57 protein-coding genes, 6 tRNA genes and 1 rRNA gene (1 of these 64 running past the window's edge) are annotated in these 57,671 nt (G+C 38.2%); 56 read left to right on the forward strand and 8 right to left on the reverse strand.

Annotated features, from left to right (window positions below):
• The first annotated feature begins 17 nt into the window (after positions 1 to 17).
• From rrf to N7548_RS08990, 29 genes are all read left to right on the forward strand, one after another.
• A 5S ribosomal RNA gene (gene rrf, locus N7548_RS07095) occupies positions 18 to 125 on the forward strand.
• Between the two features lie 14 nt (positions 126 to 139).
• A tRNA-Asn gene (locus N7548_RS07100) sits at positions 140 to 216 on the forward strand.
• A gap of 107 nt (positions 217 to 323) precedes the next feature.
• A tRNA-Asn gene (locus N7548_RS07105) sits at positions 324 to 400 on the forward strand.
• 109 nt (positions 401 to 509) lie between these two features.
• The gene (locus tag N7548_RS07110) at positions 510 to 1,385 is read left to right on the forward strand and encodes a GGDEF domain-containing protein (RefSeq protein ID WP_263608778.1); all 876 of its coding nucleotides are present in this window, start codon (positions 510 to 512) and stop codon (positions 1,383 to 1,385) included.
• An 85-nt stretch (positions 1,386 to 1,470) separates the two neighbouring features.
• Positions 1,471 to 2,481: a LacI family DNA-binding transcriptional regulator gene (locus N7548_RS07115; RefSeq protein ID WP_263608779.1), complete on the forward strand. Its 1,011-nt coding sequence runs from the start codon at positions 1,471 to 1,473 to the stop codon at positions 2,479 to 2,481.
• A gap of 191 nt (positions 2,482 to 2,672) precedes the next feature.
• Complete coding sequence (locus N7548_RS07120; protein WP_263608780.1) at positions 2,673 to 5,369, forward strand: glycerophosphodiester phosphodiesterase family protein; 2,697 nt, start codon at positions 2,673 to 2,675, stop codon at positions 5,367 to 5,369.
• A 14-nt stretch (positions 5,370 to 5,383) separates the two neighbouring features.
• Entirely contained in the window at positions 5,384 to 7,888 is a 2,505-nt protein-coding gene (locus N7548_RS07125) for an immunoglobulin-like domain-containing protein (RefSeq protein ID WP_263608781.1), read from the forward strand.
• 133 nt (positions 7,889 to 8,021) lie between these two features.
• Complete coding sequence (locus tag N7548_RS07130) at positions 8,022 to 8,474, forward strand: hypothetical protein (RefSeq protein ID WP_263608782.1); 453 nt, start codon at positions 8,022 to 8,024, stop codon at positions 8,472 to 8,474.
• Positions 8,475 to 8,501: 27 nt separating this feature from the next.
• The gene (locus tag N7548_RS07135) at positions 8,502 to 8,828 is read left to right on the forward strand and encodes a GNAT family N-acetyltransferase (RefSeq protein WP_263608783.1); all 327 of its coding nucleotides are present in this window, start codon (positions 8,502 to 8,504) and stop codon (positions 8,826 to 8,828) included.
• 10 nt (positions 8,829 to 8,838) lie between these two features.
• Positions 8,839 to 9,108, forward strand: a complete 270-nt coding sequence (locus N7548_RS07140; RefSeq protein WP_263608784.1) for a GNAT family N-acetyltransferase — start codon at positions 8,839 to 8,841, stop codon at positions 9,106 to 9,108.
• A 90-nt stretch (positions 9,109 to 9,198) separates the two neighbouring features.
• Positions 9,199 to 10,557 (forward strand): MATE family efflux transporter, encoded by a 1,359-nt coding sequence (locus N7548_RS07145; protein WP_263608785.1) that lies wholly within the window; start codon positions 9,199 to 9,201, stop codon positions 10,555 to 10,557.
• Positions 10,554 to 11,174: a uridine kinase gene (gene udk, locus N7548_RS07150; protein ID WP_263608786.1), complete on the forward strand. Its 621-nt coding sequence runs from the start codon at positions 10,554 to 10,556 to the stop codon at positions 11,172 to 11,174. The genes N7548_RS07145 and udk overlap by 4 nt, the downstream gene beginning before the upstream one ends.
• The gene (gene mtnN, locus N7548_RS07155; RefSeq protein WP_263608787.1) at positions 11,174 to 11,812 is read left to right on the forward strand and encodes a 5'-methylthioadenosine/S-adenosylhomocysteine nucleosidase; all 639 of its coding nucleotides are present in this window, start codon (positions 11,174 to 11,176) and stop codon (positions 11,810 to 11,812) included. Before udk ends, mtnN begins: the two co-directional genes overlap by 1 nt.
• A 9-nt stretch (positions 11,813 to 11,821) precedes the next feature.
• A complete protein-coding gene (locus N7548_RS07160; protein WP_263608788.1) occupies positions 11,822 to 12,367 on the forward strand; it encodes a DJ-1/PfpI family protein in 546 nt (181 codons plus the stop codon).
• A 76-nt stretch (positions 12,368 to 12,443) separates the two neighbouring features.
• Positions 12,444 to 12,519, forward strand: a tRNA-Glu gene (locus tag N7548_RS07165).
• Between the two features lie 7 nt (positions 12,520 to 12,526).
• Positions 12,527 to 12,603: transfer RNA gene (locus tag N7548_RS07170), tRNA-Arg, on the forward strand.
• An 8-nt stretch (positions 12,604 to 12,611) separates the two neighbouring features.
• A tRNA-Pro gene (locus tag N7548_RS07175) sits at positions 12,612 to 12,688 on the forward strand.
• A 5-nt stretch (positions 12,689 to 12,693) separates the two neighbouring features.
• A tRNA-Gly gene (locus N7548_RS07180) sits at positions 12,694 to 12,767 on the forward strand.
• Positions 12,768 to 12,848: 81 nt separating this feature from the next.
• Entirely contained in the window at positions 12,849 to 13,688 is an 840-nt protein-coding gene (locus N7548_RS07185) for a hypothetical protein (protein ID WP_263608789.1), read from the forward strand.
• 12 nt (positions 13,689 to 13,700) lie between these two features.
• Positions 13,701 to 14,447, forward strand: coding sequence for a nucleoside phosphorylase (locus N7548_RS07190; RefSeq protein WP_263608790.1), 747 nt, complete (start codon positions 13,701 to 13,703; stop codon positions 14,445 to 14,447).
• A 52-nt stretch (positions 14,448 to 14,499) separates the two neighbouring features.
• The gene (locus tag N7548_RS07195) at positions 14,500 to 15,033 is read left to right on the forward strand and encodes an NUDIX hydrolase (protein WP_263608791.1); all 534 of its coding nucleotides are present in this window, start codon (positions 14,500 to 14,502) and stop codon (positions 15,031 to 15,033) included.
• Between the two features lie 118 nt (positions 15,034 to 15,151).
• Positions 15,152 to 15,838, forward strand: a complete 687-nt coding sequence (locus N7548_RS07200) for a DUF2188 domain-containing protein (protein WP_263608792.1) — start codon at positions 15,152 to 15,154, stop codon at positions 15,836 to 15,838.
• Positions 15,839 to 15,939: 101 nt separating this feature from the next.
• Complete coding sequence (locus tag N7548_RS07205; protein WP_263608793.1) at positions 15,940 to 16,998, forward strand: LLM class flavin-dependent oxidoreductase; 1,059 nt, start codon at positions 15,940 to 15,942, stop codon at positions 16,996 to 16,998.
• A gap of 35 nt (positions 16,999 to 17,033) precedes the next feature.
• Positions 17,034 to 17,624 (forward strand): DUF3267 domain-containing protein, encoded by a 591-nt coding sequence (locus tag N7548_RS08930; protein ID WP_263608794.1) that lies wholly within the window; start codon positions 17,034 to 17,036, stop codon positions 17,622 to 17,624.
• Between the two features lie 165 nt (positions 17,625 to 17,789).
• A complete protein-coding gene (locus N7548_RS07215; RefSeq protein WP_263608795.1) occupies positions 17,790 to 18,389 on the forward strand; it encodes a carboxymuconolactone decarboxylase family protein in 600 nt (199 codons plus the stop codon).
• Positions 18,390 to 18,462: 73 nt separating this feature from the next.
• Positions 18,463 to 18,702 (forward strand): hypothetical protein, encoded by a 240-nt coding sequence (locus N7548_RS07220; RefSeq protein WP_263608796.1) that lies wholly within the window; start codon positions 18,463 to 18,465, stop codon positions 18,700 to 18,702.
• A 101-nt stretch (positions 18,703 to 18,803) separates the two neighbouring features.
• Entirely contained in the window at positions 18,804 to 19,406 is a 603-nt protein-coding gene (locus tag N7548_RS07225) for an SGNH/GDSL hydrolase family protein (RefSeq protein WP_263608797.1), read from the forward strand.
• Between the two features lie 4 nt (positions 19,407 to 19,410).
• Positions 19,411 to 19,611 carry a hypothetical protein gene (locus N7548_RS07230; RefSeq protein ID WP_263608798.1) on the forward strand — a complete coding sequence of 67 codons (201 nt, stop codon included), beginning with the start codon at positions 19,411 to 19,413 and terminating at the stop codon, positions 19,609 to 19,611.
• A gap of 105 nt (positions 19,612 to 19,716) precedes the next feature.
• Positions 19,717 to 21,114 (forward strand): hypothetical protein, encoded by a 1,398-nt coding sequence (locus N7548_RS08990; protein WP_263608799.1) that lies wholly within the window; start codon positions 19,717 to 19,719, stop codon positions 21,112 to 21,114.
• A 53-nt stretch (positions 21,115 to 21,167) separates the two neighbouring features.
• On the opposite strand, the gene N7548_RS07240 is transcribed toward N7548_RS08990, so the two are convergent.
• From N7548_RS07240 to N7548_RS07255, 4 genes are read right to left on the reverse strand one after another with little or no spacing between them, the layout of a single operon-like run.
• Positions 21,168 to 22,316 carry an extracellular solute-binding protein gene (locus N7548_RS07240; protein ID WP_263608800.1) on the reverse strand — a complete coding sequence of 383 codons (1,149 nt, stop codon included), beginning with the start codon at positions 22,314 to 22,316 and terminating at the stop codon, positions 21,168 to 21,170.
• The gene (locus N7548_RS07245) at positions 22,313 to 23,206 is read right to left on the reverse strand and encodes an ABC transporter permease (RefSeq protein ID WP_263608801.1); all 894 of its coding nucleotides are present in this window, start codon (positions 23,204 to 23,206) and stop codon (positions 22,313 to 22,315) included. The genes N7548_RS07240 and N7548_RS07245 overlap by 4 nt, the downstream gene beginning before the upstream one ends.
• On the reverse strand, positions 23,203 to 24,030 hold the full coding sequence (locus tag N7548_RS07250; protein WP_263608802.1) for an ABC transporter permease: 828 nt from the start codon (positions 24,028 to 24,030) through the stop codon (positions 23,203 to 23,205). Before N7548_RS07250 ends, N7548_RS07245 begins: the two co-directional genes overlap by 4 nt.
• Positions 24,023 to 25,162: an ABC transporter ATP-binding protein gene (locus N7548_RS07255; RefSeq protein WP_263608803.1), complete on the reverse strand. Its 1,140-nt coding sequence runs from the start codon at positions 25,160 to 25,162 to the stop codon at positions 24,023 to 24,025. Before N7548_RS07255 ends, N7548_RS07250 begins: the two co-directional genes overlap by 8 nt.
• 456 nt (positions 25,163 to 25,618) lie before the next feature.
• On the opposite strand from N7548_RS07255, the gene N7548_RS07260 reads away from it, so the two are divergent.
• The 10 genes from N7548_RS07260 (at position 25,619) to N7548_RS07305 (ending at position 34,993) form a co-directional block, all read left to right on the forward strand.
• A complete protein-coding gene (locus tag N7548_RS07260) occupies positions 25,619 to 26,074 on the forward strand; it encodes a hypothetical protein (RefSeq protein ID WP_263608804.1) in 456 nt (151 codons plus the stop codon).
• Positions 26,075 to 26,263: 189 nt separating this feature from the next.
• Complete coding sequence (locus N7548_RS07265; protein WP_263608805.1) at positions 26,264 to 26,782, forward strand: RNA polymerase sigma factor; 519 nt, start codon at positions 26,264 to 26,266, stop codon at positions 26,780 to 26,782.
• Positions 26,779 to 27,114, forward strand: a complete 336-nt coding sequence (locus N7548_RS07270) for a hypothetical protein (RefSeq protein ID WP_263608806.1) — start codon at positions 26,779 to 26,781, stop codon at positions 27,112 to 27,114. Before N7548_RS07265 ends, N7548_RS07270 begins: the two co-directional genes overlap by 4 nt.
• A 183-nt stretch (positions 27,115 to 27,297) precedes the next feature.
• The gene (locus N7548_RS07275) at positions 27,298 to 28,308 is read left to right on the forward strand and encodes a CorA family divalent cation transporter (protein ID WP_263608807.1); all 1,011 of its coding nucleotides are present in this window, start codon (positions 27,298 to 27,300) and stop codon (positions 28,306 to 28,308) included.
• Between the two features lie 243 nt (positions 28,309 to 28,551).
• Positions 28,552 to 29,082 carry an RNA polymerase sigma factor gene (locus N7548_RS07280; RefSeq protein ID WP_263608808.1) on the forward strand — a complete coding sequence of 177 codons (531 nt, stop codon included), beginning with the start codon at positions 28,552 to 28,554 and terminating at the stop codon, positions 29,080 to 29,082.
• Complete coding sequence (locus N7548_RS07285; protein WP_263608809.1) at positions 29,075 to 29,668, forward strand: hypothetical protein; 594 nt, start codon at positions 29,075 to 29,077, stop codon at positions 29,666 to 29,668. The genes N7548_RS07280 and N7548_RS07285 overlap by 8 nt, the downstream gene beginning before the upstream one ends.
• Positions 29,669 to 29,672: 4 nt before the next feature.
• Positions 29,673 to 30,155, forward strand: a complete 483-nt coding sequence (locus N7548_RS07290; RefSeq protein WP_263608810.1) for a hypothetical protein — start codon at positions 29,673 to 29,675, stop codon at positions 30,153 to 30,155.
• 14 nt (positions 30,156 to 30,169) lie between these two features.
• A complete protein-coding gene (locus tag N7548_RS07295) occupies positions 30,170 to 31,858 on the forward strand; it encodes a S8 family peptidase (protein ID WP_263608811.1) in 1,689 nt (562 codons plus the stop codon).
• A gap of 34 nt (positions 31,859 to 31,892) precedes the next feature.
• Positions 31,893 to 32,879 (forward strand): HD domain-containing phosphohydrolase, encoded by a 987-nt coding sequence (locus N7548_RS07300; RefSeq protein WP_263608856.1) that lies wholly within the window; start codon positions 31,893 to 31,895, stop codon positions 32,877 to 32,879.
• Between the two features lie 128 nt (positions 32,880 to 33,007).
• On the forward strand, positions 33,008 to 34,993 hold the full coding sequence (locus N7548_RS07305; protein WP_263608812.1) for an HD domain-containing phosphohydrolase: 1,986 nt from the start codon (positions 33,008 to 33,010) through the stop codon (positions 34,991 to 34,993).
• 36 nt (positions 34,994 to 35,029) lie between these two features.
• Here the strand turns inward: N7548_RS07305 and N7548_RS07310 are convergent, their stop codons facing one another.
• A complete protein-coding gene (locus tag N7548_RS07310) occupies positions 35,030 to 36,637 on the reverse strand; it encodes an ABC transporter ATP-binding protein (RefSeq protein ID WP_263608813.1) in 1,608 nt (535 codons plus the stop codon).
• Positions 36,638 to 36,737: 100 nt separating this feature from the next.
• Here N7548_RS07310 and N7548_RS07315 point away from each other — a divergent pair, with 100 nt between their 5' ends.
• The 8 genes from N7548_RS07315 (at position 36,738) to N7548_RS07350 (ending at position 46,046) form a co-directional block, all read left to right on the forward strand.
• Positions 36,738 to 37,829 (forward strand): PqqD family peptide modification chaperone, encoded by a 1,092-nt coding sequence (locus tag N7548_RS07315; RefSeq protein ID WP_263608814.1) that lies wholly within the window; start codon positions 36,738 to 36,740, stop codon positions 37,827 to 37,829.
• Positions 37,823 to 38,248, forward strand: a complete 426-nt coding sequence (locus N7548_RS07320; RefSeq protein ID WP_263608815.1) for a S24/S26 family peptidase — start codon at positions 37,823 to 37,825, stop codon at positions 38,246 to 38,248. Before N7548_RS07315 ends, N7548_RS07320 begins: the two co-directional genes overlap by 7 nt.
• The gene (locus N7548_RS07325) at positions 38,245 to 39,414 is read left to right on the forward strand and encodes a nucleotidyltransferase domain-containing protein (protein WP_263608816.1); all 1,170 of its coding nucleotides are present in this window, start codon (positions 38,245 to 38,247) and stop codon (positions 39,412 to 39,414) included. The genes N7548_RS07320 and N7548_RS07325 overlap by 4 nt, the downstream gene beginning before the upstream one ends.
• Before the next feature lie 106 nt (positions 39,415 to 39,520).
• Positions 39,521 to 39,649 (forward strand): hypothetical protein, encoded by a 129-nt coding sequence (locus N7548_RS07330; protein WP_263608817.1) that lies wholly within the window; start codon positions 39,521 to 39,523, stop codon positions 39,647 to 39,649.
• Positions 39,650 to 39,651: 2 nt separating this feature from the next.
• Entirely contained in the window at positions 39,652 to 42,237 is a 2,586-nt protein-coding gene (locus N7548_RS07335; protein WP_263608818.1) for an immunoglobulin-like domain-containing protein, read from the forward strand.
• 32 nt (positions 42,238 to 42,269) lie between these two features.
• A complete protein-coding gene (locus N7548_RS07340; protein WP_263608857.1) occupies positions 42,270 to 43,160 on the forward strand; it encodes an endonuclease in 891 nt (296 codons plus the stop codon).
• Positions 43,161 to 43,231: 71 nt separating this feature from the next.
• Entirely contained in the window at positions 43,232 to 44,290 is a 1,059-nt protein-coding gene (locus tag N7548_RS07345; RefSeq protein ID WP_263608819.1) for a hypothetical protein, read from the forward strand.
• A 115-nt stretch (positions 44,291 to 44,405) separates the two neighbouring features.
• Positions 44,406 to 46,046 carry a putative bifunctional diguanylate cyclase/phosphodiesterase gene (locus N7548_RS07350; RefSeq protein ID WP_263608820.1) on the forward strand — a complete coding sequence of 547 codons (1,641 nt, stop codon included), beginning with the start codon at positions 44,406 to 44,408 and terminating at the stop codon, positions 46,044 to 46,046.
• A gap of 12 nt (positions 46,047 to 46,058) precedes the next feature.
• On the opposite strand, the gene N7548_RS07355 is transcribed toward N7548_RS07350, so the two are convergent.
• Together N7548_RS07355 and N7548_RS07360 are read right to left on the reverse strand one after the other, a co-directional pair.
• Positions 46,059 to 46,643, reverse strand: a complete 585-nt coding sequence (locus tag N7548_RS07355) for a zinc ribbon domain-containing protein (protein WP_263608821.1) — start codon at positions 46,641 to 46,643, stop codon at positions 46,059 to 46,061.
• 60 nt (positions 46,644 to 46,703) lie between these two features.
• Positions 46,704 to 47,459 (reverse strand): MerR family transcriptional regulator, encoded by a 756-nt coding sequence (locus tag N7548_RS07360; protein WP_263608822.1) that lies wholly within the window; start codon positions 47,457 to 47,459, stop codon positions 46,704 to 46,706.
• A 118-nt stretch (positions 47,460 to 47,577) separates the two neighbouring features.
• On the opposite strand from N7548_RS07360, the gene N7548_RS07365 reads away from it, so the two are divergent.
• From N7548_RS07365 to N7548_RS07400, 8 genes are all read left to right on the forward strand, one after another.
• On the forward strand, positions 47,578 to 48,813 hold the full coding sequence (locus N7548_RS07365) for an aminopeptidase (protein WP_263608823.1): 1,236 nt from the start codon (positions 47,578 to 47,580) through the stop codon (positions 48,811 to 48,813).
• Between the two features lie 60 nt (positions 48,814 to 48,873).
• Entirely contained in the window at positions 48,874 to 49,269 is a 396-nt protein-coding gene (locus N7548_RS07370) for a protein-export chaperone SecB (protein WP_263608824.1), read from the forward strand.
• 69 nt (positions 49,270 to 49,338) lie between these two features.
• On the forward strand, positions 49,339 to 49,893 hold the full coding sequence (locus N7548_RS07375) for a chromate transporter (RefSeq protein ID WP_263608825.1): 555 nt from the start codon (positions 49,339 to 49,341) through the stop codon (positions 49,891 to 49,893).
• Complete coding sequence (locus N7548_RS07380; RefSeq protein WP_263608826.1) at positions 49,890 to 50,441, forward strand: chromate transporter; 552 nt, start codon at positions 49,890 to 49,892, stop codon at positions 50,439 to 50,441. Before N7548_RS07375 ends, N7548_RS07380 begins: the two co-directional genes overlap by 4 nt.
• 131 nt (positions 50,442 to 50,572) lie before the next feature.
• The gene (locus N7548_RS07385) at positions 50,573 to 51,124 is read left to right on the forward strand and encodes an acetate uptake transporter (RefSeq protein WP_263608827.1); all 552 of its coding nucleotides are present in this window, start codon (positions 50,573 to 50,575) and stop codon (positions 51,122 to 51,124) included.
• 257 nt (positions 51,125 to 51,381) lie between these two features.
• Complete coding sequence (locus tag N7548_RS07390; RefSeq protein ID WP_263608828.1) at positions 51,382 to 52,653, forward strand: RNA-guided endonuclease InsQ/TnpB family protein; 1,272 nt, start codon at positions 51,382 to 51,384, stop codon at positions 52,651 to 52,653.
• A 115-nt stretch (positions 52,654 to 52,768) separates the two neighbouring features.
• The gene (locus tag N7548_RS07395) at positions 52,769 to 53,380 is read left to right on the forward strand and encodes a Pr6Pr family membrane protein (protein WP_263608829.1); all 612 of its coding nucleotides are present in this window, start codon (positions 52,769 to 52,771) and stop codon (positions 53,378 to 53,380) included.
• Positions 53,381 to 53,466: 86 nt separating this feature from the next.
• Positions 53,467 to 54,957: a glycoside hydrolase family 13 protein gene (locus N7548_RS07400; RefSeq protein ID WP_263608830.1), complete on the forward strand. Its 1,491-nt coding sequence runs from the start codon at positions 53,467 to 53,469 to the stop codon at positions 54,955 to 54,957.
• Between the two features lie 37 nt (positions 54,958 to 54,994).
• On the opposite strand, the gene N7548_RS07405 is transcribed toward N7548_RS07400, so the two are convergent.
• The gene (locus N7548_RS07405) at positions 54,995 to 57,106 is read right to left on the reverse strand and encodes an ATP-dependent Clp protease ATP-binding subunit (protein WP_263608831.1); all 2,112 of its coding nucleotides are present in this window, start codon (positions 57,104 to 57,106) and stop codon (positions 54,995 to 54,997) included.
• Between the two features lie 168 nt (positions 57,107 to 57,274).
• Between N7548_RS07405 and N7548_RS07410 the strand changes: the two genes are divergently transcribed.
• Positions 57,275 to 57,671 carry the 5' portion of an InlB B-repeat-containing protein gene (locus tag N7548_RS07410; protein WP_263608832.1) on the forward strand. The gene runs 1,559 nt beyond the window's last position, so only the first 397 of its 1,956 coding nucleotides appear in the window; its start codon is at positions 57,275 to 57,277; its stop codon lies off the right edge, out of view.

Genomic DNA, 57,671 nt, shown 5'->3' on the forward strand with positions numbered 1-57,671 from the left:
TCTAGTTTTGAGAGATGTCTGGTGACGATGGCGAAGTGGACACACCTGTTCCCATCCCGAACACAGAAGTTAAGCACTTCAGCGCCGAAAATAGTACAATGTGCGAAGATAGGACGTTGCCAGGCAAATCTTAATAACCGCCTAAATAGCTCAGTTGGTTAGAGCACCTGACTGTTAATCAGGGGGTCCTAGGTTCGAGTCCTAGTTTGGGCGCCACTATTTAACAGTTAAACAGCTTTTAGGCTGTTTTTTTTTATTTTTTTCTTGTCCCCTCTTTTCAAATACTTTTATTATGTTATAATAAACATGCGAGAATAGAATTTGCCTAAATAGCTCAGTTGGTTAGAGCACCTGACTGTTAATCAGGGGGTCCTAGGTTCGAGTCCTAGTTTGGGCGCCATTTGCCCATTTGACGACCTTTAATGGTCGTTTTATTTTGACCATTTTAAATTGTATGAATTCAGTAATACAATTGAAATAAATATGTTATAAAAAAAGGATGTGCCTATATGCAATACATAGACCCAACACTCAAAAAAATCATTGAAGAAATTACCTCATACGATGAAATGTATGATCTGATTCGAATGGTTGATCCCATTCAAAAGAAAGTCCTTTCCTTCGAAAATAACGCTTGGCATATGGAACCAGGTTTTTGTTATGATGTGTATGAAGAAGGCCACATTTGTAAGAACTGTGTATCCATCAGAGCACTTAATACCGATCGTACCAGCATTAAAACCCAATTTGTTAAAGATAAATTGCACATGGTAACGGCTGTTCCAGTCGATATTAACGGACGAAGAGTTGTTTTCGAATTGTTTAAAGATATCGCCGACTCTCAGGACTTAATACAAGAACAGCTAAAGGAGATGCAAAACCTCATCATCAAAACCAATGAGTTACTGGTCACAGATGTTTTGACGAATATTTACAATAGACGTTTCATTGAAGAACGTTTACCAGTGGATTTTGCTACCCATCAGGCATTAGGTATCCCAGCACAAATCGTGATGATTGACATAGATTTCTTCAAACGTGTGAATGATCAATATGGGCACTTAATGGGCGATAAAGTGTTGAAAGAAATCGCGAAGCTCATGAAACAAACATTTGTTGAAACCGAAGTGATTGCGAGATATGGTGGAGAAGAGTTTCTAATTTATGATCCAAGAAGTATAACAGAAACCTTACAATCCACTGAAGAATTAAGAAAAAAAGTTGAAAATCACCCGTTTGTTTTTGAGGATAGAATCATCTACATCACCATTTCAGCAGGGATTTATACAATCCAAAATGAAACACCGAAAAGTGCCATCGACAAAGCGGATGAACGCTTATACGAAGCGAAAAATACGGGTCGAAACAAAATCATTAATTACTAGCAACAGAGCGATTGAAAGTACTATTAATCGCTTTTTATTTTTTTATGCGCTGTTTTAGTTTATAATTGTATTTAGGAGTGAGTCTATGAGAAAAAATATCGTCACGGTTGCGAAAGAATTGAATCTAGCACCTTCGACCGTTTCAAAAGTCTTGAATAATAACGGTAAGGTCAGTCAAAAAACACGTGATCGTGTCATGGCCTACGTCAAAGAAGTAGGCTATTTTCAAGATGCTTCAGCACGCATTTTAAAAAGTAAAAGAAGTTATACTTTGGGTATTTTATTCTCCGATATCTCATTGGTTGGGTTAGAACACCCTTTCTTTTCGAGTATTTTACAGTCCTTCAAAAATTATGTTGAAAAAGAAGCTTATGAAATCATTTTCGTCGTCAGTAAAGTTGGCGAGCGTGAGATGAGTTACTTAGAATGGTGCCTAACCAAAAAAGTAGATGGTGTATTACTGGTATCCGGTAACTTAAACAACCCTTATATCAAAGAATTGGTTGCGAGCGATATCCCTTGTGTGTCTACAGACTTTATTATGCCCAACCTAACGACCATCATTTCTGATAACGAACTAGGTATTGAGCTTTCCATTGATTTCGCAAAAAAACTCAATCGCGCGTATATCGATATGATTGCCGGACCATCGACATCCATCGCATTCCAGTTCCGTATGGATCATTTCCATAAAGTAATGAACAAACCCGTGGAACCTTATTTCGTCATAGAAGCCAAAGGATTTGGATTTCAATCTGGATTTGACGCAGCTGTACGTTTGTTAGAACAAGCAACACGAGTACCCGACTATGTCATCGTTGGTTCAGATGATTTAGCATTCGGCGCGATTCGAGGGTTTGAATCCAAGGGATATAAAGTACCAGAAGATATTTCCGTTATTGGATTTGATGACATTAATTTTGCGAGAATCTATTCCCCTGCGTTAACCACCATTCGACAAGATAAAAAAGCGATTGGTGAGATGGCTGCACTCAAACTCATTCAAATGATTCAAGACAAAGAACCAAAAAGAACAGAACTCATCAAAATTCCTGTGATCTTGATCGAAAGAGCATCTACAAAAATAAAAATGTAGCATGGGTGTTGACAACCATCCAAATACCCTATATAATGTAAGCGTATTCTAATAGGTAACCGATTTCATATCAGTTACTTATATTTTAGTTAAAAAAGGAAATCGTTTTCCTTATAGTAAAATAAGTAGAATGCGTCTTTTTTTAGCAAAAAAGGGAAATCGTTTTCCCTTTATATAAATGGAGGAAAAACATGAAAAAAATCTTCATCATTTTGGCCTTTGCTGGCTTAGTCTTAGGCTTGCAAAAAGAAGTTAAAGCAGCAGATGATCGACCAATCATTAGTGCTTCTCAAAACGCTATTTTAGCGAATGTTGGTGACACCATTGATTTAGCAGATTATGTCTTTCAACACAACGCAACCACATTTGTTGAGTTTGATCAGGTGGTTTTGACTGGATTCTCTGCAGGCATTACCCTCAATGGAACAGTCATTACAGTGAATCAAAAGGGTCAACACCCATTTTTACTTCAATACCAAAGCGCGAATATTTATGTATACGTCGTAGCGAAAGAAACCAATGAAACCGAATATGTATTATTTGAAACGGGTTTTGATGGGGTTCCAAATGGTAAATTACCGAACGGATACAGCACAGTTGCAGGTAGTTCAGGAATTCAGAATGAACAGTTACTGGTTGCTGGTCGTGGTGGTAGCTCGATGGTGACCTTACCGAATTATTTGAGAAGTTTTATGAATTATATCATTGAAGTCGATATGACCATCGTTGAAGTCGATAATGATTCGCGTTGGGCGAGCGTCATGTTTAGATATAGTACAGAAAACTACTATCAAATGGCCATTCGTAAAGATGCGACAGCTGCCAATGGGGTTGAGTTTGCGAAGAGAACCAATGGGGCGTGGAATGTGACCAATACGACTGCTTATTCTGAACAAATATCACCTGTGAAAATGTATAATTTAAAAATCGATGTGCTTGACGCAACCATCAAAGAATACATCAATGATGAACTGCTCATCACCCATGAACAAGCACTTGAATACAAACGTGGTTTGATCGGGGTTCAAGCGAGTGGGGCCAACGCACTATTCGACAACTTCAAGATTACCTTACCAGAAAGCTACATTAGAACTGAGACGTTTGAATTTACGCGAATTCCAACCATTTATGAACCCAATACAAAAATTGTCAATCCAGCAACCATTCTCACACCATTTGAATCGATGGCGCAATTAGAAGGTTACGCAACAAGACGTCCAGCAACGCTTCTATTAAACGTGAATAACGATTTAGATGTAATGAACGCAGACAATGTTAAGATTGACTCTTTATACAATGTTTTAATCGAACTTGATGGCAAATACATTCCAGCATTTAAAGTAGAAGACGCAACCTTAGCGGTGAAAATAGCGGAAAGAATCAAACTATGGGGCATTTTGGATGTTTTCTTCATCTCCACTGAAAAAGACGTGATTCTCGCGGCTCGTGGTGAGTATGAAATGATTCGTGGGGTCTTAGATTTATCCCAAAGAGCTTTTTCAACTAAGGCAGACTTAGATCAAATTCGAAAAGATACCAACAGCGCACAAAGTGTCGCCGTGATTCTAAATCCAGACTTCTTAGAAAAAGTCCATGTGAATTATCTACAACAACGTCTAGTTACTGTCTGGTCAATGGTTGAAAACAATGATGAAAGTCGTTTGAATGTGCTATTGTCAGGAGCGAATGGTATCATCACAAATAACCCAATGGCATTATTAGATTTGTATGAAACTTTCACAACAACAACCCATTTAAGAGAAGTGTTCATCATTGCTCACCGTGGGTTACATAACGGTTATACAGAATCCGCTGGTCCTGAAAACTCCATTGAAGTGGCATTACAAGCGATTGAAAATGGGGCGAAGATTTTAGAAACCGACGTCCATCTTACTTTTGATGAACAAGTGGTTGTCATGCATGATGCAACCACAGGTAGAACCGCCTCACAAAACTTTACAGTCTCTGCACAACTTTTAGGTGCATTAGAGAATGTGACATTACTCGATGTTTCGAATACAGGTAATACATTCTATATTCCTTCATTTGATACTTACCTTGATACTTTTAAAGACAAAGATGTCGTATTATTTATAGAAATAAAACCAACAAATCAACTTTTACTAGAAAAAGTTAGAGATATGGTTTTAGAGAAAGACATGGAAAACCAAGTGGTATTGATCATGTTTGGCGCACAAAATATCGTCAACATGAAAACAGTTATGCCAACGATGGTTAATGGATATTTAACAGGTGCATTGTTGAACTCGAATAGTATTGAAAACTCGATGTTGAGCGTACTAACTTCCATCGTTCCGATGAAATCGACCTTAAACCCATCTTATGGTCAATTGACCCCTGAATTCACCAAAGCATTGACCCACCGTGGGATTACAGTATGGCCATGGACCATCGATGATGGCACCAGCTTAAGCTATTATTACAACGCTGGTGTTGGTGGGATTACAACCAACGTATCCGACTACTTTAAAGATATGTACATGTATCTGAATTACGAAACTACTGAATTCAAAGTGGTCAAAGGTGAACCATTCATTTTAAGTGGTGAATTGAAAACAAAAGGTGGATCAGTGTATCCATATCGTACTGAACTAGTCATTGTTAGAAATGATGCGAAAGCCACCTTTGATGGTTCAGGCAAATTGATCAGTGCTGAAGACTTGGGCGAAGTGGTATTTTATACCAAAGCCATCAGTACATTACCCAATGGCAATGTCATTGAAATCTATAGTGATTTAATGACCATCACATTGGTTGAACCAAGCGCTACTTTATGGAGTAACCCTTGGATATACGTCGGATTCTCTGGCGTATCTGCATTAGCCGTAGGCATTTGGCTTACCCTTAAAAAGGTAACTAAAAAATAAAAAAGGAGAACAATATGAAAAAATGGTTTGTTGTTTTATTCATCATGCTGTTTGGCTTTGTCCTAGCTGCATGTAATACCACACCACCCGTGGAAGAAGAAAAGGATACCATCGCACCGATACTCATTGGTGTTGGAAATGTATCCATTCAAAAAGGGGAAACTTTTGACCCACGTGCTGGCGTTTCAGCAACCGATAACGTGGATGGCAATCTAACGTCTTCGATTGTGGTTACTGGTACAGTGGATCTCGATCAAACAGGTACTTATGTGCTTACATATACGGTGACTGACGCTGCTGGTAACAAGACAGAACTAGAACGTAGTGTAACCATCACAGAAGTATTCTTATCTGATTTGAGAATATTGAATGGTGATTTTGGTCAACAACTCGCAGGCACTTGGACCCACTGGGCAGGTGAAGGTGGAGCGTCTACGGTTTCGATCGTGAATGGCGAAGCGGTTATTGACATCACTGCCAATGGTAATCAATGGTATTCCACTCAATTTAATCAGGGCGGATTAACCATTACCCAAGGTAAGATGTATCGTATCGAATTCGAAGGTCGTGCTGACCAAGCCAGAGGTATCGTTGTCAAAATTGAAAACGCTGCTTATCAAGGTTATATCGATGAAACGGTCAGCTTAACCACTGCAATGACTAAGTATACATTCGAATTCTTTGTTACTAGTCCAACCATTACGAACGGAAAATTGGTCATTGGGGCTGGTACTATGGCTGGTCGTGGTTTAGATGCCGGTGCTTTAACCAAAGTATACCTAGATAATTTTGTTGTCACAGAAGTAGATCCAGGTGTCGATGATGTATTACCAATCATCAATGGCGCTACCTCAAAAATTATTGAAGTTAACCAAGCATTTGATCCACTTGAAGGCATTACAGTGTCTGATAACAGAGACTTTAATTTGACTCCTGCGGACATTGTTATTACAGGTACATTAGACATCACCACCCCTGGTGATTATGTCTTGACTTATAGTTTAACTGACGCGTCTGACAATACAGTTACCGTAGATAGAACCATCACCGTCTTGGCTGGATTGGTGCCGTCGACTTGGTTGGTTGTTAATGGTGACTTCGAAACAGAACAACTCACACCACTACCACAACCAGCAGAAACTGGTTGGGGCTGGCATGGTGCTGGTGCATTTACTGCTAAGATTGAAGGCGGTATGGCAGTCATCAACATTACAAACCCAGGTACAGTTGTCCATGGTGTACAATTCTATCAACAAAATAGAGTCATCGAACAAGGTCAAATCTACAAGATTACATTTGATGCGAAATCAGATATTCCAAGACCAATCATGGTAGCCTTAGAACAAGGCACAACCCGTCGTTATGATGAAATTGTGTTCTTAACTTCTGAATGGCAAACATTCGAAATTCAAATCGAATTCGTACTCACTGGTTTCACCAATGGTAAGTTCGCGTTCTTTATGGGTGACATCGGTTCTACTTCAGTACCAACCACGGTTTACTTAGACAACATCGAAGTTGAAACTGTACGTAACTTAGTAGATACCACTGCACCACAACTCTTTGGATTAGATGATTATTATGTCTTAAAAGACTCTGCATTTAACCCACTACAAGGCGTAACCATCCGCGACAACTATGACAAGACTTTAACCAATGATAACATCGTGGTTACTGGTTCAGTGAATACAGCCGTTGCTGGTGAATATACCTTAACTTATAGTATTAAAGACGCTGCTAACAATGAATCCACTTACACACGTAAAGTAGAAGTCATCGAAAGCGCTGAAATGTTATCCAATACCTTTGTTTTAGTCAATAATGATTTCGCGATTGATCAATTGACACCAATGGCACAACCAGCAACCACAGGTTGGGGTTGGCATGGTGCAGGTACATTCACGATTGCGATTCAAAATGGCATTGCAACCATCAACGTCGTCAACCCAGGTACTGTACCTCATGGCGTTCAATTCTACATGCAAAACCGTGTGATTGAAACGGGTGCAACCTATCGTCTAACCTTCAAGGCTAAAGTTGATATCGCAAGAAGCTTTAGATTGTCACTAGAGGCTGGTACTGATGTTCGTTTCTTCCAAATCATTGATGTTACGACTGAATGGGCAACCTATGAAGTATTCATGACCCCAAGTGGTGGTGGATTCTCCAATGGTAAGCTTGGCTTCTTCATGGGTTATGTCGATGAAACTTCAGTAGCAACTACTTTCTACCTAGATGATATCAACGTCGAATTGGTCGGTTATCGTCAAGATACCGTTAAACCATTCATATTTGGTGCGACTGCTAAAGAAGTTGTCAAAGGCACTGCTTTCGATCCAATCGCGGGCGTAACTGTGTTTGATAACCAAGATAAGACCTTAGTTCCAGCTAGCATCGTCGTGAATGGTACTGTGGATGTTGAAACCGTAGGTACCTATACACTGACTTATACACTTACCGACCGTCAAGGTAACCAAACGGTGGTTGAACGCGTCATCACAGTCATTAATAACGTTTAATCGTCATTAGAAACATACTTCCTCTCTAGAAAAGGTGTGAATATTCACACCTTTTCTTTTGGTTAGCACTTTCATTCGTACATAATTTGGTGGATATTGTCTTGTAGTATATAATGGAATCAGAGGCGATCATATGAAATATATTCAAAAGTTCATCCACATTACCATCACCTTCTTCAAAGCCATCATTCGATTGATTTTAGGCTTGAGAACACCCAAAGGGTTATTAGCCCTCTTTTTAGCATTGCTTATTTATTATGGATGGGCCATCGCATTTATTGTCTATGGATCCATCGTTAAAAATCCTTGGTTTATCTCCATTGGTACGTCAGTCATGGTCTTCTGGATGGCCCCGTTAACCCCGTTTTGGGCACTCACGATCTTTACGACTTTATTCATTCAAAGGGTTATTTTGAGAGACCAAAAAACCCAATCCTTTCGTAAAATTTATCAAATGTATTTAGGCGATTCTAAGTCTAAATCGGACGATAAACTCATCGCTTTGGTCGAAGATAAAACGGATTTTGCAGACCCGACGCCCGAAGAACTAGAAGCATCTAATCATCAAGAATCCAAGGATTTATGATAGAATACCACTAGGGAGGCGAATCTCATGAACTATATCAAACAAAATCATCACATTTACGCATTAAACGAAGCAGGTCAATTATTGGCCGAAGTCAAATTTCCAATAACATCTGGCAATATCGTTGAAATCAACCGTACGTTTGTTGACCCATCGTTACGCGGTCAAGGGGTTGCGAATGAACTCTTGGTGATGGCTTATGAATCGATTAAAGCTCAAAGCTTTAAAGCCATACCAACCTGTAGTTACGCTGTGACTTGGTTTAAACGAAACAAGGATAAACACGATGTTTTGGTTGAAGGCATCGATTTGGACAATCCAGAATTGTTATACAACGAAGTTTGTAGCCGCTAAGGAGGTCACCATGGATTTTATTACGGAACGCAATATGATCTACGTTTGTAGCGATGAAAAAATCGTCGCCGAAGTGACTTTTCCGAATATTGATGACACAACAGTCGATATCAATCATACCTTTGTGGATCCATCACTAAGAGGACAAGGCATAGCACAAAAACTCCTCATCCTAGCATATGAAACCATCAAACAACAAGGGTATAAAGCAGTCGCAACCTGTCCATATGCAGTCAAGTTTTTTAATGAAAACAAAGTTTACCAAGACATCCTAAAATGAGAACTTAACCGTTCTCATTTTTTACGGATACAGGGGCGCATTTACCATGGGTTATGTTATAATACCTAATGGATTAATTAGAGGTTACCTATGACACAAAAACTCCAAAAAAACATCTTAATCCTCACATTCCCTATCTTTATAGAACTCCTGTTCTTCATTCTCATGGGGTCTGTGGATACCTTCATGATCTCAGGATATGAGAAGGCCAATGCTTTCGCAGCTGGCAGTGTCGCTGCAGTTGGGAATGCCTCTACAGTCATCAATTTATTTGGTGTATTGATCAACATCGTCTCCGCTGGGATTTCGGTGGTCGTTTCTCAATATTTAGGTGCGAAAAACGAATCAGGGGCTAAAAAAGCCATTTTAACAGGGATTTTGATGCAAGTATTCATTGGGTTAATCATCGCGACCACACTGCTTGTTTTTGGTAACTTATTGTTTAGATTGATTGAAACACCGATTGAAATCCAACAATTATCTTATGATTACTTATTTTATACAGCCATTTCATTATGCTTTGTTGCGATATCAAACGCGATATCATCAGCACTGAGAAGTTATGGTCATACGCATCAAGTGATGATCACCGTCATCATCGCGAACGTCTTTAACATCGTTTTTAATTTCATCTTTATCTATGGTTATCTAGGCGCACCTGAGATGGGTGTTGCTGGTGCAGCCGTGTCTACCATGCTCATGCGTTTCCTAACCATGTTGGTCACTTTTGTGCTTTTAAAGAAAATGATTGGATTATCTATTACCAAAATACGATATGATAGAAGTAGCATGCAAAAGATCTTAAAAGTGGGGGTACCCTCCGCTTTAGAGAACATGACCTATAACCTCATGCAGTTTGTGATTTTATCGTTTGTCAATAAACTGGGTACAGAGATGATCACAACCAGAACTTATGTCAATACAGTATTATCCTATATCTTCTTATTTTCAGCCTCATTCGCCGCTGGTAACGCCATTATTACGGGTTATTACATCGGTGAAGAAGATTATGAAGGGGCTTATAAGAACACCTTAAAAACCACAATCATGACCATAGGGGTCGTCACCATCGCCACCATTACCGTCAACTTATTTTTACCAGTGATTGCGAAAGCACTCACCGATGATCCTGTGGTGATTAAAACCATGCATCAAATTTTCTTGTTTGTCATATTATTGGAAATTGGCCGCAGTTTGAACTTAGTCATCATCCAAGCACTACGTGCAGCTGGGGATACCACATTCCCACTCGTGATGGCGATTATATCGATGTTGGGTATCGGAATTTCAGCTTCCTTTCTTTTATCCAACACCTTACAATTGGGATTATTAGGGATTTATTTAGGCATCACTTGTGATGAATTCTTCCGCGGTATGACGATGCTCATCCGCTGGTTAAAAAAAGTATGGATGCACAAATCATTAGTCAAGGAGACCACACAATCATGAAACCAGTCATCATGGCAGTAGCGGGCGGATCCGCTTCCGGCAAAACCACAGTCGTCAATGAAATCTTAGCGAAACTCGATTTAAAGAGTGTCGCCATCATCAAACACGATGACTATTACAAGGCACAACATGACATGAGTCTCGAAGAACGTTACCGTGTCAACTATGACCATCCAAGTTCGTTAGACAACGATCTATTGGTTTCACACATTGAAGCGTTACTCAGGGGGGAATCCATCTCTAAACCCATCTATGATTTTGAAACTTATGACCGCAGTCTTCAAACTGAAATCGTTGAACCTAAAAAAGTCATCATCCTAGAAGGCATTTTGATATTAACCGATGAACGCATCCGTCAACTATCAGACATCAAATTATTCGTTGAACTCGATGACGATACGAGGTTCATCAGACGTCTCCAAAGAGACATCAAAGAACGTGGCAGAACCGTCGACTCTGTCATCAAACAATATTTAAACACCGTTAAGCCGATGCATCATAAGTATGTTAAACCAACCAAACGTCACGCCGATGTCATCATACCAAATGATTATAACCATGGGGTAGCGGTAGACATCATCGTCTCAAGAATTCAAAAAATATTGGAGGAAAACTAATGATTTTAATCATTGGTGCGATGGCCTCAGAAACGGACGCCATTAGCCATTTAGTAACCAACCCTGACAACTTCACCTTAAACGGTAAAAACGTGGTTACAGGCGAAATAAACGGGCATTCAGTGATGATTATGACAACAGGTGTTGGTAAAGTCAACGCTGCGTTTGGACTCACTTCCGTATTATCGACCTATAAAGTCGATTATATTATCAACGTTGGATTGGTCGGGGGTTTTAAACCACTGAATCCTGGGGATATGGTGTTCATCCAATCGGCAACCTATCACGATTTTGATTTATCTATTTTTGGTTATGATAAAGGTCAAGTACCCCAATTACCTACAAATTATTTACCAGATCATAACATCACCAAACAAGTCCAATCCAAATTGAATTTAACTGAAACAAAACTCTATACAGGGGATACCTTTTTAACAGAAGTCATTGAACCCAACAGTGTATGTGATATGGAAGGGGCAGCCTATTTCCAAGTCGCACATCTATTGAATACGCCGATGATTTCGGTTAAAATCATCTCAGACATCGTAGGCGAACCTTCACAGTTAGAAGACTACAGTGTCTTTGAAGCACAATGCAGCATCCGTTTTAAATCTTTGATTGAACAAATACTCTTTTAGGAGGTTCCTATGAAAGGTTTACTCATCTTATCCGATTTTTGTGAAGACACCGAAGCACTATCGACCAGAGCTTTATTAAAAAGAGCTCAAATCGCAGTGGATACCGTAACCATTAACCCTTCAAAAATGATTACTACAGGTTATGGTTTACAAGTGATGGTAGATTATCACTCGGATGAAATTGACTTCGAAGATTATGATTTCTTGATTGTCCCTGGTGGTAAATATGTTGCTCAAATCATCGACCAAGATACCTTCATTAAGTCGACCGTGAAAACATTTGAGAAGGATCAAAAACTCATTTGTGCGATTTGTGCAGGTCCACGCTTTTTAGGGGAAATGGGTGTCTTAAAAAACAAGCAATATACCATCTATCCAGGCAATCAAAATGACGCTTTTGAAGGGGTCTATCATCCAGAGTTAAAAGCAGTCACGGACGGCCTTGTTATCACAGCAAGAGGTGCTGGTGCAACCCTCGATTTTGCCTATGAAATCATCCGCTATATTCAAGGCGAAGCAGCAGCCAAAAAGATCCTCCAAAACATCGCATATTAATTTGAATTAATATGTATAAATTATATTGACAAACGCATTTTTATTGGTATAATAGTAAATGCGCTTGTTTAAATGTGGCCCGTTGGAGAAACGGTTAACTCACATGCCTTTCACGCATGCATTCACGGGTTCGAATCCCGTACGGGTCACCAAAAAGTTGTACTCATAGCTCAATTGGATAGAGCGCTTGACTACGGATCAAGAGGTTGGGGGTTCAAGTCCTCCTGGGTACGCCATATTTTATCGGGAAGTAGCTTAGCTTGGTAGAGCGCCTGGCTTGGGACCAGGAGGTCGCAGGTTCAAATCCTGTCTTCCCGACCATTTTTGCGGGTGTAGTTCAATGGTAGAACCCCAGCCTTCCAAGCTGATGACGTCGGTTCGATCCCGATCACCCGCTCCAATGTACATATCAAATCACCAATATTTGGTGATTTTTTTTCTGTTTTAGATGTTATAATATCTCATGTTAAGGGGATTTCCTATGAAAGTTATTAATAATCAATCACGCATTCAAACCACATATCTTTGGTGGCTTGTTTTTATCAATATCATTGTTTTAACCGTAGGATGGCTTCATCAAGACTGGTTGGGATTTGGGGCTGCCATCCTCATCAATATGCCCATCAACTTATGCATCTTGAAACGATATCGAAAAAAACTCAAAACCCATCGCGATTACATCAGTATCAATATGGGGGCTTTTCGCCATACCAAACCCAAAAGTTATTATGAAATTCCACTCGTGGATATCGAACACTTCTATGTGAAGCCACATCCGAAAAACAAACGTTATCAACGGGTCATCCAAGTCGTATTTGATCGAACAAAGTCTTATGAGTTTGTGATCGACAGAAGTCAGTTATTACCACTAGAAACCTTGGTTAGAAGACCCCTTAATCACTCACTCATGCAAAAGAGAACTCATTATAAACAACCAAAACAACCTCGTTTTATTTGGTTTCAGTTGATGGGTTCAGTGTTGGGTGTAGGCTTGTCTGCTTTAGGTATTTTGTTGTACACACAACAAACCAATGCGTGGGTCAATAACCTCATGATTGGACTCATTGTTTTATACGCATTAGGTCATTTTTATTCTTTCTTAGACCATACCGATCCATGGTATGTCAAACTTGCACAAAGCTTTTTTGGGATGATCATATACATTTTGATTGTGACTTCTGTCATAACGTTATTTTCTAATTTCATTTTAGAAGCCCCATTTTCCATGATTTATTTGACCTATGCCACCTATGCATTATCTGCCTTTGTGGTGGTGGTTTTGATATTTATGGCGTCACTTTACGCACTCGCCCATGCTTAGGAGGGAAAACCCATGCCTTACCCCATTTTAGAATTTGATGATCACGATGATGTGTTCATCAAACCCTATTTTAATGTCCTAGACTTACCAAAAGTAGAAAATTTGATCATTACTTTCTTCAAAGAAGTTGTCAATGAATTGCTCGAAAACAAAGCCATCGACGTCTATATGCATCTTAAAGGTGAGAATGACTATACGTTCTATAAGTTTGTCAACGATGACACCTTGATATTTCATGGGGGTATCGGCGGACCGCTTTGTGGTGGGATGATGGAAGAAGCCATCGCGATGGGTATAAAGCGCATCCTCTTTTGTGGCGGTGGTGGCATCCTCAAACAAATGCCTGTAGGACATTGTATCGTTATTGATAGTGCCATTCGCGATGAAGGCACGAGTTATCATTATGCGAAGCCATCCCGAGAAATGGTGGTAGACCCAAACATCGTGAACATATTAGATCAAGGTTTGAACCGCTTGAATGTACCACATGTGGTGGGGAAAACATGGACGACCGATGCTTTTTACCGTGAAACGAAAGATCGTGTCCAAAGAAGACGTGAAGAAGGCGCGATTTTGGTTGAAATGGAACAAGCCTCTTTAATTGCTATAGCACAATTTCGAAAAGTCAAATACGGTGCCATCTGTTACGCGGGTGATGACTTAACATCGGACGTTTGGGATTCTAGACAATGGAAGTCCCGTCAAAGCGTACGCAGTTTACTCGTATCGGTTTGTCAAGAACTTGTGAAAACCATCTAGGCTAATGACGCTAGATTTGTTATAATGAGTTGGGTTATAAGGGGTTGAAAAGATGGCACTAAATGAAGTACACAAGTTTGAGCTGTTCGATGCGTATGACATCGATGAAAACAAACTCAATATCGATATGGTCAGAGGTGAGTCTCATCCAGAGGGTCAATACCACATTGTGGTAGAAATCATCACGATGAATGAGAAAGGTGAAATCTTATTGACCAAACGTCACCCACGTAAAATCTTTGGTGAATATTGGGAGATTACGGGCGGGTCGGTTTTAAAGGGCGAAGATGTCTTAACCGGCGCTGCTCGAGAACTAGAAGAAGAAACCGGATTAAAAGCCAATCCGAAAGATTTTATACCGATTTTTAGAGAAATCTTTTATGATGGGATATTTAGAGGATTTTTCCATCAAATCGATACCTCAAACCAAACATTTAAAATCCAAGATGAAGAAGTGATCGATTATCGCTGGATTTCGAAATGTGATTTTATCGAAACCATTTGTAACGACCATTTTGTCCCACACTCGAAAAATCGGATTTTACGCGCATGGGCTAATTTAGAACCATTGATATTTTGTGAATAGCATTTGGCACACTTAGTGTGCCATTTATTTTTTTGAGACACATACTCAAAAAAACACCATAATTATTTGATTTATAGACGATTTTGTGACAAAATTAATATAAACAGGAGGTCTAGATATGCAAGATTTTATCATTGAAAACGGCATTTATATTCTCATTGGATTGGTTCTTATTTTTGTGGTTGTTACATTTTTGTTATCCCGTAAACCAGAAAAACAAGATAAACCAGTAGTACCAGTGAATAAGGAAAGTGAGCCAGTTGAGCCTGAAAAAGTAGAAGAACAACCGGCAGTTGTAGAAAATGTAGTTGTTGAAGCACCTGTCACAGAAAGTGTGCCTGAGGTCATTGAAACACCGGTAAAACAAGTGGAAGAACCGATTGTAGAACCAACCCCTGAAGTTAAACCTACGGTTGTTGAAGAACCTAAACCAGAGGCAGTAAAACCAAAAGCGAAACCAGCGTCTGAACCTAAACCGAAGGTAGCTAAATCCAAATCAGAACCCGTTAAAGCACCGGCTGCACCAGCATCAGAACCCGTTGATGAAGATGATGATGAAGAAGCCGCCCTTAAACGTGTGGTTAAAAACCCTAAATATCACATTTCGATGAACAAAGATGATCAAAGCCCTTACTTCAAGAAATGGCGCGTACGTAAAGAAGGTTCAACCAAGACCATCAAGTATTTTGACACCCAAAAAGAAGCGATTGCTTACGCGACTGATTTGGCTGAAAAAGCCAATACCAGTGTGGTCATACACAAAGTGGATGGATCCATCCGTAAACAGGATTACTCTAAGAAATAACACACAATCATTACCAGTCCGAGTGACTGGTATTTTTTTTGAGCAAATCCCATGATATTTCGAAATCGAAATGATATCATAAGAATGAGGTGAATAAACATATGTCTAAATTTGAACTTGGTATCACAACCTTCGCTGAAGTGATGCCAGATTTACATACCGGAAAAACCATATCTTATGATGAAAGAATCAACCAACTGATCGATGAAATCGTCTTAGCAGACCAAGTCGGTCTCGATTACTACGGGATTGGTGAACACCACCGAAAAGATTTCGCTGCTTCAGCCCCACACACCATCTTAGCGGCTGCTTCCAGATTGACTAAAAACATTAAGTTGGGTTCCGCAGTTACGGTACTATCCTCAGAAGATCCTGTCCGTGTATACCAAAATTTCGCGACATTGAATGCCTTATCTAAGGGTCGTGCAGAAATCATGGCAGGGCGTGGATCATTCATCGAATCATTTCCATTATTTGGCTATGATCTCAATCAATACGACCGCTTGTTTTCGGAAAAACTCGATTTACTCTTACAAATTCGGGACCATGAAATTGTTCATTTTGATGGAAAAACACGTGCACCCATCGATGGGTTAGGGGTGTATCCGAGAACCGACTACCCACTGCCAATTCAAGTCGCTGTGGGTGGTACACCAGCGTCTGTAGTGCGTGCAGCGAATTATGGATTACCGCTATTCTTAGCCATCATCGGTGGCTATCCAAGGATGTTTTCACCACTGGTTGATCTGTACAAGAAAACCTATAAAGAACGTGGATATGGTGTCAATCAAATGCATATATCGGTGCATTCTCATGGATACATCGCTGAGGATATGACAGAAGCTACAGAAACGTATTTTCCATCCATCAAACAAGCGATGGACATCATTGGTAAAGAACGTGGGTGGTCTACGTATACCAGAAGTACTTATGACGCTGCACGTTCCTTAGAAGGTGCGCTGTTTGTCGGTGATCCAGCATGGGTTGCGAAAAAGATATTACACTTAAGAAAAACCTTAGGTATTAACCGGTTTGCACTCCATGTACCGGTTGGTCAACTCGATCATGATAAAGTCATGAAAACCATCGAACTCTTGGGCACCAAAGTGAAACCAATCATTGACCAAGCGATTGCTTTAGAAAAAAGTGAACTAAAATAAACCAATCTATCGTATAATAACCTTGAGGTGATTTTGTGAAATCTTATGACCATATCCCTGAAGGGTATCAATTGACTTATGATTTGCATTTGCTTAAAAACACGAAGGTATTTGCGCTTTTAAATATCTTACAAGTGGTATTGATTTTACCATTTATACCAGGCTTCTTGTTTTTAAACTGGTTGGATTTATTTTCATATGAACGTATTGTGTCTGGTGTCATTTTGTTATTGATTCCAGCGATGATTGTCATGATTGTAATTCACGAACTGATTCACGGCTTCTTTTTCAAAAAATTCAGTGGAAAGAGAGTCAAATACCAATTTCATGGATGGGCTGCTAGCGCATCCACCCCAGGCATTTATTATCGAAAAAAATATTATCTAATCATCGGATTAGCCCCAGCAGTGTTATTGAATACCCTATTCTTGATAGGAACCTTCCTATTACCCAACCCACTAAACACCTTAAGTTACTTTTTACTCGCTATACATGTTTCATCGTGCGTAGGTGATTTCTATGTATCTTGGATACTCAGAAAGTATCCCGAAGATGCTTATATAGAAGATACAGGTGTGGGCTTGAAAATCTATGAATATCACGAAGCAGATATTCAATTTGAGTAATCTATTCATAATTTTTGGAGATTAAGGGATATCATTTGAATTGTGCGTTTGATACATGTAAAATGAAATCAATCCGATGATAGATAGCCTGCAAACTTTTGTCATCAAATCACAAAGATACCATGACGCAGACATGGTATTCTTTTTTCAAGGAGGATTATATTCATGAGTTTTAAAGAAAAACGCAAGTTCAGATTGTTTGAACATTTGCCCATCATTGTGAGGGCAGCCCGTTCATTCCTATATTTAAGATTATTTAAAAAGAAGAATGGAATGAACTTTAAATTTAAAGAACGCATCATGCTCGCCGTTACAGAAGTCAATGGGTGCCAAATGTGTTCATACGTACATACCAAACTCGCATTGAGTGCAGGTTTATCGATGGACGATATCCAAGAGTTATTGTCAGGTGAATTGGTTGGGGTTCCAAAAGACGAATCTTTAGGCGTATTGTTTGCGAAAGACTACGCGTTTAATAAAGAGAAGATCGATGCGGATTTCTACCAAAAGTTAGTGGATACTTATGATGTACGTAAAGCCAGAGCGATTTTAGGGGTGGTTGAAATGATTACCATGACCAATGCGATGGGCCTAGGTTTAGGCTATTTGAAACGTACACTTTCGTTTAAACACGTCAAAGGTTCGAATATCCTAAATGAAGTCTTAATACCGCTATCTACCATGGTCTTATTTCCTTTATCCTTACTGTTATTTTTACCTTATATCCCTTTTTACAGTGCTCGTTTTAAAAATATTAAAAAATAATTTTTCAAAAAAGCGGACAAAATCCGTTTTTTTTTCGTTTTATTAGGTAGAAAAGCATATGGGGGTATGACACATGAGATTGATTAAAGTAGACCAAGAAAATATTTTTATTGATGGTGACTTCATCGAAATTGAGGATGTAACTGCGGAATTATTAGAAGAGATTGTGGATCACGCCATGCACGATAAGTTGGTGTTTGATATCCATCCAAACAATCGTCACCCGCTAGCAACCTTCTTGAGAATTGTTGAAAAAGACGCACAACCGGACTCACCTTTTAGAAAAAATTATTTTCAAACAAGCCAAAAGTAATTACCTAACACATACCTATGTGATAGGCTAAAGGCCTCCCTCCCTTTAGCCTTTTATTTTGTGAAAAAACGTGTTAAACTAAAAGAAGAGGTAACTAATTTATGAGACTATTATTTCAAGGCGATTCCATTACGGATTGTAACCGTAATCGAGAAAACCCATTCGATTTAGGACATGGTTATGTCAAAAAAATACAAGCAGCTTTACCCAATCACGAGGTTTTGAATCGTGGGATTTCTGGCAATAGAACCATCGATTTATTGATGCGTTGGCAAAAAGATACGTTGGATTTAAAACCCGATGTATTGTCTATTTTTGTCGGTATCAATGAAGTCTGGCATTACCATTATGATCAAAAAGTATTGACACCGATGATGTATGAAGATTATTATAAGAACCTCATCAAACAAGTGAAATACTTATTGCCAAATACCAAAATCCTATTAATTGAACCTTTCGTTTTTCCAATCGGGGTATATCAAAAGAGTTGGGACGTGGAACTCATCGAAGAACAAGCCATCGTACGTAAATTGGCTCAATTATATGACACTGCATTTTTACCTTTACAAGAAATACTAAATCAAAAACTCAACGAACATACCATGGCTGACATCGCCGATGATGGTGTCCACCCAACCGATTTGGGTCACGAAATCATCAAAGATGCCATCTTAGATACCATCAAACCTTGGATAGGAGCATAATCATATGAGAAAAGAATTACGCATTTTATTTTTTGGGATTGTGGGTTCCATTTTAGTCGCTGGAGGCACCATCGCCATTGCGATTGGCACGTTAAGGGATGATTATAGTTATTATCCAATCTTGGTGTTCTTTGGTGGCGTTATGCTCATTTACGCCGTATTTGCATCCCTTGTGGATGTGCCAGTAACGTCTAAAAGTCAGTAAAAAAAACTGACTTTTTTTCTTTTATAATCTTGCAAAAATAACGTGGTATTTATCGGTCTTTGGTGTTATAATACCTATAGACTACACGTTACAGGAGGTTTTATCATGGCTATATTAAATCAAATTCCCACCAAAACAATTCCGTTATCTAAAGCGAAATATACCAAGTTAGATCGCTATCAAGTGGGTTCACCCGTACAATTGGTAGGGTATTTCGTATATAAAGAAACCGATACAAATAATGTCATCACCGTGAAGCGTATGAGTTTTGGCTTTAAAAACGAATCTGAGAAAAACATCATCGCGATTCGTGGGTCATTTACTCAAAAAGATGCTTTTGGTGATGATTTAGGTGAACTTAAATACAGCTTGGTTGAAATGGATAATTATCAACCAGGGGCGATTCAAGGTGAACACCTATTTATGGACATCAACCTCGGTACGATCGACATCGAGTTTTCAATCGAACAAGTGGTTTTCGCTGATGGTTCTAAATGGATGGCTGAAACCGTAGAATTTATCCGTTTCGACATCCAAACCAAACCGATTGAGGAAGCCCATTTTAATGCCATGAAATACGCTTGGTTCTTAGAATCCAAAGGTTTCCCAATAAAAAATCATTATGTTGAAAACAATCACTTCTATCAATGCCCGTGTGGAAACATCAATGGCATCGAAAAAGAAGTCTGCAGTTTATGCCATACCCCAAAAACAATCGCTAAACCTTTCGCTGATATGAGTATCGCTTCGGTAGCCATCGAGCAATCCGTGAATAAAATCATGGACGACTTCAATCAATTATTCCCAGACGGTGCGGTTAAAGATTCATTCAATCGGTATCGTTTTAATGAAAATGCCATTCTATTCGACTCAACTCCGCTCAAGAAATTAAGAGAATTCGCGACACAGTGGAAAGGCGTCAATCCGATTGTTAAAGAAGAGATTAAGAAGACCACAGAATTCGTTACCTTCATTGAAACCTTAAAAAACAAACTGCTTAAGGAAGAAAATGATAAAAAGCAAAAAGCATTGGCTGAACAAAAAGCCAAAACCAAAAAACAACGAGTGAAAATTTTATCGATTACACTCGCTACACTGCTCGGTTTAGCGTTGATTGGATTTGGTGCTTATTACGCTATTTTCGGTAAACTTGCATTTGAAACTCGCAATACGTATGAAGCCTTTGTGACGTTGAGAAGAGTCAATGCAACCACGACCAGCGTTGAAGTTCGCATAGATGATATTAATTTTACAGGCTCAAACTTTGAGTTCTATGGCATTGTATTTGATGATTGGTGTACCGTTCAATTTTGTTATGATGAAGTCATTTTAAATCCAGATGAATGGGTTTTAAACATCACAGATAGCCAATTTACCGCCACAGCCATGGTTAATTTGTCCATCAATGGGATGCAATCCACCATCAAGTATTTAGAGTTTAACAGTCGACTCTTTAATAAAAATATATACGTTCCTAATGAAAATGTGGTCCGTTACTACTAATAAAACAAAAATGCTTAAGCCACTGGCCTAAGCATTTTTTTGTCGTTATTAAGTTAGCTTCTAACGTTGTCGATCATGGTATTGATCTTATCGATGTCAGATGGGTTTAACGCTGTGAGAGGTGCAACACTCAATACAGCATTCTTATTGTAATAAGTTTGGTTTGCTAAAGCCCAGTTTTTGTACCATTCATCATCAGAAGTTAAGTTTTCCATGATGAGGTCATACGCTTCAACCAAGGCAGCTGCGTAACCAACCACTTCCGCATTCAGTGCGACATTTTCTGGGTCCAACATGAAATTGATGAATTCATGAGCTCTATCGACATTTTTAGATGTGTTAGGGATAACCATCATGTCTGCGAATACGAATGTATCTTCAGGGACATAAATGTTGAATTCAGCTTGAACTTCAGATAAGGTCTTACCTTCATCCAATTGGATGTATAAACGGTCTAGATAGTCACCAGTATAGACTAAAGCCATATCGAGGTTACCTGCTTCAACATTACGTTTCAAGGAGTCATCGCCCCATTCGACGAAGTTTGCTTGGTCGATGGCGTCTTCAGCTTGGTCTAATAATGATTGTGAGAACGCATTGACGTTTTGATCTAAGTACAACATAGCTGCTGCATAAGCGAATTGTGGGACATCATACATACCACGTCTAACCCCTGCAGGTGCTTTTGATGGGTCGAAATATGCGCCCCATCCATGGGTTTCTAATGCAGTTTCTAAGCCTGCAATACGGTTGTTATAGATGATACCAAAGGTACCCCAGAAATAAGGCACCGCGTATTTTGTGAAATCAACGGTTTCAGATGTTCTAGTTAAAGTGGTTGCAGTCATCGAATCAAAGATTTGATCGACACCTGACATATAAGTGACGTTGTCACGGTTTGGTAATAAAGAATAGTCTAATTCAATGAGCATGTTTTCTTCTTGCATCTTCTCGATCATATAATCGGATGGGATGACAATATCGTAAGCGGTTGTTCCACTCTTGATTTTACTATAGAAGGCTTCATTGGAGTCAGCCACGTCAACGATGACACGGTAACCAAATTCTTCCTCAAAACGATCGACGACGGCGTCGTTGATGTATTCGCCCCAGTTCAGGATGCGAAGCACAGGACGGGAATCGCAAGCTGCGAGTACAACGGCTGCAGTAAGCATTAAAGCAAATGCTAAGATTTTTTTCATTTGTTTGTTTTTCCTTTCTTGTTCATAAATTGAGAACCAATGAGTCCGACCATGGTTAAGATGGTCAATAAGGTAGAAAACGCGTATACGGATGGGGTCAAATTACGTCTACCTAAAACCCCATAAATCCAAATGGACAGATTGTCATAACCAGCACCGGTATTGAAGAAGCTGATGACGAAGTCGTCAACGCTCATGGTAAGGGCTAGCAACATCCCACTGAAAATGCCCGCCTTAATGGCTGGGACCACAACATAGATGAGTGCTTTCATCGGTTTTAACCCTAAGTCAGCAGCCGCGTCCACCAAGTTCGCATCGAGTTCCTTTAATTTAGGCACGACACTGAGTACCACATATGGGAAGGTGAAGAAGAGGTGAGCTAAGACCAAGGTTGGTAAACCGAAGATGCTGATTGAAGCACTCGGATTAAAGAGTTGAACAACCATATTGATCAGAACCATGACGAATCTGAACATGATCATCAACGAGAACCCTGTGACGATATCGGCATTTAAAATCGGCACATTGTTCAAGAACATCAAACCACTGCGTTTGTTTTTCGGCAAGTGGAAAATCCCAATGGCGAAGAATGTACCGAGTACAGTTGCCAAAGTGGTGGCGATGGCAGAAACCATTAAGGTATTCTTGATCGCATTCAATAACTCATCCTCATTGAAGATATTGGTATACCATTCGAGGGTGAAGGTAGAAAAGCGTGTGGTAACAACCGAGCTGTTGACCGATTGGATAGCGATGATGATGATGGGTAAATATAACATGAACATCATCAAGACGAAGAAGAGGATACCGACCCACTTTAATAATGGGGCCAACCATTCTCTGTTTTTAAAGCCGTAGTCTTCAATACGGGCTTTCGGGAAGTTTGTCATAGTAAGGTTTCTCCTTCCTTGTCAAATCTTCTTAGAAGCAGAATCGCACCGAAGATGAGCAATAAGATGGTTGAGGCTAATAGGGCACCATCGTTGAAGATGGTGTAGTTAAATTTGGTTTCAATGATGTTACCAATAAAGACGATTTGTCCTTTGGATAAGATTTTTGGAATAGCGAACCCAGAGAAGGTCGGTAAGAACACCATGATTGAACCCGTAACCACGCCTTTAATTGACAGTGGTAATACCACATGTAAGAAGGTTTGGAATGGGGTTTTACCCAAATCGGCAGACGCTTCAATTAAAGAGTTGTCGATTTTTTCTAACGCCGTATAAATCGGTAAAATCATGAATGGTACATAGGTGAAGACCATCCCAATGATGACCGCGAGTGGCGTACCATTGATGTTTGAGAATGGGCTAAATCCAATCAAGGAAGTCAAAATGTTGTTTTTTGACATGATGTTTGCTAAAGCGTCAATTCTTAAGATGAGGTTACTCCACATCGGTAAAATGACGAGGGTCATGATGGCGAACTTGTTGGCGAAATTGGAACGATAGACCAAATACGCGGTTAAGTACCCAATGATGACAGAAATGATGGTGGTGGTGGCTGCGAAACTGAAACTGTTTCTAAAACCAACCAATACCGACTTTTCACCAAATAAATCGAAGTTTTCTAAGGTGAAACTCAAACTATTAAAACTGATACTCGAGGTTAGATTTGTAAATCCTAAAGCAACCAACCCCAACATGGGTATGAATACGAGGACGTACAACCATATGCGATATGGTTTGGCTAACTTTGCGTACGTACTATTCATTTTCCTTACCCATTAAATGGATTTCGTATGGGTCTACCTTAAGTCCAATCTTAGAACCCACTTCAAAGAATTCATAGTCGTTGACCAAAATATCATGGTCTTCAGCACGTACCACCAGTTCGTTGTGGACACCTTTGAATAAACTAAAGGTCACTTGGCCTTCAATCGATGCTTTTTCAGCAGGGACAACATCCCAGTCTTCAGGACGAATGACAACATCGACTTTAGAACCCACCTTAAAGTTTTCATAACCGATGTATTTGAACTTCGTATTTAAGAAAGTGACTTCTTGTTTGCCAGTGATTTCACCATCAAAGATGTTGGTTTCACCGATGAAGTGTGCGACGTATTGGTTGATTGGTTCATTATAAATGGATTTTGGTGTACCGAGTTGTTCAATATTACCATTGCGCATGACCACGATACGGTCTGACATCGTCATCGCCTCTTCCTGGTCATGGGTGACGAAGATGAAGGTGATTCCAAGGTTTCGTTGCATTTCCTTCAATTCATATTGCATGTTTTGACGTAACTTCAAGTCTAAAGCGGCTAGCGGTTCGTCAAGCAGTAGAATCTTTGGACGATTGATTAATGCGCGTGCAAGAGCGACACGTTGTTGTTGACCACCAGAGAGTTGATCAATCTTGCGGGTGTCATACCCAGACAATTTGACCAAAGCCAACATCTCTTTCGCATCTTTCATGATGAAGTCATCAATGGTCTTTTTGAGTAAACCTTTGTTCTTTAATAGAGACCCATCTGGACTGACTTTTTCGATACGACGTTTGTAAAACTCAGTTAAGAACGATAGTGGTCTATGGTGTAGACCAAATGCGACGTTATTGATAACGTTCAAATGCGGGAATAACGCATAGCGTTGAAACACGGTGTTGATTGGTCTCGCAAACGCAGGGATTTCGCTGAAGTCTTTACCTTCAATTGCGATAACACCACTGTCAGGTTTAACGAACCCACCGAGCATTCTGAGTGTTGTGGTCTTCCCACAACCGGATGGACCTAACAATGTCACGAACTCATTTTCATAAATGGTCAAATTAATGCCATTCACGACGTTTTCATTGTCATAGGTTTTTACAAGATCAACTAATTGAATTAAAGGTTTCTTTTCCAACTTCGGGCTCCTAGGTATAATAATATTTTTTTACTGATAGTTATTATATACTTATTTTCTAGGATTTCAAGCGTTTTAGATGAAAAAAAAACAGTTTTTTTTTGATAGTGCTTTCATAGAATGAAAACATCGCTTAAAATCGCGTCGTGACGCTATCAATTCAGGGTTCATCATTTTTTGAAATTTTGATAAAAAAGACCCTGTTTTCCCAGGTTTTCGAGTGTCTTTTCAACGGCTGTCTCTGAATGAATTTTCAGACTAAAAAATGACCGTTTTTATATATTCAAATTTGTGTATAAATAATACAATGAGAAATGTTTCGTTTAAAGCCATGAATCGGCATTTCAAACTCAAAAATAAGGCTTATTTTCAGGTTAAAAAAACATACATAAATTTGATTAAATGTATACAATTATTTCAAGCTATGTTACAATGATTTTAAGAGGAGAATGGACCATGAAATTAACACAGACAAGTCGTAAAACCAATCGAGTTTATGTACTCGATTATGATGTTTGGTTTGGCAAAACGGCTGTTTCAGTCAATAATCAAACATCGACCAAAGTAAAACGGTTGGTATTCAATTATACCGATGAGGATTTACAAGCAAGAACCATCACGGTTAGAGGTAATATCCTCACGGGATTTAAGCTGTTTGATAACGGTGAAGAGATTGTCATGCAACGCCCATTGTTATGGTATGAGTGGATTTTAGTGATCTTCCCAGTAGCGATAGGTATTCTAGGTGGTGCACTTGGTGGGGGTCTTGGTGCTGTGGTAGGGATTACCAATGGTTTAATGATCCGTCAAACCAACAGTGTCATCCTAAAAGTGGTGGTATCTCTCATTTTTGCTGGATTGGGATTTTTGATCTACAGCGTACTCGCTGCAGCGATTCCAGGACTGTTATAAACATGGATAAAGGTCAATCACAGATGGGCCTTTTCTTTTTTTTAAATAATTTCTTAATTCAAATATTTTTTGTTATAATAGTATGGAAATCGAGATAAATCAACTCTTTTAATCATAATTATTATATTTAAAAAATATTTCTCGCAAAATTTCACGATTTTTTACGTCTATATAAAGGGGGAAACAAATGTGCACATTTCCGGTAAACTCATACGGGATATGAAACATGGTAGTGAAAAAGCCTTCACCACCATTTATGAACACTATCATAAATTGATTTACTACATCGTTTTCCAATACGTTAAAGACGTTGAGGTTGCGAAAGATTTAACCCAAGATGCATTCATCAAAATGTACAATGAAGTGAGAAAAAACGACGAACCTATCCATTTTCACCCTTGGTTTATCGCTTTAACGAAAAACATCGTTTTTGATTATTTTCGTCAAAACAAACTAAATCGAGTGGACAAAAACAGTGAGAAAACTTTAGCAGAATTCCCCGATCCTAGCTATCAAGCCTCCCCCGGCTCCATATCTTTTCAATCTCTAACACCCTTAGAGAAACAGGTCATCGATTACAAAATCATCTTCAAACAAACATTTAAAGAGATTGCAGACACCATGGGTTTATCCTTAAGTGTAGTCACAAAAATTTATTATGAAGCGCTCAACAAACTCAGACTTGACATGGAGGATAAGTCGATATGATGAAAAAAGACAAATTAATCCGATCTTATCAACAAGACTTCAATGAAGCATTCAACGTACCCCCGATGTTGGATGATATCAAAGCTGAGCTCACATTTACCCCCCCTATAATCTTTAAAGGCATTGTTAAGTTTCGTCTACTCACAGAACTGTTGATTAGCTTCAACGTGATGTATAAAGTCTACAATGACTATCGTAATGATAACATGAGTTTTAGTGAAACACCCGAAGAACGTAATATCACGATGTTGTTAATCATCGCTGGCACATCCTTCTTACTTTTCCTAATCGATCTTTCTCATAAATCTATCAAACTTCGTAAAAAGAGATAAAGAAATGAATATCCAGTCCCCGTTAAGAAAACACAACAAATCATTCAAATTGTTGAGTTTTCGATAAAAGGGGTCTTTTTTCTTTAATAATGCGTTTTCTATGTATGAAGTTTTATAACTTTTCAAAAGCGTTTGAATCCACTTCATAAAGACTGTATACTGATAATAAGGCAGGTGATTTTTATGAAATTTAAAGACTATTTCACCCCAAAGTCGATGATTTATACGGGTGAACATACCAATATTCAAACCACCATCAAACATTATCAATACAATTCAAAAGAACTGATTATTACCAATGATTTTACTAAATTAGATGGATTCAAACATTATATCCAAGTCATCGGTTTAACTGAAGTGGATCGAATCATGGCTTTAAAAGAGTTATTCCCCATTGAACCGCTCATTTTGGAAGACGTATTCAATGTAACTCAAAGAATTAAAATCGATGATCGTAAGGAATACATCTTCGCTGTATTTCATGTGAACTATTATAAAGAAACGATTAAAGAAGAATACATGAGCTTATTGTTCTTTAAAGATACCATCATCACGTTCCATGAAAGAGAACCTGAATGCCTAGAAGCACTTTATCCACTATTTGAGAGTTATTCTGAACTCAGAGAACGTGGAACAGATTTCCTATTTTATCAAATACTAGACATCATTACCGATAGACACATCGATTTGATGGAGTACAATCAACTCCTCACAGAACAAATCGAAGAAGAAATCCTTGAATATAAGTCAGTTGACCAAGAAGAGTTCTATCAGATGCGAAAGTCGTTACTTAAACTCAAGAGTAATGTCACCCCAATCCTAAACCAAATTGATAAGATATTATCTAGTCAAAAAGGGTATATATCTGCTGAGCAACTACCCTACTTTGATGACTTGAAAGACCACTTATCTCGCTTGGATGAACGCCTCAATGAAGCCAGAGAACTCATGCGTCACTTATTGGATTTACACATCAACAACCAATCAAACAAGATGAATGAAATCATGAAGACACTGACCTTGTTTTCAGCCATCTTTATCCCGTTATCCTTTCTAACAGGATTCTTCGGGATGAACTTTGTCCATTTCGATGTCCTTAGTTATGAGCATGCAGTACTGATTTTTGTCCTGGCTTGTTTCTTGTTAGCGGCTGGCATGATCTATTTATTCAAACGAATGAACTGGTTCAAATAACCCTCCATTATGGAGGGCTTTTTCTTTCATACAGATTTCAAATAATCGAATCTACATAAAAAAATCTTAAAATGTGGTGTTATAATCAACATATGATGTGTATCTGTTAAGCCGTTTTTTAAGCAAAAACAGATATAAAAAAATATTTTTCAAAAAAATTTTAAAAAAGTGGACAAAAATGACTTTTTTTTCGTTTTATTAAGTGAGAAGAGAATTATTTGTCCATTAATAGGGGGAAGATTAATGGAAACAATCAGACTGGTTGAGGGAATCCGTAGAAGGAGCGAGTCTGCATTTAGAGAGGTTTACGACAATTACTTTAAGTTATTGAAACACATCATCTACAAAATGGTTAGAAACCATGAGATTGCAGATGATCTGGTACAAGAAACATTCATGAAAATGTACGAGCGTATACACACGTACACAGTGGACACCAACTTTAAGTTTTGGTTAATTCAAATTGCAAGAAACACGACTTTAGATTACCTCAGAAAAGAACAAAAACAACTCAACATCACGGTGAATGAAGAAGCTGTCGGGGATTACATCGACGATCATCAACCCGATAACTACGAACATCTTTATAAAAAGATAGAGAACATCGTGACCAAAGACGAATATGAAATCGTCATTTTAAGAATCTTTCATGGATTGAAGTTTCACGAAATCGCGTCCATGTTGGATATAACCACTGCGGTGGCAACAAACAAGTACTCAAGAGCAATAAAGAAGTTAAAGAAAGAACTTCGTGAGGAGGATTTACATGAGTAAGAAAATTAAAGCTTTAGTCCAAAAGTATGAAAAGGACATGCAATTTGAAAATCGATTTGATGATCTAAAACACAAACTCGATTTAATTCCTGATGCAGAAGTGAAAAGCGAAGTATTTACAATTAAAAGAAAAGTAATGCCTGCGTATGTAATGATGGTTGTATTACTTATGTTAGTTACCGGTATTATTGGGCTACAATTCGGCCTCAATGGGGATTTAAATGAAAATCAACCTAGTTTAAATCCAGTTGATATTCAGTTGATGGAGGAATTTGATATTTATAATAGAGAATCCGTTAAGTCTATTGTTATTAACTCCAATATCATCATTTATTTATACGTTGGATATAAGGGCGTTGATAAGAAACTTATGGTTAGAGTAGAAGCAAAAGGATTTTACATTACAATGCAAGGCACAGCCAATAATAATGAATTTTACCAAGCTACTAATAGTTCTTTTGTGGTCGCAAGTATTGAAGATGAAATTGTTGAGATTGACTTAAGCTTTTATGACAATAGTGTTTATGTGACTACCATAAATCAAACAGTGGATTTCTCATCACACTTTGACTGGTTAATGGACTAATCCAATGAAAAAATACTACATATCAGCGATTCTACTATTATTCATGGTTCTATCCGGATGTACATCACAAAAGGTAGAACAAAAGGTGCTTTATAAGATTGATAAACAAACCTCATTCTCAAATGTGGAAATGTTAGATCATTTAGATGACTATAAGGATGGTTTGGTTATTAGTATCGTTATTCAATCAGAGTATGTTACGGATGAATATAAAACCAAAATTCAACCAGGCATGTCTGCTGAAGAAATCGATCTAATCATCAAACAAATGAGAGAAGTTTCTAAAAGTTATTTCTCAACATTGAATCAAACCTTTATTCAAAAATACAATCTTGAAGAGCTAGGTGTTGTAGAGTTTGCGACATATAGCCCAGATATCACCATTTATTTAGGTAAAACAGAACTTACATTGGAACAAATAGATAAATTAATCTTACTATCCAAACAAGAGGAAGTTTTATTTGTAGAAGTCAAACGCTTTAACTAGGGGGACATATTTTGATGAAAAAATTATTATTAACAACCATAATTGTGCTAGGTATGACCTTCTCGTTAATGGTGAATATGAAGAATTCTGTGGTTGTTCTTGGGTCTAACAACCAAGAAGAACCAAAAGATAAAATCGTGTTTGAAGGCTTTAATTTAAACCAATCTGCTTCAACCGATGAGATTCAAGAAGAAGTATCCGAAAATGGTAGCGACATCGTTACTGTTCAAGTTCAATTTGACTATGAATTCGCTAGTGATATTAGAAATAGAATCAGCAGACGTACAAATATCGACTTATTCATTGCTGAACAAAGAAAACAAATGAAAGATTTTCATTTGAAGATGAATAGTTATTTAATCCAAGAACTTGGATTAGAAGGATATGAAAATGTATACCCATCATCATACGCACCTTTTGTTGATTTCTATTTTGAAAAGGATGTCTTTATTCAAAATTCTGAAGAAATTGTTGGTGAAATTATTGATGATGAAAATGTTTCTTTAGCTTATATACAAAATTCAGAAGAGTATACTGATACAAATATTTATACGGCTATTAACACTATTGGTGCATATGAAGCACTTGTTTCAAATGAAGTTAGTGGTGATGGTGTTACTATTGGTGTACTCGAAAATTCAGGTATCGTTGAAAGAAAACATCCTAATCTTGTTGGGTCGAATTTAACCGTTAGAGACGAATGGTGGTTTAGTGAAACCATTTCATCTCACGCAACGATGGTTGCTTCAGTGATTGGTGGCAATACAGGAATTGCAAGAGATTCAAGATTATTGAGCGTTCAACTAGTTTCTAGCCCAAAAGAGGAAATTGATTGGATGTTGGATCGTGGTGTAAATATTATAAACTTAAGCTGGGGAGATTTAGATTCAACTGGCGTATATTCAAGCCAATCAGCCTACATGGATTATATTGTTAGAACTACATTTGTTACTATAGTTGCAGCTGCAGGTAATAATGGCACTACATCTAAATTTATTACAAATCCAGGTCTAGGATATAACGTCATAACTGTAGGTGCAAGTAATTCAACAGGTAATTACCGTGATGATTACTCATCGTATTTAAAACAAATCGGACCCTCAAAACCGAACATTGTTGCACCATCAGGATTCACCGTACCCAATATAACGACTATTCTTTCTGGAACCAGTTTTGCTGCTCCAATTGTAACAGGATCGATTGCACTTATAATGGAATCAAATCCTGAATTAAAAGTATATCCAGAAAAGGTTATGGCATTAGTCGCATCTTCGGCGAAAATGATGTCAATGCATCCTACGATTGGTATTGAGGGATACAACGAAGAAGTAGGTGCAGGGTTATTTGATTATAAGAAAACTGTAGAAAACATACCTACAACATTTGGTTACATTAATTCTACAGGTGTGTCTGGCATTTATAAACAAGTTTACCTATACGTAGAATATGGACAAAGTGTAAAAGCATCAGTAGCTTGGTTACTTAATTCCAATAATACTACAACCATTAAATTAACCGACTATGATCTAAGATTATTTGATCCAACCGGTAGACCTGTTGCATCCGCAACCTCAAGTCATAACAACATTGAAGTCGTACAATATACCGCGCATATGCCTGGTTATTACAGATTACAAATCATCCAAAACGGTGCGCTAGCGAACGGTTCCGATTGGGTATCCTTATCATACAGTATTCGATAATTGATTCACTAAAACGAAAGGGGGGATCATCTTGATGAAGGTATTAGTTGCTGAAAGTAATCAGAAACATAGAGACTTACTCGTTCAGTATTTAGAAGAAGAACAAATCCAAGTATTAACAGCAGCCGATGGCCAAAAAGCCCTCGAAGTATGGTCCAATGAAGATCCAAAGATCATCATTATGGACATCAACATGCCCGATATGGATGGTTTCTCTATCATCGAAGAAATTCGTAGACGTGAATTAGACCATACCTATATCATTGTTGCAACCGAACATGAAGAAGTCATTTTAGGTAGAAGTTTTGATGTCGGTGCCGATGATTTCATCTCTGTACCGATTCGTAAGACCGAACTCATCTATCGTATCAAAGCGAGTGAAAAAGTCATCTCTAATCAAGAAAATCAAACCGTGATTTATGCGCTTGCACAACTCACGGAAACCAGAGACATTGAAACTGGTAGACACCTCGAACGCATTGGTATGTATACCAAGGTTATCGCAACCGAACTTAAGAATCATCCGATTTATAAGGAACATGTCACCTCGCAATTCATCAACCATTTAACGTTATCCTCGGTATTGCATGATATTGGTAAAGTCGGTATTGAAGATGCTGTATTACGTAAAAAAGGTATTTATACCGATGAAGAACGTAAAACCATGCAAGCCCATACCATCATTGGTGCGAGCACCATCGATAAAGTGGCGGATAAATACCCATTCATGGGCTTCCTTAAAATGGCCTCAGAAATTGCGCGCTATCACCATGAAAAATGGGACGGCACTGGTTATCCAGAAGGTTTAAAAGGCGAAGATATCCCATTATCCGCTAGAATCGTTGCGATTGCTGACGTGTTCGATGCGTTGATTTCTGAACGTTATTACAAACCAAAATACAGTTTTGAAGAATCTAAACGCATCATCCTAGAATCCTCAGGTAAGCACTTCGACCCAGTGATTGTCGAAGCCTTCCTCAAACATGAAGCAGAATTTTATGCGATTGCTCATTTGGATTAAAACCGAAAAACACATTCAAAACGCCTGACTAAGGCGTTTTTAATATATAAAGGGTGCGTTTTTCTGGAAAATCGTTATAATAGAAGTAGAATATCTTTCATAATTCTTTTATTTTAGGGGGAAAGCGTATGGCTTACCGCGAAGTATTTGACATTTTAATTGACCTATTAAACAACGGTCTGATCCTGCTTGGGCTCGTATTTTTATACGCAGCCACCAATTTTGATCCACAAACGAATACAATGAAGAAAAAGATTACCGCTGGTATAGTCTTAGGAATATCCTCTCTCTTTATCATGACGAACCCTTGGCTATTAGAGACCGGCATTATTTTTGATACCCGTTCGGTATTGTTCGGGATCACCGGTTATTTCTTTGGTGGGATTCCAACCCTGATCGCGATGTCATTCGGTATCGTCTATCGTACATGGCTTGGTGGTGTAGGGATTTATGCTGGTGTGATGACCATCATCGTGACTTCATCGATTGGTTATTTATGGAAAAAGTATCGTAGACCTGAATGGTTTAAAAATGTATGGATGGAATTTTATACGTTGGGTGTGATTTTACACATCGCGACTCTATTGTGTTTCTTACTGCTACCCAATGGGCTAGAAATCATCCGTGATTTATTGATACCTTATTTGGGGATGTTCCCTGTGTTGGTCATGCTGATTGGTGTGGTCATACTAAATCAACAAAGCAGATTGCATTTTAATCAAGAATTTAGAATTCAAACCAAACTTTTACAAGCCTCGATGGACGCGACCAGACATATGGAAATTTACGCGCTCGATCGAAATTTTGGATATTTAACGTTCAATCGTTTTCACGCCATCGCGATGAAAAATTATTACGGTGTTAACATCCATAAAGGCGATGACTTTATCGATTTCATCGAAAATGACGCGATGAAACACCGCTTGATGAAAAACATTCAAAAAGCGTTGAATGGGGTTTCTCATATCGATGTGGTTAAACTAGAAATTGAAAGTGAAAAATATTTAGAAGAGCACTACGCACCCATCGTTGAAGGTGGAGAAGTCATCGGTGCGACCATATTCTCCTATGAAATCACCGACCGTAAAAAATACGAAGCCTCCATATTATACTTATCTTATAATGACGCCCTAACTGGTTTATACAATAGAAGAATGTATTCAGAAAAATTAAACGAGTTGAAAGACCTTAAATTCAACCCAGTTTCGATCATTTTGTGTGATATCAATGGCTTAAAAATCATGAACGACGCTTTTGGCCACAACGCTGGCGATGAGCTGCTCATCGAAGTATCGATGATGTTGAAACAAACCTTCTCTGATAAAGGCTACGTCTGTCGAATTGGTGGCGATGAGTTCATGGTATTGATGCCCAATACACCGCTCAACTCAGCCCAATATTATCTTGAAAAAATGAAACGTATGTTAGAAACCAAATACTTACACGGGATGAGTGTATCGGTATCCTTTGGGGTATCGGCACGTCAACAGGATGAAGATTTGGAAGAAGTCATTCGAATCGTTGAAGAACAAATGTATAAGAACAAACTATTTGAAGTGACATCTCATCGCAGTGAATCGATTAAAACGATTCTTAATACCTTACATGAGAAAAACCCAAGAGAAGAACGTCACTCCAAACGGGTATCGGAAATTTGTATCGAAATTGGTAAGAAACTCAACATGAAGAGTGAAGACTTACAACTCTTAAAAGCCATTTCGAATTTACATGATATCGGTAAAATCGCGATTGATGAAGCCATTTTGAATAAACCGGGTAAACTGACAGATGCAGAATGGGAAGTCATCAAGCGTCACCCTGAAATTGGATATCGTATCATTTCGACCTCACCTGAATACGCAGAAATCGCGTATGATATTCTATCACACCATGAAAAATGGGATGGATCCGGTTACCCTCGTGGGATTGCTGGAGAAAACATCCCAATACGGGCGAGAATCATTTCCATCGCCGATGCGTATGACGCGATGATTTCTGAACGTCCTTATCGAAAACCGCTCAGCCATGAAGAAGCAATCGCAGAGATCAAGAAACATACGGGTAAGCAGTTCGATCCAAATTTGGTCAAAGTCTTCTTATCCCTATACGAATAAAAAAAATGTAGTTCTGATTAAATCAGGGCTGCATTTTTATTTAAGGTCGATGATTTTGGTTGGTTTGATGTCTTTAAGATCACGATGTGAAACCATGACGATGGTTTTTTGTTTTAAAGCTTTGAGATTGGATAAAACCTTTTTCTCAGTATCGCTATCGAGGGAAGCGGTAATTTCATCTAGTAATAAAATAGGTGCGTCTTTTAACAAGGCTCTCGCAATCGATAGTCTTTCCAATTGTCCAATCGATAACCCCGCTCCCATTTCTTTAAGCTTTGTATCAAATCCTTCTGGGGTTTTGAGAATATCGTCATAGATCACTGCGATTTGACACGCTTCAATGACTTTTTCCATCGGTATCGACTTACCTAAGGTGAGGTTATCTAAAATCGAGTTCGATAATAAGTAATAAGATTGAGGTACATAAGAGAAGAACTGTCTGGTGCTTTCCGATAAAGCATAGGAGGCTTCATCGATTTTCAGTTCAATCGAACCTGTCGTTGGTGACATGAGCCCCAACAACAATTTGATTAACGTGGTTTTACCTTTTCCTGACTCCCCTTTAATCCAAACCAATTCGCCAGGTTTGAGTTCGAAGGATAGATTATCTAAAACCAGTTTTTGTTCATATTTAAAGGATACTTTTTTGAAATCAATTTTCTTAAATGGTTGAAGGGGTATTTTCGTGGTTGATTCTTTTTCTAACCCATCCATCATGCGTACACGATCGAGAGAAGCTTGCCACTGATGGTATTTGATGACGATATTGGAGAGCCCAGAAAATGGGCTTTGAATATTTTGGACGAGTTGTATGATGGCGACCAAACTACCAAATACGATGGAACCTTGGCTTAAACGATAGGTACCAAATAGAATGGCGAATAAATACCCAAAGGCGAAAAACCCATGTAATCCCAAACCAGTTAACGCGGAGACCCATTGTTTCTTCATGCGTTTTTGATAGAAGTGAAAAGAGGCGTTTTCAAGGTTTTTTACTTGAATGCTTTCTGCTTCAAACGCTTTAATGACTTCAATATGGGTTAGACTTTCCTGCAACGACTGATAGAGTTGATCTTCAGCGTTCAGTGCCTCTTTTTGAATCTGCTTGATTTGTTTGGATAATAGCCTTGATAAGACAAATAGCAGTAATCCCAACGTTAAGAATAATACAGCGAATAACCAGTCCAAAATGAATAAAACAACAAAGGCACCTAAGAATCTAAACACATAAAATACCAGTTTCGGGAATAAATCATACACGCCATCGGAAATCATCGTGATATCCGATTTAAAGTGGTTGATATAGATGGCGGAATGATTCTCAGCGGTATCTTGGATCTTCGCTTTTAAGAGTTTTTGAAAGAGATGTTGTCGTAATTCACCTTCAAGTTGGTAGGATGCTTTCGCTTTGTAGTATTGGTTATAAGCAGTTAATCCAACCTGGATGATCATGATGAAGATCAATAGACCACCATACAAGAATAATTTAGATTGATTCGTATAGGTATCAATCGCTAATTTGGATAGGTAAGCGAACAAAATCGCCGTGAATGACAACACCAAAGAAAACACCGATAAAATCGATAAGGGTGTTCTAATTTTGGATTGATAAGGTTTTAGTAAAGGGTTGATTTTAAATTTCATATAGAGAACCTCTATCCGTATTGTATCACAGTAAAACCCAATATCACACTGTATTTCATCTACCAAACAAGGTATAATGAGGATAAGTGTGAGGTAAACCATGCAGAGGTATGAAATCGCAGGCATCCCAATTTCAATTGAATATCATTACGATGATTATTTGAAAAACAACATCGAAGCGTATGTGAAAAAGGTGAACCCTAGTTATGTCATTAAAACCATTTTGACCGACCACATTTCACCTTTATTCAACCCTTTTATGCAAGATACCTATCGTCGTTTTTATCAAGATGACAAGCATCATACCGTTCAAGTGGTGGATGTGAATAACCAAGTCAAATATGAGATCAAACGAACCCATGACTACAAAGAAGTCTATATCTCGATGGTCGAAAGGTTATCTAAAAAACCAGCTGAAATGGAATACATCTTTTTATCGATGGTGTTTCTAGATATCGCAACCCTAGAAGGATTTGTCCCATTACACGCATCATGTGTTATCAAACAAAATGAAGCCTATCTATTTAGTGCCCCATCGGGCACAGGTAAAAGTACCCACGCCGCATTCTATCAAACTGAACTCAATGGTTTGATCCTAAACGACGATAAACCCATCATAAAAAATCAACACGTTTATGGTACCCCATTTTCCGGCAAAACCGCTTTAAATCAAAACCAGGTTTACCCATTAAAAGCCATTTATTTTATAGAACAAGGCAGCATCAATTCAATATCTAAACTACCCATCGATGACGCTTCCAAACGATTACTCAAAAATATCGCTAGACCGACCACGAAAGATACATGGGAAGCATTATTACCCCATATCAATCAACTTTTAAATGAAACACCGATATATCTGGCTTATCTCACATTAAACCCGAACAGTGTTTATATGACCTACTATGAACCCAATAAGGAGAACCCTATGAAAATCAAACCAGGCTTCATCATCAAAACCATTGGTTTACGTTATATGGTGTTACCTATCGACGCACAAGCACTCCATTTCAATGGCATCATGACTTTGAATAAATCTGGCAAGCGCTTGTTTGAAGCGCTTGAAACAGAACAAACTTTAGAATCTTTAACTCAACTGCTCATGGACCACTATGAAGTATCCTTTGAAGATGCGAGAAAAGACGTCATTAAGTTTGTTGAAACCTTGAAAGAAAAAGACCTGTTATGTTAAAAACGATCATCGACAACGATACTTTTTTTGAAGTGGTTAAAACTGAACTAGCGCATAACAAAACCGTGAGTTTCAAAGTGAAGGGCCAATCGATGTGGCCTTTTTACCATGACGGACTAACCACGGTTTTGGTATCATCCGCTACATCTCTCAAAAAATATGATGTTGTTTTAGCCAATTATCAAGGGAAAGTCATTTTACACAGAATCATTCAAATACAAGGTGATTCAATCACCCTTCGTGGAGACGCCACCTTTCGAAAAGAAGTGGTGTCTGTTAAAGAGGTGTTTGCGAAAGTGGTTGAACATCAAACCAAAAAAACCATCCCATCGAATCAAATAAGATATCGATTTAAAGTATGGCTTTGGGTCCATAACCCACTTAGAAAACCATTCATCCGTTTGAGGTCAATTAAATGAATACGAATGAAGCCTTATTCAAAGCGACAGCGCTCGCATTGAAACAACAAAAGATTGATTTTGACATTGCTGATGAACCCGGTTTTTTCAAACTGATGTTGAATAGTGGCTTATCTGGGATCATCATACCTTATCTAGACACCAGCAAGTATTCAAACACATTCATTCAAAAAACCAATTCAACCCTATATGCATTCATCCATCAAGACCAAAAACAAAAAGTTTTAATCAACCAGATTAAAACAACCTTTCAACAACATAATATTGATCATATCTTTTTAAAAGGCACCAAACTCAAACAACTCTATCCCGACACCTACATGCGTGGGATGGGGGATATCGATGTATTGGTTCGCTCGGACTTAGATGTCATTAAAAACCACTTTAAGACCTTAGGTATTACCTTAGAATCCAGAACCCTTCAACACGATCAATACATCACCAAAGACGATTTATTGATTGAAATCCATCCCAGCATTCATAAAGACTTTAACCCTAAGTATCAAACCTACTTTAAATCTGCTTGGGAACACACAGTGTTAGTCACAGGGTGTGAGTATACATTGACCCCGACCTTTGAAGTCATCTATCTGGTGTATCATTTGGCCAAGCATGTAGAATCCTCTGGCATAGGCTTACGCAGTCTATTGGATATCGCTGTTTATATTGAGAAGAACTATGATCAAATCGATGTGAAAGCATTGAACGATACATTAACATCATTACAAATGACAAAGTTCTTTCAAACCATTTTATACTTGAACAAAGTCTATTTTGGGTTAGAAGTGCCATTACTGGATTCATCTTTTACCATGAATGATGCATTGATAGAACAAGTAACTACCTATTTCTTAACCTCTGGTATTCATGGTAAAGGCAGTGATTTCAACGCCATGGCACCTAGACTCGCCGCTTCTGAAAATAAAGGTAAATCGAAGTTTAAAGTCTTGTTAAGGATCGCACTCCCTAAGATGGTGGATGCGAGAGGAATGTATCCTGTACTCAATAAACACCATTATCTTTATCCATTCATGATGTTTCATCGTATCATCAAACTTATTTTCTTTAAACGACAATCTTCATTGAAGAAAATCAGAAATTTAAATGAAAGCAACTCGAAACGAAGTGAGATAGAACAACTCTTTGAGGACATCGGTATTTACTGATGTCTTTTTTACATAATAATTACTTAAAAATGTCTAGTTTGAATTGCTTAGTATTTATACTAGTGCTATAATAAACCCAAACGCAAGTACTGTGGGAGGTATTTTAATGTTTGAAAAAGAAGTGTACGAAGCCCCAGTGATTGAAGTAACTGAGTTCGAACTCAGTGAATCAATTGCTGAAAGTGCGAATTCAGGCATGGGCAGTTTAGGTTTTGATGAGATTTGGGGGAACTAATGATGAGAAAATTATTCATTCTTTTATCATTTGTGGTTCTATTCGCCATTTCAGGTACTGTGGTTGCGGCAGCACGCCCAGCAAACGTAAATGTTACCATTACATCATCCTTTGATAATGATAACAAAAATCTTAGTCACTCAATTACTTCATTGCCAGTAGGTAATGTCTTTCAATTGAACGCTAGCAACATCCAAGCTTCTTACACATTCGCTTTTTGGGTAATCAATGGCGTTGTCAGAGATGATTTGGCTGCTACGGATTCAATTAGACTTCAAACAAGTATGAACATACAAGCAGTTTTCCACAAAGCTGGAGAATATGCTGTTTTATTTGTGGACTCTAATGGTAAACTAATTTCCACTCAATATGTATTGGAAAACGGATCTGTTACTCCACCAAGTTATGCTGGATTTACAAAACCTGGGTTACAAGTTAATTCGAGTGAACCTTGGAAATCATTGGAAGGCGCAACTACTTTTGATAATATCCAATCCTCAAGAGTATACGTTTTACAATATACCGCAGGAACGCCTGTTTCAGTAACACTTTCAATTACTGGTGGTGTTGCTACACCATCAAATCCAAATAGAAATGATTTAGTTACATTGGTTGCAAGTGATATTCCAAACTTCAAGTATTGGAAAGATGGCAATGGACAAGTTCTTTCTTATCAATCAACATTTGTATTTACAGCAGTCAAAGATGTCACAATTATTGCTGAAACCAGTGATGTTAAAACACCTGAAACATTGGTAACGATGTCATCTGATTTAGCAATTCGTGAAAACTATGAAACTTATGTTGGTCGTTTTGAATTAGAAGCTGGACATGAGCTTGTTGAATGGGGTTTCTTACTATCTGACGAAACATTAGGTTTATTAAGTTTTGAAACACCTAATGTTATTATTGCAAAATCAAATACATACAACCTTGAAACAAATGAGTTCGTAATGAGTTTTTCTGAAGTAACCTTCTCAAGTATTAGAGCATACGTTCTAATTAACAATGGGACATCTGTTGAAGAAATATTAAGTGCTCCAGCAGCAATCACCTCAGATCTAATTATTTCTGAGTACCTAGAAGGAAGTTCAAGCAATAAGGCAATAGAAATATTCAATGGTACTGGTTCATCAATTGATTTAAGCAATTATAGCATCAAACTATACACTAATGGTTCACCAACTGCAGGAACTACACTTGTTTTAAGTGGGACACTCTTAAACGGTGAAACCTATGTAATTTCTAATTCTGGTTCCAATGCAACAATACTTGCCATTGCAGATATAACTAATGGAGTAGCTAATTTTAACGGTGATGATGCAATAGAACTATTAAAAAACGATATCGTAATTGATACTTTTGGTGTTGTTGGAGAGGATCCTGGTACATCTTGGGCTGTTGGATCTGGTGCAACTGCTGAATATACATTAGTTAGAAAGACAAGTGTTACTAGTCCTAATGTAAGTTGGAATGTTAATGAGTGGGAAGTATACCCTCAAGATTCAACTTCGTTCTTAGGTAGTCATTCACTTCAAACAGCAACAGATTCACAAAAAGTAGTTATTGACGCAAATGGATTGAATTTAGTTAGTGAAGTTAAACAAAACACAACTTTATCGTTGCCTTCTTCTGGCGCAAATGGATCCACAATATCTTGGACCTCAGATACTACTGAAGTTATAACAAATGCAGGTGTGGTAACATTACCTTCTGGACAACCAGTCGTAGTTATAATGACTGCAACAGTTTCATTGAATGGTACTGAAAAACAAGTTGCATTTGAAGTTACAGTAGGTTTGACTGATTTAGAAAAAGCTACAGCTGACAGGGATGCAATTTCTCTAACTTTAAATTATACAGAAGCAACTACTATTACCCTTTCTAATAGTGGTCTAAATGGATCAACCATATCATGGGCTAGTGATAACGCATTAATTAATGCATCATCGGGTAGTGTGACTATGCCAGGATCAGGACAGGTTGAAGTTACTCTAACTGCAACTATAGCAAATGGCACTGCCGAGTTAACAAAGGATTTCATAATAACAGTTGGATCAAGTACTCAAACTGAGGAACTATTATTTTCTTATAATTTCTTAGATGGTGGTTCTAGTAATAATAGTGCATATGCAAGTACAAATATAAGTACAAATGTTTCATATGCTGGGGATAATCCAGGAGGAACATCAGGAACAACTGCTTGGGTAGCTAATTATGCAAACTTAAGTTTATCAACAGGTACTAGATTAGGTGGTAAATTGGTATCAGTCGTATCAAATGACAATACTAATTCAGCTAATTTGAAAACTGCTTTTACATATTCAAATATATTAACTAAAGTAGAATTGTTAGGTTTAACCACATTTGGTACTGCAGGAAATGTAGGAAATATTTATTTACAAGTTTCTACAGATGGAGTATCTTGGACAACGGTGAGTACTCAAACATTTGCATCAACTATAACTTTTGGAAGTTTAAATGTATCTTCTGGTAATTATATTAGAGTCTTAGTACAAATTACTGCATCAACCACAATCTCAGGTATTCAATTTACAGGATTAAAGGTATACGGATACCCGATTTAACCCCTACAGACACTACAGCTCCTGTTATAACCATCTCTAATGATGCTGTTTATAACTATACTGTAGGGGATACCTGGAGTACTTCAACTGCACTGTCATGGTGTAGTGCAAACGACAATGTGGATGGTGCAGTCTTCTGTGAACTCAATGATACACAAGTCGACACCTCACAAGCGGGAACATATACAATTACATACACAGCAGAAGATAGTAGTAACAACTTAGCTACACTCCAGAAAACCATTACTGTTTCAGCAGAATCTAGCAGCGGTTTAACCTTAACTGGATATTATTCATCTGCTAACGGATTAACAGACAGTGCTTTGATTCAACAATTAAGAAGTATATTGAATAGCACCTATGCCGGTAAAAACTATGATTATGCCGGTAGTGGTGAAGCTTTATGGGATACCGATGAAGACCCAAATAACCCAAATAATCTCATTGAGTTCTATACAGGACAATCAAGAGCTGGGGCTTGGGATGCAGGTGTTACCTATAATCGTGAACACATATTTCCCCAATCCTTATTGGGTGTCAGTGCAAGTGGCGTGAATGCTGCTTCAGATTTACACAATCTTAAGCCCGCAGACGCTTCCATTAACTCTTCAAGAGGAAATAAGTTTTATGATTTGGTAACAAACTCAAATTCTTATTATCCCGAAAGAACCGAAATCCATGGCGATATCGCGAGAATGTTATTCTATATGGTGATTATGTATGACGAATACACATTGGTTAGTACAGTTCCAGTAGTCTATCAAATGGCGAATTTAACGACACTTTTGCAGTGGCACTTAGCTGACCCAGTGGATGCGTTTGAAATGAGAAGAAATGACCGTATTCAATACCATCAAGGAAACCGTAACCCATTCATCGATTACCCAGAGCTGATCAATTATATGAATATTGGTTCAGCTTAATTCACCAATCATTAAATAAAATTTAAGAGGCACATTCCAAATCGGATTGTGCCTTCTTATTTAGTTATGATATGATTGTTATCAAAGGAGTGATTTATATTAGAAAACTCTTATTAATCATCCCCCTATTATTAATTATATTGGTGGGATGTACAACTTCATCCGATTTAGAACCGCCATCTGACTTTAGATTTGATGATGGATTTTTATATTGGACTGAGGTTAAAGGTGCTGAACATTACGTCATTGAAATCAATGGCTCCAATAAGTTAGCCTATAATAATAAACTAGATTTGAAGGATTACAATACCGGCAATTACACTGCCCGTATCGCAACCTTCTCTAAAGGGAAACTTTCCCCATTTACCAACCTCATTCAATTTAAACTCATTCAAGATGAAGAACTATCCAATTTAACCATCACAGATACCGAGATTTCATGGGATGCAATGGAAGGTTTAACCTATCAAATATCGATAAAAAATGTCGAGACGAACGAAACATCAGTTCAAAATCTCTTACAAAACATGTATAACTATGAAAGCTTAGAAGATGGTCTATACGACATTGAAATCAAAGTATTGTTAGATGAAATTGTCGTCACTTCCAAATCTATACGCTTTGAAATTGGTACCTTTGACTATGTAAGTGAAGCTGGTATGGTCTTAGACATTGAAACACCAGATACCTTATTCGCGGGCGAAATTCCATTGGTTTTAGATGAAGACTACACAGTGGATGAATTTGGACTCATCATCGATTCTGAAAAGATCGATGCGTTGACGAATCACTTTGTTTTAACAACTACGAAAGACGATATTACTGTATATCGATTTGTGAAATTGGTTGTTATCGCTATTCCTGAAATAATCTCCTCTGGTTCTGTGAATTATGAGGGTGTGGACTTGGTATTTACCTTTAATTTAAAAGGGGGTTCTTTCCAAGGTTTAGGCGGTAATGATATTTCATTTGATGACTATACGTTCTCAAATGATACCTTAACCATTCACGCTTCATACATTGATGAAATCATCGAAGCGGATGCGAATAGAACCATGCTCATCCTAACGTATGTCCTACAAAATGACCCACATGTGGTCATTGGATATTTATTTATCACACTACCTTAATCAGTCCTTTTTCGGGCTGATTTTTCTTTTATATACCATTTATGACAAAAAAGTAATCAATTTAGTCTATTATTTCTTCATAATAGGTATAATATAGTTATAAGGTGGCGCTCTCATGGAAAAAGAAAAAGAGATGAAAACTAAATTAACACCCTATGAACAAGCCTTCAAAGCGAATCCATTACGAAACGCTTTAGAAGTCAGTGGCTTTTACATCATCTTGGGTGTCTTGTGGATTTTCTTTTCAGATATGGCCCTTAAATTTCTCGTTCAAGACCCTGCAAGGGTAGAAGAACTACAATTGGCTAAAGGGTTATTTTACGTTGCCTTCACCGGGTATGTCTTTTATATCATCATCAAAAAACGCATGGACACCTACTACAACATCATGAATCATCTGAATGAAGCGTTGGTAGAACTCAAGAAAACCAACCAAAACATGCAAGAATTGGAACATGAGTTGGAACAAATCGCTTATTATGATTCTTTAACGGGTTTATATACGAGAAACATGGTTATTAAAAAGATCGATGAACACATCGAACAACACCCCAATGAGTTATTAGGGTTGGTGTATGTCGATATCGATGATTTCTCCAATATCAATGAAATTAAAGGCCATACCATTGGGGATGAACTCATCTTGCTCATCTCAAAAGAACTCAAAGTCAGTGCCAATTTACCACACGTTGTGGGACGAATTGGTGGCGATGGGTTTATCGTACTATTGAAAAAGTTCGCGAATAAAGAAAAGATGTTGGAGATTGTCAGAAACAATTTCAACCGCTTAAAACGTTCGTTTATTCTCGATCATGAAGAATTCTTTATCACCGTATCGGTGGGGGTATGTACTTACCCTGAAGATGGTAATACCACCCAAATGTTGTTATCGAATGTGGATTTGGCTTTAGGTAAAGCGAAAGCCATGGGGAAAAACCAATTGGTGATTTATGATGAACGTTATCACCATGACATGAAGAAACAAATTGAAATTTCCAATATGTTATACCACGCTGTAAGAAACAAGGAATTCAAAGTGTTTTATCAACCAATCGTTCAATCGAGTACGGGTATCGCTTCGAAAGTAGAAGCCCTGATTCGTTGGCATCACCCAGTTAAAGGAAACATCCCACCGCTCGATTTTATTGAGATTTCTGAAAAAACAGGCCACATCAAAGAAATCACCTATTTCGTCATTAAGGAATCGATTCAACAGTTGAAGATTTGGGAAGAACAAGGCATCGATATGATGGTTTCAATCAATCTTTCTGCGAGGGTTTTAAATGACCCAAATTTCTTGAATGATATTAAAGTGTTACTAGATAAGTTTGATGGTGACCCAAAACGATTGATTCTCGAAATCACGGAGTCTGCCGTATTGACACACATTGATGAATCGATTACCACACTGTTGGCTTTAAAAGCGATGGGCTTCGCCATCGCCTTAGATGATTTCGGCACAGGGTATTCATCGTTAACCTACTTACAACGTCTACCGATTGATATCATTAAGATTGATCGCAGCTTCATTCGCAATATTCAATCCAAAGACCACCGTGTACCATTATTGAAGTTCATGATTGATGTCGCACACGAACTTAAACTCAAGGTCGTTTGTGAAGGCATTGAAGAAGATTATGAACGCCACGCGACGATTTCACATGGATCCGATTACTTACAAGGCTATTTTTATGCAAGACCCAATACAGCCGATTTACTCGATACAACCTTACTCAAGAAAAAAGCACACCACTAGGATGTGCTTTTATTATGGGGTAATGATGAAATTTTGGTTTGGAACACTTAAATTGGTTTGAAATAGCATATAGCCAAATTTGATTTGTACACGGTTATAATCGGTAAACTCAGAAACAGGCGTAGCGATGACTAAACGAGCACGGAAGATACCATAAGCGTATTCTGTTTCCCATAAGTGGTCTTTGTTGCTAGAGACTTCTAAGGTGCTATCTTCATTGCTTAAAATGATGGATTGGATTTTCAGTTTGGTTTGCATCATATTGATGCCTTCGACTTGAACATCAATATAGGTTTGTCCCTCAACGTCATATATTTCAACTGAAGATAAATAGGCATCTTCGGGTACAGCCCGTAGAGATCCATAGATACTGTTGATCATAACAAATCCGAAAGTAATCAGAATGATGATTGCTGTGAATATCCAAAACCGACGAACACGTCGTTTATGTAACACCTCATGGCGGTATTTGATTTCTTCATGGATGGCTTCTTTGGGGGTCAATTTGGGTTGGATATCGGACCCACATGACCAACAAACCGCTGCGTCTGCTCGGTTAAGTTTGCCACATTTTTTACATTCAATGGGTTTACTCATGCTTTACTCACCCCAACTTATTTTACCATAAGAACTTATGATATAAACCAAAAAAATCCATCATCGGATGGATTTTTTCACAGAATCAAACAACAGTTGTGCAAAACCAGGCTTAACGTCGTCATAGTGCTTTTTAAAGCGTTCGTCGTCTAAATACATTTGACAAATATTGAGGTGGGCTTCTTCATGGTAATAGCCCCAGGCCATGGTCAACCATTCCTTATGGTAGTTATATGCTTCCTTCATGTATAATGATTGAACATCACCGGTGGTCGTTGATGCCTTCTCTAAAGCTTCAAATAGTTTCCTTTCAAGTCCACCAAAACGTTCGAAGTCCGCTTCGCTCATGTGGCTAAAAGCTTTACGACTCTTTTGATAGGCTTCCTCACCATACTTTTCAATGACTTCTTTTTTATATAACTTGTCATTGTTGTCAATGAGGTTTTGTTTAAATCCTTTGAATTTGTCTGAATCTTTCATCGGTTCATCCCTCCTTTTCGCGTCGATGGTTAAAGATAAATTGGAGATGATCAAATCGAGTTGGGCTCTTTTTTCATACAGTGCCCCCAAATGGGTTTCATATAACGATAACAAATCCACCTTTGGGTCGTCTAGAATGCCCTTGATGGTTTGTAAATCGATATCGAACGCTGTTAAGAATAAAATGGTCTGAATACGATCTAAATCAGCAGAGTCATAGAAGCGATAATTCGCCTCATTTCGTTTCGCGAAAACGAGTCCTTTTTCTTCATAGAACCGTAACGCCCGTTTCGAGAGTCCAGTCAGTTTTGAAACATCATCGATTGTATATCTCATCTTTTCACCTCTAATAAGAGTATAAACCTTAACGTAACGTTAATGTCAAATATATTTTAACATATTATTTCATTTTGTGTAAACTGTGTTATAATTAGCAACAAGGAGAGATTAAAATATGCCAAAATTATCGTTATTAGAAAAATATGCAAAACTGGCTTGTCGTGTCGGTGTGAATGTTCAAAAAGACCAATTGGTCGTCGTTCGCGCTACCACTGAAACCAAAGAACTCACCCGTTTGATCGTTAAAGAAGCGTACGAATGTGGTGCGAAGAAAGTCATCGTCCAATGGTCGGATGAACAAATCACCCGCTATGCGTATGATTATCAAAGTGTGGAAACCTTAGAAGAAGTGCCTAACTACGTGATTGAAACCAATCAATACTATGTAGACAATGGCGCATGTTTCTTAAATGTCATTTCCCCAGTGATTGGTGTCAACGAAGGCGTTGACGCAACCAAGATGGCGAAAGCCCTCACCAGCACCCAAAAAGCCTTACCATTCTTAAGAGAATACACCATGGGCAACAAAGGTCAATGGACCATTGTCGCTGCATCCAACCCAATCTGGGCTGAAGCGGTATTCCCTAGCCTTAAAGGTGAAGAAGCCTCTGAAGCATTATGGGACGCGATATTTAATGCGTGCCGCGTGTACGAAGACTCAGACCCAATTGAAAACTGGAACGTACACAACGATGTATTACACAAACACAACAAAGTCTTAAATGACTTAAACTTCAAAGAACTACGTTTTAAAAACAGTTTAGGTACTGACCTAGTGGTAGGTTTGGTTGAAAACCACGTTTGGTCAGGTGGCGGCGAACACGCTACTACTGGCGTTTACTTTAACCCAAACATCCCAACCGAAGAAACCTTCACCATGCCTTTGAAATGGGCAACCTCTGGTAAAGTGGTCGCGACCAAACCACTCAACTATCAAGGCACTTTGATTGAAGATTTCTACCTCATTTTCAAAGACGGTAAAGTCGTTGAATTTGATGCGAAAAAGGAAAAGAAAGCGTTAGAAGAATTGCTGAACACCGATGAGAATTCCAGATACATCGGTGAAATCGCACTCATTAGCCACGATTCCCCAATCTCTAACACCAATTTATTATTCTTAAATACTTTATACGATGAAAATGCCTCCTGCCATATGGCGCTAGGTAGAGCGTATCCAATGAACATCCAAGGTGGTTTAAATACCCCAATTGAAGAACTTGAAAAGAAAGGCTATAACAAGTCTTTAATTCATGTCGACTTCATGTTTGGATCAAGCGATATGTCGATTGTCGGTGTCAAACACGATGGACAAGAAGTCGTCGTATTCAAAAACGGAAACTTTGTGATTTAGTGAGAAACCCTTCGGGGTTTTTCTTTTTTGATATATAATGAAAACAGGAGTTGATTATGTATGCTAGCTTATAAAAGAATGAATATCGTTATATCTAAATTAGACCTTGTCAACAAAAACGTCAGTGGCACCTACCAGTTAAACCACCATATCACCCGCAATACGGGTAAAATGGCGGATCATGTCTTTTTCACCGAACTCATCTTTTTGGTTAAGGATACGTTAGATGTCCAATACCCACTCAACATGACCATCGCTTTAAGGGGTGTTTTTGAGTTTGAACCGAAAGAAGCAGAAGCCGATATCATTGAGTTTTTAAAGAAAGATGCCGTTCATATTTTATACCCCTATTTAAGATCAACCGTGACCAATTTAACCACTGCAGCGATGTTACCCCCATTATTCATCCCATTTGTCGATGCGTATCATCTGTTTAAAGAGGACCAAGCCAACTAAGAAGCGAATCGCTTCTTTTTTTGATAAAACATAGATAAAAGCGTATAATAGATTTCGAGGTATTTTTTTATGAATAAATTCAAAACATATGCCGATATCTTTTTCACTTTCTTCAAGATTGGCTTATTCACCTTTGGTGGTGGGTACGCGATGATTGGGGTTATGCAAAAGGACATCGTTGAAAAAAAGAAGTGGATCGATGAAGATACCATGTTAGAACTCATCACCATCAGTGAAGCTACCCCAGGACCATTCGCTATTAATGGCGCAACCTATATTGGTTACCATAAAGCCAAATTTCTTGGGTCTTTGTTCGCGACTTTAGGGGTTGTTTTACCCAGTTTCATCGTGATTTTATTGGTATCCTTATTCTTACAAGCATTCTCAGACAATGTCACCCTTCAAAATGCTTTAGCAGGGATTGGTGCGGGTGTACCGGTACTCATTTTTCATGCACTATTTAAACTCTCTAAAAAGGTGAAAATCAATATCATCAATGGGTTGTTGTTACTCACTGCGTTTTTGGTATCCTTCTTCACCAACTTTAGTGTGGTTTTATTACTGATATTAACGGCTATCTTCGCACTCTTCTATACGACAGTTGAAAGGAGATTCAAGGCATGATTGAACTATTTGAACTCTTTTTAATCTTTTTCAAGATTGGTTTGTTCACCTTTGGTGGTGGATACGCGATGATTCCCCTCATTCGCCAGGAAATGGTCAATGGTGGCTTTTTAACGATTGATCAAGTCAATCAATTCATTGGCATCGCCGAATCGACCCCAGGACCATTCGCGGTCAATATGGCGACATTCGCCGGTTATCATACCTATGGGGTTTGGGGGTCTGTTTTCGCAACCCTCGGGGTGGTTTTACCCAGCTTCATCATCATTTTACTGATTGCGTATTTTTCCGATAAGTTCATCAAAACCAAACCCGTTCAAACCATCTTATCCTTCTTAAAACCAGTCATTTTAGGGTTGATCCTCTCGGCTGGATTATCGGTATTGTTACACAGTGTTTTGGGCGACTATTTTGTCGATATCGAATTTGATTTAACCGCTTTAGCCATTTTCATCACGGTTTTAGGGCTCTCTTTTTTAAAACGATTAACCCCGATTCATCTGGTTTTAATCAGTGCGATTTTAGGAATGACACTGTATTTATTATAGAATATAAATATGAATAATGTTTCAGGTTATTTTTGATTGACTATAGTCGATGTGTAAGGTATAATGAAACTGACAAAAACAAAGACTTTTTTCGGAAAGTCTTTTATCATGTCTATTATAAGGAGAACAATATGAAAACAGAATTGAAATTGGCCAATCCAGGACCGTTGGGCTTACTTGGATTTGGGATGACGACGATTTTATTGAACCTTCACAACGCGGGGTTGATTCCGTTATCGATGGTCATCATTGGGATGGGTTTCGCTTTGGGTGGTTTGGCACAAATCATCGCTGGGATTTTTGAATTAAAACAAGGCAACACCTTTGGTGGTACAGCTTTTACCGCGTATGGATTCTTTTGGATCAGTTTGGTCGGTATTTGGTATTTTCCAAAAGCAGGTTTTGAAGCGGATAAAGTATCGATGGGTTATTATCTATTGGTCTGGGGCTTATTCACCAGCTTTATGTTCATTGGTACGTTGAAACACTCCAAAACCACTCAAGTGATTTTTGGTTCATTGGCTGTACTATTCTTTTTACTCGCTTTAGGGGATTTCACTTTGAATGAAACCATCACCACTATTGCAGGCTATGTCGGTATTTTCTGTGGTCTTTCTGCATTCTATGGTGCAGTTGCACAAGTGGTCAATGGTGAGTTTAACAAAACCATTTTCCCATTATAACTAAACATAAAAATCAAAACCCAAGTATGCATCTTTTCAAACGGATGCGTCTGGGTTTTATTTTTTATTTACTAGGAAAGTTCGTCTTTTTTTGTTCTATCCTCCAACAATCATTTGTGACTTTTATATAATATCCTAGAATACCCCGTTTAAAACACCCTCTTTCACTACTTTATATATAATTAAATATACGTATAAAATATATATTTTATCGACTATTTATGGTATAATTTAAGTAGGAAAGGAGGACATCAATAATGCCTTATAAAGCCCTAAAAACAAGACTCTATCTTAATCCAAATCAACATCAGTTTCTATTATCTTTAATGCGTGCTTCAAGAAGTCTTTACAATCAAGCGCTCTATAATGTGAGACAACATTTTATCAAAACCAATGGCTACTTATCCTATAACGAAAACTATCAATTACTGAAAGATAGTGAACATTATCGTTACTTGAATACTATTCAGAGTCAAATGGTCATTCGTAAGGTAGATGAAGCGATGAAAGGATTCTTTGGATCTTTGAAGTCTAAGGTTAAACAAACCATTAGATTACCTAGATACTTAAAGAAAGATACCTATTATCCCATCTACGACAGAATGGTCTATAAACCTAATAATGAAATCTATACATTACCCAGAAGTAACTTCATTAAGAAAGTATCGAAAGAACTAGAAAAGGATTCAAAACAGATTCATAAACATACATATGAGTTAAATGAAGTAGACGCTTTATCTCTAGACATCCAAACACCAGAATGTATCCAAAACAAAGAAATCAAAGAAATCACCATCAAGTCCTACTATGATGGCAAATACATTGAAGTGATTTATGTCTATCTAGATGAAACTCCTAAAATAGAAACCAAAGATTATACAGAAACCATGGGGATTGATTTTGGGTATAACAACCTAGCCTTTTGTTCAGTAACCAATAATGTGCATTTATTGTTAGATGGGAAACGATTAAAGAGTATGAATCAGTTTTATCATAAACGAATCGCGAAACTAGCGAGTATTAGACCAAACCAAAACACACTAACCAAACAAATGATTCGTCTAATGGATAAACGTAACCATCAAATGGATTATGGGATCTATAAAGCAGCTAAACTCATTATCCATCACGCAATAGAAAATAAAGTGAAACAAATCATCATTGGTTATAATGATACCTTCAAAGATGAAAGACTATCTGATACCTATAATCAATGGACAAAGAGTATTCCAATCGCGAGACTTAGAGATCGAATCATCTATCTAGCAGAACAGCTAGGTATTGAGACTAAAGTGATCAATGAAGCATACACGTCAAAAGCTTCATATCTCGACCAAGATGATTTCGTGAATGGTGATTTCTCTGGTGTTAGAATCAAAAGAGGTTTATATAAGAATCAAAAAGGCACTTTGATTAACGCGGACCAAAATGCCTCATTAAATATGATTCGAAAAGGTAATCCCGATGCCTTATGGATAGGGAATAGAGGTGTGAACACACCTCAGCGTACATACCTATTTGGTGTGTAGTCGCTTTAAATAAGACGAGTTAAATCGTTAAGAGGTATCAATATAAATCATTTTTTTATTAAAAAGTGATTTATTACCCCTTTGTTCTTGTATAATGAATTCAGAGGTATCTACCATGTTAAAACCCTATTTTATCTATTCCATTAAATTTGTTCTATTGATGTTTACCTTTGGCTTTTCGATGTATGGCACATTTTACAGTTATGTTGAATTTGGGTTATGGAACATCCATTATTTCACCAATCAAAGTAACTTACTCGTCTTCATCGTCACCTTTTTAATGGTGTTTGGTTGGGATAAACACCGTTTTTTCAAAACCATCGCCCTGATTGCGTTGTTAGACATTATCTTAACCGGTGGGGTTTATAACTTGTTACTCAAAAATTTGGTGGTGGGTTTTTCTGAAACCAAACTGTTCATCATGTTGGTTACCCATACGATTGTTCCGATTTTATATACGATATTGTATCTGGTTTATGTTCAAGATAAACCAGCGATTAAATCGCTTAAATTATTATTGATTCATCCCTTTTTATATTTCGTGGTATTTCAAATCACGGGGCTTTTTACGAACTATTATCCTTATCCATTTATGGATCCAAATGGTGGGTTGATTAAGATGCTCATCACGGTATTTCTCGTCATGACACCCTTATTGATCCTCACAGGGTATGGTTTAATCCGATTGAAAAGATATCTTTATGATACCCTAAAATTAGAAGCTTAACAGGCCACATGTATCGGGTTTTAGACAAGAAAATCCAATCAAGGGGTCAATCCATGTTATAATAAACAACCGAAAGAAGGTGCTTTATGAGAAAACCTTGGCTATACGATGAAAGACTTAAAAACCCAAACATGGGGCGAATTGTCTATCAAGTCATCGTCGACCGATTTGTGCCAGCAGAAAACCTGGCCGACAAACAATCACTTTATGCATACCCGCGGTCATTAAAACAATGGCACGAACAACCCAAAGGTGGGTCGTTTATGGCGGATGCGAAATACTGGAGTCATGAACTCGAGTTTTGGGGTGGAGATTTAAAGAGTTTGATGACAAAATTGGATTATTTGAAAGAACTCGATATCGATATGCTCTATCTAAATCCAATCTTTGATTCCTTATCCAACCACAAATACGACGCTTCCGATTATTTAAAAATATCCCCTGAATATGGTGATATACAAGATTTAAAAGCGTTGGCGGATGCGTTACACCAACAAAATCAACGCTTGATTTTGGATGGTGTATTCAATCACATGGGCGTAAATTCACCTTACTTCCAAAGCGCTTTGGATGAGTCTTCGCCTTACCGTCAGTGGTTTTATTTCGGACAATCTTATCCTGAAGGGGTTAGACTTTGGGCGGATGCGAAAAGCCTACCAGAACTCAATTTGGAAAATGAAGCGGTGAAGGACTATATTTATAAAAAAGAATCCTCAGTCATTCGCAGCTATTTAAAACAAGGTGTGGATGGCTTCCGTTTAGATGTGGCTTTTGACATTGGTTATGATATCTTAAAAGACTTAACCAACCATGCCCACCAAGAAAAAGATAGCGCTCTGATTGTCGGTGAAACTTGGAACTACCCAAAGCGTTGGTTAAACGCGATGGATGGGGTCATGAATTTCACGCTAAGAGAAATCATATTCCATACCGTAGAACAAACCTTTTCACCGAAGAAAACCAATACCCTATTAGAAAAAATGGTGACCGATTGTGGCGTGGATGCGTTACTCAAATCCTGGAACATCTTGGATAACCACGATACCGTTAGACTCAACCATCGTTTAAAACAACCAGACCAAATTTTGGCAGAAGTGATGCAGTTTACATTCCCAGGCTCGCCAAATCTGTATTATGGTTCTGAACTCGGTATGACCGGTGGGAACGACCCTGAAAACAGAGCGCCAATGGCGTGGGACTTATACGATGAAACCTCTGAAAGACTTGCTTGGGTTAAACGCTTGATTCAAGTCCATAAACAAGAAAAAGCCCTCATGGTCGGGGATTACTTACCATTATTATCAGAATCATTCATTGCTTATGAAAGACATACCGATGATGTTTCGGATACAGTCTTAGTCATCATCAACCCATCCGAAAAAGCTCAAGAAGAACACATCTTGGTGCCGGATTCCTCTTTAATGAACTTCTCCAAGTTTGATATTTTATTGGGTGATACCAAAGAAGTATCGATGGTTGCGGGATTATTAAAAGTCAAACTCGAACCCAAATCGTTTGTATTGTTAAAACCAAGCACACAACCAGAAAAGAGTTATACCCCATATAAACGCGTTTGATTCAAGAAAAAACACTGTCGCCAGTGTTTTTTTTGATTTATTGAATGGTCAATTGATCCTGTTCAACCGATACCATATATGATTGATGTGGCTGGATGAAACCTTCGATGATACGGGTCGCGATGAACGTTTCTAATTCTTTTTGAATGAAACGTTTGATCGGTCTCGCCCCATATTCTAAGGAATACCCATTTTTCAAAATGTATTTTTTAATCTCTTCATCGAATAAAACTTTGATGTCACGTTCCATCAAACGACGTTGTAAGTCCTTTAACATTTTTTCAACAATTTGAATTTGAACTTGGAAACCCAGTGGATTGAAGATGATGATTTCATCGATACGGTTTAAGAATTCAGGTTTAAAGGTATCTTTCACTAAGTTCATGACTTCTTGTCTACCCTTTTCCAAGTCCTTTAACAGGAATTCACTACCCAAGTTAGAGGTCATGATGATGATGGTATTCTTAAAGTCGATGGTTCGACCTTGGTTATCGGTCAAACGACCATCATCGAGGATCTGTAAAAGGATATTAAAGACTTCTGGGTGGGCTTTTTCAATTTCATCGAATAAGACGATAGAATACGGTTTACGTCTCACCGCTTCGGTGAGTTGTCCACCTTCATCGTACCCGATATACCCTGGGGGTGCCCCCACCAAACGCGAGACACTGTGTCTTTCCATGTATTCGGACATATCGATTCGCACGATGTGAGATTCATCGTCAAATAGGTTTTCTGCGAGGCTTCTCGCAACTTCGGTTTTACCAACGCCAGTAGGCCCTAAAAACATGAATGAACCAATCGGTTTGTTCGCGTCCTTAATCCCTGCACGTTGACGAATGATGGCGTCACTGATGAGTTTAAGTGCGTGGTCTTGGCCAATGACTCGAAGCGACATTTGTTCTTTGAGGTGTAATAATTTATCTCTGTCTGCTTGAACGAGTTTTTCCACTGGAATGTGGGTCCATTTAGAGATGATTTCCGCGATGTTGTCTTCAGTAACTACCTCAGAAATCATCCGTTCTTGGGTAGTATTGGTTTTTTCTTCAATCTGTTTTTCCAGTTTTGGAATCTTCGAATATTGTAGTTCAGCGGCTTTGCTATAATCGGATTGATTGAATGCATTTTGAAGTTGGTTCTTGAGGTTTTCTAAATCCTGTTTGAGTTGTTTGACCTCTTGAAGTTCGGCTTTTTCTTTTTCCCATTGGGATTTGTATTGTTGTTCAATGGTGCGTTGTTCTTTGAGTTCATCTTCAATCTTTTTCAATCGTTCTTTGGATAACGCATCCGATTCTTTCGATAACGCGCTCTTTTCAATTTCTAGCTGCATGATCTTACGCATCACACTGTCGAGTTCTACCGGCATCGAGTCGATTTCCATACGAATCGAAGCGCACGCTTCATCGATCAAGTCAATCGCCTTATCCGGTAAGAAGCGGTCGGTGATGTAGCGGTTGGATAAGGTCGCGGCTGAAACGATGGCGTTATCTGAAATGTGCACACCATGGTGGGCTTCAAAACGGTCTTTAAGCCCTCTTAAAATAGAGATCGTATCTAATACGGTAGGTTCTTCAATTTGAATTTTTTGGAAACGACGTTCTAAGGCTGTATCTTTCTCGATATACTTACGATACTCATTGAGGGTGGTCGCCCCAATACAGTGTAGTTCTCCACGCGCCAGCATCGGTTTTAACATATTTGACGCGTCCATCGCGCCATCGGCACGACCCGCACCAACAATCGTATGGATTTCATCGATGAATAAGATGATATCGCCATCAGACGACTTGATCTTATTCAAAACAGCTTTAAGTCGTTCTTCAAACTCACCTCGGAATTTCGCCCCAGCAACGAGCGCTGCTAAGTCGAGTTCATAGATGGTTTTGTTTTGTAAACCAAGGGGAACGTCCTTATCAACAATACGTCTGGCTAAGCCTTCCACGATGGCGGTTTTACCCACCCCGGGTTCACCTATCAACACGGGGTTATTTTTGGTTTTTCTGGATAATATTTTGATCATTCGACGGATTTCATCTTCACGCCCTATGACCGGATCTATTTTGCCTTTTTTGACTTCTTCAACGATGTTTCGACCGAATTTCTCCAAAACATTCGGGTCTTTTTCATAGTTTTCCATTTGTGGCATCATCGGTATCAACTCCTCATATTGGCACTCAATTGTATAGAGTGCTAATTCAAGTTTATTATAATCCTTACCATGAAGGTTGTCAACCCAGAACGCTCAAAAGAATTTCACTTTTTTTGTGTGCGTTTTCATGTTATAATAAAATGCTAAATGTATAAGGAGTTTTGTCATATGAAAAAAGTTTTAGTGCTTGTGTTTACCGTTTTACTTGGCTTGGTTTTAACCGCTTGTGTGGAAAATAAACCAGAACCCTTTGATTATAACGCGTTCTTATTAGAAGCCGCTGGGTCATTATCACTACCCAACGAAACCGATACGCATTTAACCTTACCCGTTTCATTAGATTATCAAGAAAAGACCATCGAACTGACCTGGTATACCAATAAACCCAATGTGATTTCCACTTTAGGTGCGGTTGTTAGACCCGTGTTTGAAGCAGGTGATACAGTCGTCACCCTCACTGTGGTTTTAAATTTAGATGGCAATCAATTTTCAAGAAACTTCAATGTTAAAGTCTTAAAATTGGCAGAAGTCATTTATTATACTGTGACATTTGATACCCAAGGGG

This window comes from Paracholeplasma manati, assembly GCF_025742995.1.
GTDB lineage: Bacteria > Bacillota_I > Bacilli_A > Acholeplasmatales > UBA5453 > Paracholeplasma > Paracholeplasma manati.

Bases quoted from the DNA above. Each gene is read 5' to 3' on its own strand.
- N7548_RS07110 (WP_263608778.1), top strand. From the start codon at position 510: ATGCAATACATAGACCCAACACTCAAAAAAATCATTGAAGAAATTACC.
- N7548_RS07115 (WP_263608779.1), top strand. From the start codon at position 1,471: ATGAGAAAAAATATCGTCACGGTTGCGAAAGAATTGAATCTAGCACCT.
- N7548_RS07120 (WP_263608780.1), top strand. From the start codon at position 2,673: ATGAAAAAAATCTTCATCATTTTGGCCTTTGCTGGCTTAGTCTTAGGC.
- N7548_RS07125 (WP_263608781.1), top strand. From the start codon at position 5,384: ATGAAAAAATGGTTTGTTGTTTTATTCATCATGCTGTTTGGCTTTGTC.
- N7548_RS07130 (WP_263608782.1), top strand. From the start codon at position 8,022: ATGAAATATATTCAAAAGTTCATCCACATTACCATCACCTTCTTCAAA.
- N7548_RS07135 (WP_263608783.1), top strand. From the start codon at position 8,502: ATGAACTATATCAAACAAAATCATCACATTTACGCATTAAACGAAGCA.
- N7548_RS07140 (WP_263608784.1), top strand. From the start codon at position 8,839: ATGGATTTTATTACGGAACGCAATATGATCTACGTTTGTAGCGATGAA.
- N7548_RS07145 (WP_263608785.1), top strand. From the start codon at position 9,199: ATGACACAAAAACTCCAAAAAAACATCTTAATCCTCACATTCCCTATC.
- udk (WP_263608786.1), top strand. From the start codon at position 10,554: ATGAAACCAGTCATCATGGCAGTAGCGGGCGGATCCGCTTCCGGCAAA.
- mtnN (WP_263608787.1), top strand. From the start codon at position 11,174: ATGATTTTAATCATTGGTGCGATGGCCTCAGAAACGGACGCCATTAGC.
- N7548_RS07160 (WP_263608788.1), top strand. From the start codon at position 11,822: ATGAAAGGTTTACTCATCTTATCCGATTTTTGTGAAGACACCGAAGCA.
- N7548_RS07185 (WP_263608789.1), top strand. From the start codon at position 12,849: ATGAAAGTTATTAATAATCAATCACGCATTCAAACCACATATCTTTGG.
- N7548_RS07190 (WP_263608790.1), top strand. From the start codon at position 13,701: ATGCCTTACCCCATTTTAGAATTTGATGATCACGATGATGTGTTCATC.
- N7548_RS07195 (WP_263608791.1), top strand. From the start codon at position 14,500: ATGGCACTAAATGAAGTACACAAGTTTGAGCTGTTCGATGCGTATGAC.
- N7548_RS07200 (WP_263608792.1), top strand. From the start codon at position 15,152: ATGCAAGATTTTATCATTGAAAACGGCATTTATATTCTCATTGGATTG.
- N7548_RS07205 (WP_263608793.1), top strand. From the start codon at position 15,940: ATGTCTAAATTTGAACTTGGTATCACAACCTTCGCTGAAGTGATGCCA.
- N7548_RS07215 (WP_263608795.1), top strand. From the start codon at position 17,790: ATGAGTTTTAAAGAAAAACGCAAGTTCAGATTGTTTGAACATTTGCCC.
- N7548_RS07220 (WP_263608796.1), top strand. From the start codon at position 18,463: ATGAGATTGATTAAAGTAGACCAAGAAAATATTTTTATTGATGGTGAC.
- N7548_RS07225 (WP_263608797.1), top strand. From the start codon at position 18,804: ATGAGACTATTATTTCAAGGCGATTCCATTACGGATTGTAACCGTAAT.
- N7548_RS07230 (WP_263608798.1), top strand. From the start codon at position 19,411: ATGAGAAAAGAATTACGCATTTTATTTTTTGGGATTGTGGGTTCCATT.
- N7548_RS08990 (WP_263608799.1), top strand. From the start codon at position 19,717: ATGGCTATATTAAATCAAATTCCCACCAAAACAATTCCGTTATCTAAA.
- N7548_RS07240 (WP_263608800.1), bottom strand. From the start codon at position 22,316: ATGAAAAAAATCTTAGCATTTGCTTTAATGCTTACTGCAGCCGTTGTA.
- N7548_RS07245 (WP_263608801.1), bottom strand. From the start codon at position 23,206: ATGACAAACTTCCCGAAAGCCCGTATTGAAGACTACGGCTTTAAAAAC.
- N7548_RS07250 (WP_263608802.1), bottom strand. From the start codon at position 24,030: ATGAATAGTACGTACGCAAAGTTAGCCAAACCATATCGCATATGGTTG.
- N7548_RS07260 (WP_263608804.1), top strand. From the start codon at position 25,619: ATGAAATTAACACAGACAAGTCGTAAAACCAATCGAGTTTATGTACTC.
- N7548_RS07270 (WP_263608806.1), top strand. From the start codon at position 26,779: ATGATGAAAAAAGACAAATTAATCCGATCTTATCAACAAGACTTCAAT.
- N7548_RS07275 (WP_263608807.1), top strand. From the start codon at position 27,298: ATGAAATTTAAAGACTATTTCACCCCAAAGTCGATGATTTATACGGGT.
- N7548_RS07280 (WP_263608808.1), top strand. From the start codon at position 28,552: ATGGAAACAATCAGACTGGTTGAGGGAATCCGTAGAAGGAGCGAGTCT.
- N7548_RS07285 (WP_263608809.1), top strand. From the start codon at position 29,075: ATGAGTAAGAAAATTAAAGCTTTAGTCCAAAAGTATGAAAAGGACATG.
- N7548_RS07290 (WP_263608810.1), top strand. From the start codon at position 29,673: ATGAAAAAATACTACATATCAGCGATTCTACTATTATTCATGGTTCTA.
- N7548_RS07295 (WP_263608811.1), top strand. From the start codon at position 30,170: ATGAAAAAATTATTATTAACAACCATAATTGTGCTAGGTATGACCTTC.
- N7548_RS07300 (WP_263608856.1), top strand. From the start codon at position 31,893: ATGAAGGTATTAGTTGCTGAAAGTAATCAGAAACATAGAGACTTACTC.
- N7548_RS07305 (WP_263608812.1), top strand. From the start codon at position 33,008: ATGGCTTACCGCGAAGTATTTGACATTTTAATTGACCTATTAAACAAC.
- N7548_RS07310 (WP_263608813.1), bottom strand. From the start codon at position 36,637: ATGAAATTTAAAATCAACCCTTTACTAAAACCTTATCAATCCAAAATT.
- N7548_RS07315 (WP_263608814.1), top strand. From the start codon at position 36,738: ATGCAGAGGTATGAAATCGCAGGCATCCCAATTTCAATTGAATATCAT.
- N7548_RS07320 (WP_263608815.1), top strand. From the start codon at position 37,823: ATGTTAAAAACGATCATCGACAACGATACTTTTTTTGAAGTGGTTAAA.
- N7548_RS07325 (WP_263608816.1), top strand. From the start codon at position 38,245: ATGAATACGAATGAAGCCTTATTCAAAGCGACAGCGCTCGCATTGAAA.
- N7548_RS07330 (WP_263608817.1), top strand. From the start codon at position 39,521: ATGTTTGAAAAAGAAGTGTACGAAGCCCCAGTGATTGAAGTAACTGAG.
- N7548_RS07335 (WP_263608818.1), top strand. From the start codon at position 39,652: ATGAGAAAATTATTCATTCTTTTATCATTTGTGGTTCTATTCGCCATT.
- N7548_RS07345 (WP_263608819.1), top strand. From the start codon at position 43,232: ATGATTGTTATCAAAGGAGTGATTTATATTAGAAAACTCTTATTAATC.
- N7548_RS07350 (WP_263608820.1), top strand. From the start codon at position 44,406: ATGGAAAAAGAAAAAGAGATGAAAACTAAATTAACACCCTATGAACAA.
- N7548_RS07355 (WP_263608821.1), bottom strand. From the start codon at position 46,643: ATGAGTAAACCCATTGAATGTAAAAAATGTGGCAAACTTAACCGAGCA.
- N7548_RS07360 (WP_263608822.1), bottom strand. From the start codon at position 47,459: ATGAGATATACAATCGATGATGTTTCAAAACTGACTGGACTCTCGAAA.
- N7548_RS07365 (WP_263608823.1), top strand. From the start codon at position 47,578: ATGCCAAAATTATCGTTATTAGAAAAATATGCAAAACTGGCTTGTCGT.
- N7548_RS07370 (WP_263608824.1), top strand. From the start codon at position 48,874: ATGCTAGCTTATAAAAGAATGAATATCGTTATATCTAAATTAGACCTT.
- N7548_RS07375 (WP_263608825.1), top strand. From the start codon at position 49,339: ATGAATAAATTCAAAACATATGCCGATATCTTTTTCACTTTCTTCAAG.
- N7548_RS07380 (WP_263608826.1), top strand. From the start codon at position 49,890: ATGATTGAACTATTTGAACTCTTTTTAATCTTTTTCAAGATTGGTTTG.
- N7548_RS07385 (WP_263608827.1), top strand. From the start codon at position 50,573: ATGAAAACAGAATTGAAATTGGCCAATCCAGGACCGTTGGGCTTACTT.
- N7548_RS07390 (WP_263608828.1), top strand. From the start codon at position 51,382: ATGCCTTATAAAGCCCTAAAAACAAGACTCTATCTTAATCCAAATCAA.
- N7548_RS07395 (WP_263608829.1), top strand. From the start codon at position 52,769: ATGTTAAAACCCTATTTTATCTATTCCATTAAATTTGTTCTATTGATG.
- N7548_RS07400 (WP_263608830.1), top strand. From the start codon at position 53,467: ATGAGAAAACCTTGGCTATACGATGAAAGACTTAAAAACCCAAACATG.
- N7548_RS07405 (WP_263608831.1), bottom strand. From the start codon at position 57,106: ATGATGCCACAAATGGAAAACTATGAAAAAGACCCGAATGTTTTGGAG.